This window comes from uncultured Salinisphaera sp. (genome assembly GCF_964012375.1).
GTDB lineage: Bacteria > Pseudomonadota > Gammaproteobacteria > Nevskiales > Salinisphaeraceae > Salinisphaera.
In genome coordinates, this window is record NZ_CAXGSH010000004.1 from 1 (window position 1) to 55281 (window position 55281).

The following is a 55281-nucleotide window of genomic DNA, read 5'->3' on the forward strand; positions in this document are numbered from 1 at the left end:
CGAAGGTGATGCCCTGGTTCGCACAGATATTGCGCGCGACCTGGCGATAGAACGGATGCACGCTCGCCGGCATGAGGATACGCGCCGATTTGGAGCGGCGATTGGCGCGTACCGCCATGAGCACCGCCTCGGCCAGCGCCGAGGCGCCGTCATAGAGCGACGCGTTGGCCACGTCCATGCCGGTCAGGCCCGTCATCATGGTCTGGTATTCGTAGACTACCTGCAGCGTGCCCTGGCTGGCCTCCGGCTGATACGGCGTATAAGCGCTATAGAACTCGCCCCGGGTGGTCAGCTCCCAGACCGCCGCGGGAATATGGTGCTCGTAAGCGCCCGCGCCGATGAAGCACAAACCGCCGGCATCGCGGGCCGCGCGTTCGCCCATGAGCCTGGTCACGGCCTGTTCGCTGGCCCGTTCCGGTATCGAATCCAGGCGCACGTCGCGCAGGCTGGGGTCGATCTCATCAAACAGATCGTCGATGTGATCGACGCCGATCGTTGCCAGCATCGACTGGATATCGTCTTCGGTATGCGGAATGAAAGGCATGGGTCCTCGCAGAACTTGAATACGGCCGGCTGCTTGCAAGCGCCAGGCAAACCCCCGGCGCTTGCCGTGACCGCTAGTCTTCCTCTTCTTCGACGATGCCTTCGTAGGCATCGGCATCGAGCAGTTTCTCGACCTGTTCCGGATCGGAAACCGTCATCTTGAACAGCCACCCTTCGCCAAACGGATCTTCGTTGACCAGCTCCGGCGAATCCTCGAGTTGTTCGTTGATCTCGGCGATTTCGCCGTCGAGCGGCGCATAGATATCCGAGGCCGCCTTGACCGATTCCACCACGGCCACCGCATCGCCGGCGCCCACCTTGGTACCGGCGTCGGGCAGTTCGACGAATACCAGGTCGCCGAGCGAGGACTGCGCATAGTCGGTGATGCCGACCGTGCAGGTGCCGTCGCCGTCGTAGTCGATCCATTCGTGGGTCTTGGTATAGGACAGATCCTTGGGTACTTCGCTCATGGGGCTCCCCTTGCAGCAGGTTGGCGCGGTGCGCGCGATGGTTCGGTGGATTAAAGGCTACTGAGAAAAACGCTCAGTCGTCGAGGCGGCTCTCGCCATTACGCACGAACGGATAGCGAACGATGCGCGCAGGCTGCCACTTGCCGCGCAAACACACTTCGACGCTGTGTTCCCAATCGGCGGGCACTCGGGCGAGCGCGACCGAGCACGACAACGTCGGCGCATAGCTGCCGCTGGTGATTTTGCCCTCGGCATGTTCTTCCTCGACATCGCTGTCGACGGCACGCACCGCGGTCTTGCTGCGCATCACGCCACGCCCTTCCAGCACCAGCCCAACCAGCTTTTGGTCGACGCCCTGTGCGCGCATGTGCTCCAGCGCCGAGCGGCCAACAAAATCGCGCTCTTCGGGCTTGAAGGCCACGGTCCAGGCCAGGCCCGATTCCAGCGGGGTGCGGTCTTCGTCCATATCCTGGCCATAAAGATTCAGGCCCGCTTCCAGGCGCAGCGTGTCGCGCGCGCCCAGGCCGATGGGCGCTACGCCCTTGTCGCGCAGCGTCTTCCATGCGTTCACGGCCTCGTCGGCCGGTAGTACGAGCTCGAAACCGTCTTCGCCGGTATAGCCGGTGCGCCCGATCGAGCGATCATCCTGCGCGACCACGCGAAACGGCTTTAGCTTGAGCGCAGCGGCCTTCAAATCGTCGTCGAACAGCTCGGCGGCGATGTCGCGCCCGCGCGGGCCCTGCACGGCGATAATGGCCAGATCCTGGCGGTGCTCGATCGACACGTCGTAATCGCGGGCCTGACTGCCGATCCAGGCCAGATCCTTTTCCGTGGTCGCTGCATTGACCACGACGCGATACAGATCGTCACTCAGGTGATAGACGATGAGATCGTCGATCACGCCGCCGCGGGTGTTGAGCATGCAGGTATAGAGCGCGCGCCCGGCCTCGTCGATCTTGGCCACGTCATTGGCCAGCAGCCAGCGCAGGAATTCGCGCGACTCTCGACCGCGGATATCGACGACGGCCATATGCGACACGTCGAACATGCCCACGCTCTCGCGTACGGCGTTGTGTTCGGAGATCTGGGAGCCGTAGTCGATCGGCATGTCCCAGCCGGCGAAATCCACAAGCTTGGCGCCGTCGGCGACATGTGCGTCATAGAGCGGGGTGCGTTTGGCCATGACAATCTCTTTGCAGATGAATCAACAGAATACGGGCCGGCCCGGGCTTTCGCCTGCCGCCCCTCTGTCCTGGCACCTGAGAGATTCGCCCCTTCGGTGAGCCGTGGTTCACACGACTGCTCTCCAGAGTCGATCAAGCCGGCGCGTCATGACGCCGGCGCGCGCGTGGTTCGGGTACCTGAGCGTTTCCGGGCGGAAATTTGCGCCTTCGGTGACGGGCGATGGCCCGTTCTCTCCCACGCGGTTATTGACCGTGGCCTCGACTATACCGGCGCGATCCATACAGGCCAAGCGTCGGCCCCGGAACCGCTTTTCACTGCAAAATACAGGCGTTTTGCGTTATTGCAGCAGCCGCGGGCCGTTGTCGGACAGACCCACCGCATGGTGAATCATGATCTGGCGAACCGGGGCAAGGTTCGCTGCCGCCGCGATCGCGCTCTGGCGCAGGTTGCGCAGCAAGGGGTTGGCGCTGCCATAGACGCGTTTGAAGGCGTCGGTGATGCCCAACATCATCAGGTTCTCGGCCATGCGCGCACGCTGATAGCGGCGCAGGTAGGTCATGTCGCCGGCATCGCGACCGGCCGCGCGCCCGGCTTCGAGCGCTTCGACCATGCCCGCCACGTCGAGAAGGCCAAGGTTGACCCCCTGACCCGCCATCGGGTGCACCACATGCGCGGCATCGCCGGCCAGCGCCACCCGCGGACGACAATATTCGCGGGCATGCTGGAGCTTGAGCGGGAAGGACGCCCGCCGATCCATATGCTCGATTTCACCCAGCACATGCCCGCTGGCTTCGCTCAGGCGTGCACGAAACGTCTCGTCGTCGAGTTCGGCAAGCTCCGCGGCGAGCGCATCGTCGGCGTGCCAGGCGAGCGAGCAACGACCGTCCGAAAGCGGCAGAAACGCCACCGGCCCGGTTTCGGTAAAGCGCTGCCAGGCGATATGGCGATGATGCCGCGCCGGGGTGACCGTACCGACGGTACAACGCTGGCCGTACGACCAGCCCGTGGTTTCTATGCCGGCCGCTGCCCGCACCGGGGAATTCGCGCCTTCCGCGCCAACCACGAGCGCCGCGCTCACGGTCGTTCCGTCGTCGAGACGCAGTCGGGCGGCATCCGGGTCGAAGGCCAGGCTTTCCATCTTCGCCGGGCAGTAGATATCGACATCGGTGAGCGCCTGCCACGCGCTGTCGACGATCAGGTTGTTTTCGACGATATGCCCGAGCTCGGGCAGCCCCACCGCGGTATGTTCGAGAAACAGCTCGCTGGCGCCGCCGGCCTCCCAGACCTTCATGCCGGTGAACGCGCAGCAGCGCCGGCGCTCGACCGAGGCCCACAGGTCGAGATTCTCGAGTACGCGCCGCGTGCCTGGCGCAATCGCCGACACGCGCAGCCCGTAGTCCTGGCTGGTATCGAAACGCGGCGGGCGTTTGGCTTCGACCAGTGCCACCGAGAAATCGGCACGCGACAGCGCCACCGCGAGCACGGCACCGACCATGCCGCCGCCGACGATGGCCACGTCATAACGCGGATTGTGACTACTCATGAGCTTGCCTTGCGAATACGCGCCGGGGCCAGGGCCAGCCCCATGCTGCGCCGGGCCATGTCGTCGCGAATCGACGGCATCAGCGACAGACCGAACAAACCCGCGCCGCGGGCATGGTCGAGCATGGGAATACGGTTGGAAAACAGGCGCACGATGGCGTCGGTGAAATTGGCCACGCGATGCTGGTCCGGGCGCCGAGCCTCGGCCCAGGCGGCCAACAGATCGCCGTCGCCGGGATCGAAATCGGGATTGGCGGCGAGGCGCTCGCGCAGCATCGCGGCCAGCAGCAGCGCATCGCGAATCGCCAGATTGAACCCCTGGGCGGCCGCCGGATGCAGGGCATGGCCGGCATTGCCGATAAGCACGGCGCGATCGACCGCGGCCCGGTCGCACAGCACCCGCGCCAGCGGATAGCTGCCGCGCGGCCCGGCCAGCTTGAGCTGGCCCAGACGCTGGCCGAAGGCCGCCTGCAGGCCGTCGATGAATTCGTCATCGCTGACCGCGCACATCTGCTCGGCGCGTTCGCTGGGCAGCGTCCATACCGCGGCACAGCTGGCCCGTGTACAGGGCAGCAGGGCCACCGGCCCGTCCGGGGTGAAGCGCTCGTAGGCACAGCCGCCGTGGGCGCGTTCGGGCTCTACGAAGGTAACGATGGCACGCTGCTGATAATCGTCGGTGCGCGCGCCGATACCCAGCGCGCCGCGTACCGAGGATTGCGCGCCGTCGGCGCCGACCAGCAGGCGGGTACTCAATGTCCGGCTTTCGCCGTCGCCGACCGCACAGGTCAGTTCGATGCGTTCGCCCGCGGCGTCGCGGGTGAGCGATTTGAAGCGTGCCGGGGCAATCACATCCACCTGGCTCATCTGCGCCAGCCGGGCGCGCAGCGCCTCGATCATGGTGAGGTTGGGCAACACATAGCCCAGTGCCGGCAGATCGTAGTCGGCGGCATTCACCCGCACGCTGCCGAAACGGCCCTTTTGGGATACGTGCAATCGTTTGATGGGCGCGGCGTCGTGGGCGATATCGGCCCACAGATCCAGCGCCTCGAACATCCCCCGGGTACCGGCCGCGATCGCGGTGGTGCGCGCTTTCATGTTCTCGTCGGCCGGCGCATCGAAGGCCACGGCCTCGACCAGCGCGATTTTCAGCCCGGTATCGGCCAGCGCGCAGGCAAACGTCGCGCCGGCCAGGCCACCGCCCACTACGGCAATGTCGTACTCGCCGCTCACGGGGTTTCGCTCCGATAGGGTTTGGCCATCAATGCCTCGATCTCGTCGGCGTCCTTGGGCACGTCGGCCGTGAGCACTTCACAGCCGGTTTCGGTGATGACGATATCGTCCTCGACCCGGATACCGATATCCGCAAAGCGCGACGACGGGTTGTCCTGGCCCCGGACATACAGTCCGGGCTCCACGGTCAGCGCCATGCCGGGTTCGAGCAGGCGCCATTCTCCATCCACTTTATAGTCGCCCACGTCGTGGACGTCCATGCCCAGCCAGTGGCTGGTGCCGTGCATGAAATAGGCGCGGTAGCTTTCGGCGGCGATGACCTCGTCGACCGTACCTTCGAGCAGGCCGACATCAATCAGCCCCGCCACCAGCACTCTTAGCGCCGCCTGGTGGACGGCGTTCATCGGCTGGCCGGGTCGGGCGGCCTCGATCGCGGCCCGGTTGGCCGCGAGCACGATGTCGTAAAGCTCGCGCTGGGCATCGGAAAAACGCCCGTTCACCGGAAAGGTGCGGGTGATATCGCCGGCATAGCCGCGATATTCGGCGCCGGCATCGATCAACACCAGGTCGCCGTCGGCCATGGGCGCGCTGTTTTCGATGTAGTGCAGCACGCAGGCGTTCTCGCCCGCCCCGACAATGCTCGGATAGGCCCAGTGCATGCCGTCGCTTTCGAAGGTGTAATGCAGCACGGCGGCGAGCTGATACTCGTACATGCCGGGACGTACCGCCTGCATGGCCGCGCTGTGCGCACGCGCCGAGGTGGCAGCCGCCTGGCGCATGAGTGCGACTTCGTGTTCGGACTTGCGCAGGCGCATGTCGTGGAGCAGGCCGTCGAGGGCCACGATTTCGCGCGGCGGCACGCCGCCCCGCCCCTGGCTGCGCATACCGCCGAGCTGATCGAGCACGCTCTGCTCGAATTCGGGATGCGTGCCGAAAGACAGATAGAGCCTGCGACGGCCGTCCAGCAGACGCGCGAGCCAATCCTCGAATTCGTGGATGGCAAAGGCCTGATCGGCGCCGTAGTCGGCCATGGCGCCGTCCGGACCGGCCCGCCGGCCGATCCAGACCTCCTGATCGGCGTTGCGGGCACGACAGAACAGGATGTAATCCCCGGCCTCGAAGCCGGGCGCGATCACCGCGATCGCCTCGGGCTCGCAGAAGCCGGTCAGATAGCGAAAATCGCTGTTCGGCCGATAGGGATAATCGACATCGTTATTGCGGTTGCGCTCGGGGGTGGCCGCGATCATCGCCACGCCATCCGGGCCCACGATATCCGCGATGCGCGCACGACGGGCTGCATGAATCGCCGGCTCGTCGCTGTGCTGCAGATGCGATTGGTCTCTCATCCGATCCCTCGTCCAAGCCTTTCAAGAAAACAAACCGAACCCGTCATCGCGATTGCTAGTGCAGCGACTCGCGCCGCGTGGGCCCTTCGCGCCCGGGCTGAAGCTCGAGGAAGACCATCTGTACGCCGACCCGCACGTATTCCACCAGCTCGGCATAGTCGGCTTCGGCCGATTCGTTGTCCGCGTCTTCGGCGGTCAGGCCCGCGCGCGACAGCTCGGTGAGGTCGTTGACCACCTCGCGGACTTCGCCGGAGAGGTTGTTGATATCGAAGCTGCCGTCGGCGCTCAGGCCATAGAGAAAACCGGCACACCAGCGTGCGAGCGCCTGCACGCGCCGTTCCAGATCGACATCGTCGGCCGGCAGCAGTGGCTGAAAACTCAGGTCCGGATCGAACAGGCCTTCCAGGGTCATCTCGCGCAGCGCGTCCAGCGCGCCTTCGATCTTGTCGTTCTTGACGTCTTCGACCGCGCGCGCGCCGCTGATTTCGTTATCGACACAGAGCATGCCGGTGAGCGTGCCGTGCACCTCGCCCGGCGTCTGTACCGACTCGGCCTGGGTCAGGCCTATCTGGAGGGCATCGAAGATGTTGTTCTGGCTGTTGCCTTGGCTCATGTCGCGCTGCTTTTTTGCAATACGCCATGGTAGCAAAGCCGACTATTGACCCGGCGCATCGAAGTTCGTGGGCGACTGTGCTTGGCCGGACCTTGGCCGGGCTGGGGCGCCGCCCTCGTATCAGCCCCCGGCCTCTAAACAACGCCCAGGCAGCAGAAATAGATGAGGTTATAGAAGGCATGCACGCTCGCCGGCGACCAGAGCCTGGCATGCCGTTCCCAGAGCACGCCGAATACGAGCGCGGGGAAAAAAGTCGCCAGCGCCCAGGCCGGCGGATGGGCCAACAGATGCGCGCCGGCAAACAGCACGGCAGTCAGGAGATTGGCCGCGCTCAGCGGCCCCCAGCGCCTGCGCATACGGCCACGCAGCCAGTCGTGCACGCCGAGCCGAAACACTATTTCTTCGAGCAGGGGCAGTACGACGACCGCCAAGACGAAGACCTGTGTGCCCGGCCAGCGCAGTAGAAACTGCGCTGGCGTGGCGAGCGTGATCAGCCAGAGAGCGGGCACGGCGGCGACAAGCGCCGCCGCATAAACCGGGTCGCCCCAGGGGGATCGCGGTGTCGGCTCAGACGAGCCGACGACGGCGACCCACCCCAACCGCGGCCGCTGCGAGCAGCAGGACCCAGAGCGGGTCGAAACGACCTTCGCCGGTCAGCGTACAGCCGCCGCCGCTGCTGCCGCTGCTGCTGTCCGAACTTGAAGAACCACCCGTGCTCACCACCGGTTCGGTGACGGGTTCGGCAGGTTCTTCCTCGGTGTCGTCGTCAGGCTCGGCGATGGCCTGATCGGCCTCGTCCGGGCAACGCGCGCCGTTAGCCAGCGTCCAACCGATGTCTTCAAGCACGCAGGTGGTCAGACCGATGCCGCTGGCGACATTGTCGTTGCCGGTGGCAAAAGGCTCCATGATCTGGTCCGGAGAAAGCGACTCGTCCCAGTGCGAGATCGAGCTGCCGGGACTGACAGGCGACGGCGCATACAGCATCACCCGGCCCTCCTTAAGACCGTCGGTGAGAATACTGGCCGCGCGGCTGCCGGTATTGATATCGCTCCAGACCACGTTTTCGCTGTTGGTCAAGGACTGGGCACGCTGCTCGTCGGTGAGCTCGGTCCAGAGCGGGTCGCCGGGGAAGGACAGATCCTGGATGAAGGTGCTGTAAATATCGGGCAAGCGTGCGCCGCCGTCGCTGGTCTGCGGAAACTGCCCGGCTCGCGAGTTGGCGTTGTCGATGAGCGCGACCAGCGATATGAAGCCCACGCCGTGCGTGAGTTCGTGTTCTACCGTGCTTACGAAGCTCGGGCGGTCGCTGGGCGTTACGCCGTTGATGCCGTAGTACCAGCTGGCACCCTTCAGGCAACCGGTGCCCTCGTCGAGAGTCGGATTGAACGTGGCACGGATATCGTTTGCCGTATCCGGCACCCGCGAACCACGCAGGGCGTTCGCCAGCGCCAGCGGATAGAAGACGTTGCTTCGCGCGCGGCTGGTCGTGGTGAAATTGGCGACGTAGCTTATCGGCCCGGCCGCGCCCAAGGTCGCGCTCTCTGGGTCGCAGCTCAACGTCTCGTCGAAGTCGGCGACGATGCGAATCGGAACCCTGCTGTCAATTCGGCTGCCCAGGATATCGGCGGCGTACTGGAAAGCGATGCGGCGCTGCTGTCCCAGCGTGGCGCCGTTATTGCCACCTTCCGGTGCGACCGGCGTGGGGTCGTTGAAGCCGCTGTCGGGGCCGTCGTTGACGACCAGCACCATGTCGGCGGCGCTGGCGGTCGAGGCCGTGCCGAACAGCAGGGCCATGCCGAGCGTTGTGGCTCCGGCTAACGATCGTGCGTAGCGCATAACGCCTCCGTGCCATCGCTGGCTTCGTCGTGGCCAACGTGGCCCATATGCAGACTGCCGTCCGCACAACGCACCGCGCGCGTGCGCGGCGCGGATTCAAAACGGGGGGTCAACATCTGTGCGCCTTCGCTGTTGGTCCAGGCCTTCGGCGCCGGGGCGCGCGTCTTCTGGGCGGCCTCACCCGGTTTCGGGGCTTCCCGCTTTTCCGCCGGCGGCGCGACGATTTCGCCGCTTTCCGGGTCGATGAAGATCTTCTGCTCGGCCGCGAACACGGCCGTCGAACCGGCCACGCCGAGGCTGGCGGCAAGCAGCCATGCCACTACCGGTGTTTTCAACAATCGCATTGGTTTCGTCATGGTTGCATGACCCTCATACGTGGATAGTCGACCTGGCTTACGCCACTCGACTTCATCAAGTTTCGAACCGCGGGTATACCATGCGGTGTTCCGACGATATACAGGCCGGCGCAGGCCGACCATACAAACCGAATATGACAGTACTCGACTGGCAACAAACCCTGGCCACGCTGATCGGGCATCGCACCATCAGCAGCGACAACCCGAGCCTAGACTGCGGCAATCGCGCCGCCGTCGAAGACCTGGCCGACGCACTCGAACAGGCCGGTTTTGCCTGCACGATCACGCCCATGCCTGAGCGCGACGACAAGGTGAACCTGGTCGCGCGCCTGGGCACGGCCGAGCAAGCCAGCGAGCACGGACTGGTGTTCGCCGGCCATATCGATACCGTGCCCTATGACGATAACGGCTGGCACAGCGACCCCTTTAGCCTCACCGAGCGCGACGGCAAGCTCTACGGCCTGGGCAGCTGCGACATGAAAGGCTTTATCGCGATCGCCGCCGCCGTGGCCAGCGAATACGCGGCCGAAAAATTGTCCGCACCCGTGAGCCTGCTGGTATCGGCCGACGAGGAATGCGGCATGGACGGCGCCCGGGCCCTGCTCGACGCGCACCGCGAAAACGGCCAGCGGCCGGGCCGCTACTGCGTGATCGGCGAGCCCACCAATCTGGTGCCGATTCGCCAGCACAAGGGTATTTTCATGGAAACGCTGGAGGTGCACGGTGCCTCCGGGCATTCCAGCAATCCTGCCCTCGGCGCCAACGCCATTGAGGGCATGTATCGCGCGCTCACCGCGATTCGCGCCCTGCGCGACGAACTGGTCGAGCGCCAGCGCATCGCCGGTTTCCCCGTCCCCCATGCCACTCTCAACCTGGGCGCGATCTCGGGCGGCGACAACGCCAATCGCATTCCGGCCCGCTGCCGACTCGATATGGACCTGCGTTTTCTGCCCGGCATGACCAGCGACGGACTGCGCGCCGAACTGCATGAACGCGTGGCCGACGCGCTCGCCGACAGCGACTGCACGATTCATTTCCGTGAGCTGTTCACCGGCACGCCGGCGTTCGAGACCGCCGGCGACTCGCCGATCGTCACCGCCTGCGAGGAGTTGTCCGGACAGGCCGCAGCCGCCGTGGATTTCGGTACCGAAGGTTCGTTCTACAACGCCATGGGCATGGACAGCGTAGTGCTCGGCCCGGGCGATATCGCCCAGGCGCATCAGCCCAACGAATATCTGGCCGTCGAACGCGTCGCGCCGATGCAGCGCATCCTGCACGGGCTCATCGAGCGCTTCTGCCTCGCCCGCTAGCCGCGACACCCGCATAATATTCGGATGAACCAGACGCACACTGCCTCGCAGCCGCTCGCCCCCGCGGGCAACGCCGAACCGCGCCATCCCGACATGGTCGCCTCGCTGCGTGCGAGCGCGCCCTATGTGCATGCCCATCGCGGGCGTACGTTCGTTATCCATGTGCCGGGCGAGGCCGCAGCATCCCCGGCCTTTGCCGATCTGGTATACGACATCGCGCTGCTCGCCAGCCTGGGCGTACGGCTGGTCATCGTGTTCGGCGCGCGCCCGCAGATCGATGCCGCGCTGGCCGATGCCGGTCTTTCGACCCGCTTCGTCGACGGCGTACGCGTGACCGACAGCGCCGCACTTGCCTGCGTGAAACGCGCGGTCGGCAGCCTGCAAATGGATATGGAAGCGCTGTTGTCGACCAGTCTGGCGAGCACGCCCATGGGCGGCGCCCGCATCGTGACTGCCAGCGGCAATCTGGTCACGGCCCGTCCGGTAGGCATCGCCGGCGGTATCGATCATGGCCATACCGGCGAAGTCCGGCGTATCGACGTGGCCAGCATCAACGCGCATCTGGAGCGCGGCACCATCGTGTTGATGTCCTGTGTGGGCTATTCGCCGTCCGGCGAAATCTTCAACCTGTATGCCGAAGAGGTCGCCACCGCGACCGCCACGGCGCTGGCCGCCGACAAGTTCGTCGTGCTGCACCCGGGCGCGTCCCTGCACGAACGCTTTGCCGATACGCCGGCAGAGCTGGATATCCAGACCGCACGCCGGCTGCTGGCGACCGAATCCGCGCCGTTACAGGCCGCCGATCGGGCTCGCCTGCAGGCCGCGATCAACGCGTGTCAGGCCGGCGTGGCGCGCGCCCATCTGGTGAGCTTCGATACCGACGGCGCCCTGCTCAGCGAGCTGTATTCGCGCGACGGCGCCGGCACCATGATCGCCGCCGACACCTACGACATCACCCGCACCGCGACCGCCGATGATCTCGGCGGCGTGCTCGCGCTCATCGAGCCTCTGGCCGAGGCGGGTATTCTCGTGGCGCGTTCGCGCGAACAGATCGAGCTGGATATCGGCCATTACGTGGTGCTCGAACGCGACGGCCTGATCACCGCCTGCTGTTCGCTCATGCCCTATGCCGAGGAAAGTGTGGGCGAGCTGGCCTGCGTGGCCGTACATCCGGACTATCGCGGCCAGGACCGGGCCGAACGTCTATTGGTGGAGGTCGAACGCCGGGCGCGCGCCGCCGGTTTGGCACGTATCTTCGTGCTCACCACCAAAACACCGCACTGGTTCGTCGAACACGGCTTTGCCCCGGCCGACCTGGGTGCACTGCCGTTGGCCAAGCGCGCGCTCTACAACTACCAGCGCAACTCGGCGGTGCTGATCAAGGAGCTGGCATGAGTCGCCGGGCCCACGTTCCGCGGGTATTCGTCGAGAGCCCTTTGGCGGTCGGCGAGGCGATCGAACTGGCCGACGCCAAGCGTCATCACCTGGCCACCGTTCTGCGCCTGGGCGCGGACGCCCCGGTCACGCTGTTCAACGGCGACGGTCATGAATACGGCGCGCGTATCGTCCAGGCCGAGCGCAAGCGCATGACGCTCGCCGTGGAAACCCAGCATTCGCCAGAGCGCGAATCGTCGCTGTCGATCACCCTCTATCAGGCCATCGCCCGCGGCGATCGCATGGACTTTGCCCTGGCCAAGGCCGTGGAGCTGGGCGTGACCGCCATCCGCCCTGTGTTTACCGAACGCGGCAAGGTCAAGCTTGAAGGCGACCGGCTGGCCAAGAAACAGGCGCACTGGCAGGCGGTGGTCGAATCCGCAGCCGAACAGAGCGGCCGGCTCGTATGCCCGCCGCTTCATCCCGCCACCCACCTGGCACAGACACTCGATGAAGACGCGCATACCGACGGCCTGCGACTGATGCTCGCCCCTACCGCCACCACCGGCCTGACCGCGCTGGCGAAAAACACGCGCACGACGCTGCTCATCGGCCCCGAATCGGGCCTGTCCGAGGCCGAAATCTCCAGCGCCGAAGCCGCCGGCTGGCAGCCCATCACCCTCGGTCCGCGCGTGCTGCGTACCGAAACCGCGGGCATGGCGGCACTCGCCGCGCTGCAGTCGCTCTGGGGCGATCTGGCCGGCTAGGCACGCCGCCCGGCCCGGCGGCGGCCAGCACGCCGCGCCCATATTCCTGCCGCTTTCCAGACATTCATTCGCGGCCGCTACGACTTGCGCCCGCGGTTGCCGAACCGACCTGCGTTGCATGCCGGCCGATCGGCCATCCGCGGTCTGCGCGCGAAAGCGGATCATGCAGCGACCGCCGCGCCACGCCCACGCGGCTGACGCAGGTAAAACGATCGTTTTACCTTGGGCTCATGGATATTGACCAACAGCTGCTGGCGGCTGCAGAACGCCTGTTCGATCGCAACGGTTTCAATGCCACGGGCATGGGCAAACTGGTTCGCGAAGCACGGCTTTCGAGCCGAACCGTCTACAAGCATGCGGGCAACAAGAATGCGTTGATGGCGCGGGTACTGTCCGAACGCCACCGCCGTTTCTTCGAGCACACCGATTTCAGCACGACGACCGCGCTGTTCGACTCGCTGGCCGAATGGTTTGCCGCAGAGGGCATACGCGGCTGCCTGTTTTTCCGGGCCGAAGCCGAAACCGGCGGCGACATACCCGAGATCGCCGCCGAGGTCGCCGCCTACCATCAGCAGTTGATCGAACACATCGCCGAACTGGTCGTGCGCGAAACCGGCCAGGCGGATACACAACTGGCCGATCAGATTCTGGCGCTGTTCGAAGGCGCAACCACGGCTGCCACCTACCGCGGCGCGGCGGTAATCGATGCCGCACGCAGCTGTGCCTGCCAGCTGGTGAACGCACGGACCCGGCCATGACGCCCGCGCTTCGTATCGGCGCGACCGGCTTCGGGCTGATCGCGGTCTGCTACGGCTTTGCCCGCTTCGCCTTCGGCCTGTTCCTGCCCGAGATCCGTAGCGACCTTGGGCTGTCCACCAGCCTGGCCGGCGTCATATCCGGCGGCGCCTTTGCCGCCTACTGTGTCGCCATCATCGTTTCGGCCCGCTGCTCGGAGCGTTTCGGCGCGCGCGTCGTCGCGGTCGCCGCCGCGACCGTGGCCGCGGCCGGGCTGCTCGGCATCGCGCTTTGTACATCGCCGGTATGGCTGGCGGTATTCGTAATTCTTGCCGGCGCCAGCACCGGCCTGGCCTCGCCGCCATTGGCCGACGCGGTGTCGTATGCGGTGGCCCCGGCGCGTCGCGATCTCACCAACACGATCATCAACGCCGGCACCAGCGCCGGCGTGGCGCTGTCGGGGCCGTTCGCGCTGGGACTCGGTGAGCAGTGGCGCCTCGTTTTCATGATTTTCGCCGCCACGGCCGCCGCGCTGGGGGTCGCCTCGTACCTGGCCTTGCCGGCCGACGGCTCGAAAAACGGTCGTATCGACGGGCTGGGTATGCCGCCGTTGCACGCCAACCTGCTACGGCTGGTCGCGGCGTCGTTTCTCATGGGCGCCTCCAGCACCGCGCTCTGGTCGTTTGGCGGCGAGATCGCACAGGCACGGCTCGACTGGTCGACTCGGCTGACCGGCATGCTGTGGATCGCGATCGGCGCGGCCGGCATTCTGGGCGCGGCCGCCGGTTGGATGGTCGCGCGCCTGGGCATCAATACCGTACATCGATTGTTCCTGGTGGCGCTCGTGGCCGGTATAGCCATGACCGGACTGGCGTTCACCACGCCCACCTTCACGCTCTTCGGCGGCGCGCTGTTCGGCGCAGCCTACGTCATGCTTGCCGGCGTCTATCTCATCTGGGGTACCACGACACTGCCCGACCGGCCCGGTACCGGCCTGATGGTCGGGTTTCTCACGATCGCCGTCGGCCAGACCGCGGGCGCGCCGGTGTTCGGGGTGCTTATGAGCCAGGCATCGTTACAGACGGCGGTATGCGTTTTCGCGGGCCTGGGGCTGACGCCCGCGCTGTTCCGGTTTCGTGCGATCGCCGACTGCCTGACAGGCTCGCCCAAGCCCCTTGGAGCGCGCCTTTGAGTTCATTTAATCCGGCTATCGGACTGCCACGAAAATTTAATTTACCAAGTACTTCAGAAGCGCTTGCAAGCGCCGTAATATACCGTCTCAAAGCCCACTCGGCGCCCGCCGCGTGTCGTTCATCAGCCTTAAGTAGTCGCCGTGAAAGCGCTGATTTCTCTCGGATTTTTGATTCGTCGCGATTATGCGTCGATGGTTGTGCGTTTGTCGCGTCTGCGCGCCACGCTCGCGTGGTGGTGGATGCTGCGTTCACGCCGCTATATCGTGCTGCGTAATCTGGCGGTCCAGACCCCGAGCGCGCTGATACATCTGGGGCTGGTGGTGGTGAGCACCCGCGGCTTGTTCATCATCGAACCGCTCGATGCGAGCATCGCCCACGACCTGGGTTCCACCGACTGGCCCGAGCGACCCATGCCGAACGCCGCCAACGACGATAATCCCGTCGATCGTTGCGAGCAGCAGGCCCGCGAAGTGGCCGAATTGCTCGAGGAAAACCGCAGCTTCGTCAGCCCGGTACTCGTTACCGTCGGCAGTCTGCCGATCGAGCGGCCGCCCAATCTCGTGTATGGCCCGGCGCTCGCCGAGTACATCCGCAGTTACCGGGTGGAAGTGTTTTCCACACGCCGCCTGCAGCAGATCGTCGCGCAGCTGTCCGGACAGACACCGGCCAAACTCCAGGCCGCCGCCTGAGCGCATAGCCGGGCAAAAGCCCGGCGGCGGCCGCATTGGCCCCGTTTGACTAAGGCCTAACGATCCGCCAACAGGAAACGCAGATTCCCTTGCGGCCAGTCTCGTCTTTCCAGACAAGACAGGATCCCAAGATTTCGCAGATCTACACAGATTCCGTGACAGGCCGTTTCGTACAACGTCGACGTGCACGATGTTGGAAGCGAGCATAGGGGCCGAACACGCCCCATTCTTCAATCCCTCAAATCTGCGTGATCTGCGGTTGCCTTCAAGAACGAAGCCGTACTGACCAATCGCAGTCATGCGTTCGCAGAAAACGCGGCGACTTCAGCTTGCCTGAACGAAAGCCAGGCACGGCACGCCTGCGCTACCATGCGCGCTTATTCGACAATCGCTGGGGCGCGGCAATCCGCGTCCCGTATCAGGAGCTGCGGCATGGCCACCCGTCTCGGCGTCGTGATGGATCCCATCGCGGATATCACCCCTTACAAGGACACAACCCTCGCCCTGTTGCTCGAGGCAATGCGACGCGATTACGAGATCGTGTATTTCGAGATGTCCGACCTGTTCGTACGCGACGGCGTGGGCTACGGCACGGGACGCCGTCTGGAAGTGTTCGACGACAACGACGACTGGTATCGCTTCACCGGCGAGTCCGAGATTCTGCCCCTGGCCGATCTCGATACCATCCTCATGCGCAAGGATCCGCCGTTCGATACCGAATACATCTATGCCACCTATATTCTTGAGCTGGCCGAGAACGAAGGCACGCTGGTGGTCAATCGCTGCGATGCGCTGCGCGACGTCAACGAAAAGATGTCGATCAACCGGTTTGCCCACCTGACCGCGCCCACGCTTGTTGCCCGCCGCAGCGCCGACTTCAAGCGCTTCATCGCCGAGCATGGCGACGCGGTGATCAAACCGCTTGATGGCATGGGCGGCTCGCGCATCTTCCGGGTCAAGACCGGGGACGACAATATTTCCGTGGTGCTGGAAGTGCTTACCGAGCACGGCAGCCGCTATGCCATGGCCCAGGCCTATCTGCCGGCCATCAAGGAAGGCGACAAGCGCATTCTGGTGGTCGACGGCGTGCCGGTGGACTACGCGCTGGCACGCGTGCCGGCGGAAGGCGAACTGCGCGGCAACCTGGCCGCCGGCGGGCGCGGCGTGGGGCGGCCGCTCACCGATGCCGACCGGGCGATCGCCGAGGAGATCGGCCCCTATGTGCGCGAAAAAGGCCTGTTGTTCGTGGGCCTGGACGTGATCGGCGACAAGCTCACCGAAATCAACGTGACAAGTCCTACCTGCGTACGCGAGCTGGACAAGCAGTTCGGCATCAATATCGCCGCAAAACTGTTCGACGCGATCGAGCGACGGCTGGCCTGATACCGGCATGTCCAGCGTTCGCGCGCGGTTTTGTTTTTCCCTGGCGATCGCGCTGATCGTGCATGCGCTGCTGCTGGGCTGGTCGAGCCGTTCCTCGCAGGCCGACCCGGACGACGCCCGCCTGCTTTCGGCCACGCGTAGCGTGGCCGATGCGGCTGCAAACGCGCCGGATACGTCGATCCGCGCGAGCCAGAACCAGCAGGGCGACGACCGCGCTTCGCAACAGGCACAGCTGGCCAATACGCCCTCGCAAACCCCGCCGCATACGCGTTTTCAGCCTCCCGGCGACCGCACCCTGACCCGCTTCGTGGCGGTCGCGGAACCCGAACCAAGGCCGCAAGAGCCAATCCCGGAGACGCCCGCCACACCCAACGCCGCGATCGAGATCATCCGCAAGCCCCGCCCTGCCCAGATCTCGGCGGCCGCACAGGATGCACGGGCAGCTTATCTCGAGCTCTGGCAGGAACGAATCGAGGCGCGTGGCAGCCGTCGCTATCCGGCCGATCTGCTGGACGCCGCGCGGCCGCGACGCTTGACCATGGCCGTGCGCGTACGAGCCGACGGCACGTTGCTTGCCGTGCGCGTACTGCGTTCTTCCGGCAACAACGCGCTCGACAACGCTGCGCTTGCGATCGTGCGCGGGGCGGCGCCCTATCCGCCTTTTGCCGAGCCGCTCAAGGCGCTCACCAACGAACTGAGCTTCGCCTACGACTGGCTTTTCGAGGCAGGCAACTCGAACGAGATCAGCAGCAACGATTAGGGTCTATCGGCACTGGCTATAGGCGTGTCAGGCAAGACGCGGGCCGCCGAGCGTGGCGGGCCCACGGTCAAGGCCCGCAACGACGTATGGCGCGTCCGCAACGGGCAATTCCCAACGAATAACGATCGGTCGGCGCCCAAGCCACGGCAATCCGGCGTTATGGTTCATGGGTTGGCTCGCTAACGTGGAATAACCACGGGCCACTCGCGATGCCTTGTCTGGTCGCGGCCTGGTCGCCGATGCGGCGGTGGCCTATCTCTCGACGACACGCCCTAGCCCGCCATCAAAGCAGCTGACCGGGTCGAACGCCGGCACCTGTCCGTCGTTTCTTCCAGGGCCTTCACGGCCGTTCGCCGTGGCGCGCGTGCTTTCGCGAACACGCGTTATCAACCCGAAACCTGTCCATGAAATAAGCTATTTTCGGGCCGGATGAATAATCACGCGGGCAATCATTTGCCCGTATGCGAACGCTCGGCGGATAATGACGCCATGACACATGGAATATTCCGTAACCAGTTCCTGCTCGCCATGCCGGGCCGTGTCGGCGGCGATTTCGCCGATAGCGTGACCTTCATCGCCGAGCACAACGACGATGGCGCCATGGGGCTGGTGATCAACAAACCCAGCGATCTGTCCGTGCACGACATGCTCGCGCATATGGACATCGAAGCCCAAGTGCCGGCCAAGCAGCCGGTCTACTGGGGCGGCCCGGTACAGACCGAGCGCGGCTTCGTACTGCATCGCGACGAGGGCCACTGGGAATCCACCCTCAAGGTGGGCGGCGGCCTGGCCCTGACCACCTCGCGCGACGTGCTGGAAGCCATCGGCAACGGCTTCGGGCCCAGCGAGTATCTGATCACCCTCGGCTATGCCGGTTGGGGCGCGGGCCAGCTCGAAGACGAAATGCTGGCCAACAGCTGGCTGAATACACCGGCCAGCGACCCGATAATATTTTCCACGCCGGTGGAGACGCGCTGGGCCGCAGCGGCGCGCCTGCTTGGCCTGGAAGCCCATCAGCTATCGGGCCTGGTCGGCCATGCCTAGCATCACGGAGCACGCCCATGGCCGGTGACGCAAACGTATTGCTGGGCTTCGATTTCGGCACCAAGCGCATCGGTGTGGCCGTGGGCAATGCCATTACCGGTAATGCCCAGGCGTTGACCACGCTGCACTACAGCAACGCCGGCGGCGGCCCGGACTGGCAGGGGCTCACCCGTATCGTGGCCGAATGGCGCCCGGGCGGGCTGGTGGTCGGCCTGCCCCTGGCGAACGACGGCTCCAGCCAGCCCATGACCGAAAACGCACAAGAGTTCATGCGCCAGCTCGGCGAGCATTTCGATATTCCCGTGCACGCCATGGACGAGCGTTTTTCCACCATAGAGGCCATGGAACGCCTGCGTACCGCGCGTGCCAGCGGTAGCCGCGGTAAGCGCCTGGCCAAGGGCGATTCCGACTCCATGGCCGCCCAGGTCATCCTCGAAGGCTGGCTCGCCAACGGCGGGGCATCATGATTCGCGTGTTTCCGATTGACCGCTACCCGAACCAAGAGCCACGCCATGACGCCAACTGATACTTCTCCGTCCAAGACCTTCGATGTCGATGCCGCGCTTGCCGCACTCGAATCGGCGCTGGCGCCGGTGGTTGCGGCCGATCCCGACGCGGTGATGATTGGTGTAGAAACCGGCGGTGCCTGGCTCGCCGAACGACTGCATGCCCATTTCGCGCTCGCCGCACCGCTGGGCACGCTCAACATCAGTTTCTATCGAGACGATTTCTCTACCATCGGCCTGCACCCCAGCGTGGGGCCCTCGCGTATCGATGCCGATATCGACGGCAAGACGGTGATCCTGGTCGACGACGTGCTTTATACCGGGCGGACCGTGCGGGCCGCGCTCAACGAACTGTTCGACTACGGTCGCCCTGCCGCGGTGAAACTCGCCGTGCTGGTCGATCGCGGTGCGCGTGAGCTGCCCTTCGCGCCGGACGCGGTCGGCCTGCAGCTGGATATCGCCAAGGGCGAACGCATCAAACTCACCGGCCCCGAGCCGCTGCGTCTGATCATGCAGTGAGCCCGGCGCAGCGCGGCCGCGACGACGGCGAACGCGATCTCGCCCGGCTTTTGAGCGGGCTACGCCCCGAGCGCCAGGCCGGCGTCTATCGATTCGCAAGCGCCGCCCGTATCGACGATATCGACTTCGAGCGAGTGCTGTGTTTCATGCACGAACCCGAGGGCATCTCGATCGTGGCACAGGAATCGGCCGTACCGCCCACGGCCTGCCTCAGCGAGCTGCGCTGCTGCTGGATCACCCTCAAGGTGTACTCGTCGCTGGCCGCGGTCGGCCTGACCGCTGCCGTGGCCGACGTGCTTGCCGAGGCGGATATCGCCTGCAACGTCGTGGCCGGCACGCGCCACGATCATCTGTTCGTGCCGCTGGATCAGGCCGATCAGGCGATGGCCCTGCTTGAGGCACTGCAGCGCCGATCCGCCGCTGGTTTAAACGACGGAGCCCGTTCATGAGCCCGGATATTCAGCTCGATTCCAACGGCGGTCTGCGCCATCTGATCACCACCGAAGGCCTGCCGCGCCCCCTGATCGAACAGATTCTGGACACCGCCGAGACGTTCGTACCGGCGCCCGGCACATCGCCGAAGAAGGTGCCGCTGCTGCGCGGCAAGACGGTGTTCAACCTGTTCTTCGAGAACTCCACGCGTACGCGTACCACGTTCGAGCTGGCGGCCAAGCGCCTGTCCGCCGACGTGATCAATATGGACGTGGCCCATTCCTCGCGCTCCAAGGGCGAGGACGATCTCGACACGCTCTATACCCTGCAGGCCATGGGCGCGGACATCTTTGCCATTCGTCATCCGGAAAACGGCGCGGCCGCGCGTTTTGCCGCCCATGCCGCCAACCACGTCGCCATCATCAACGCCGGCGACGGCAGCCATGCCCACCCTACCCAGGCGCTGCTCGACGTCTTCACCATTCGTCGCCACCGCCCCGATTTCGCCAACCTGCGTGTGGCGATCGTGGGCGACGTACGCCACTCGCGGGTGGCCCACTCCACCATTCATGCGCTGCGCACGCTCGGCACCACCGATATTCGCGTGGTCGGCCCGACGCACTTCCTGCCGGCGGACGCCGATGCGCTCGGCGTAGCGGCCAGCGGCGATATCGCGCACGGCCTGGCCAATGCCGATGTGGTCATGGGGCTGCGCATCCAGCGCGAGCGTATCGAGGGCGATGCCCTGGCCGGAGTCGAGGATTACCACCAGCAGTTCGGCCTGACCGCGGCCAATCTCGCCCATGCGAAAAACGACGCACTGATCATGCACCCCGGCCCCATCAACCGCGGCGTGGAAATCAACGCCGATATTGCCTACGGCCAGCAGTCGGTGATTCTGGAACAGGTGACCAACGGCATTGCGATCCGCATGGCGGTGATGGCGATCATCGCCGGCAACCGCAACGCGCGCTGACCCCTTCGAGGGCGGTTGGCGACGGTCTGACCAGGCGACTTAGAGCGTGCGCCACACGGCCGGGCCCGGCGAGTCCAGCCGCTCGCGAATCGTGGCCAGGGCCCGTTCCAGTGCCTCGCGATCGCTTGCTGCGCTAATACAGATACGAATCGCTTGTGGCGCCGGCTCGCTGCCCACGCAGAACGGCTCCGCGGGCGTCACGCGTACCCCGCTTTCGGCCAGCTCATCGACAAACCCGTTCGCGCGCCGACCGGCCGGCAAACGAAGCCAGATATAAAAACCGTCCGCCCGGCCGCTGTATTTATAGCCGGACAGATACCTTTCGACCAGCGCATGGCGCGCGGCCATTTCCTCGCACTGCCAGTCCAATAGGCGATCGGCATCGCCGCTCTCGATCCAGCGACAGACCAGGCTGGCGATCAGCGGCGGCGGCATCCAGCTTTGGTTACGCAGTGCTGCGGCCATGCGCGAGCGTAACGTCGCCGGTACGCGAATGACGCCCGATCGCATGCCGCCACCGAGCATCTTGGCTACCGAAAACAGATAGACCGTACGCTCGGGCGCGATTTGATAAAGCGGCGTCGCCCGCTCGCGGATGTATTGAACGCCGTCCTCTATCAGCCAGAAATCGCGTTCGCGGGCGAGCGCTACGAGCGCCTGACGGCGCGACTCCGACAGGGCCACGGTGGTCGGATTCTGATGCTCGGGCATGACATACAACGCCGCGAAGGGCTGGCGTTCGTGGCGCATGGCCAGCGCGTCGATATCGATGCCCTGTTCGTCGTGCTCGACCGCGACCGTGCGTATGCCCAGCTGCTGGGCAACGCTGATGAGGCCGGGATAGGTGAGCATCTCGGCGGCCAGGCGTTCGCCCGGCGCGAGCAGGGTCGACAGGCTCAGAAAGATCCCGTTCATGCCACCCTGGTCGATGAGCAGCTCATCGGCGGCCATGGGCAGGCCCAGCTGCGTGAGCCATCGTGCATAGACGCGACGGTGCATATCCAATCCGCCTTCGGGCTGATAGTCCATGGCATGCGTGAGCGCCGATACGTCGATCTGCAGCGCGGCCATGGCACGACCCAGCCCCTGCGCGCGCAAGTCACAGGGTGGCGGCAGGGACAGCGACAGATCGACTTGCCCGGCATCACCCTCGGGTCGAACGTGCGTGAATGTGTCCGGCACCGAGGCGCACACATACGTACCGCTGCCTACACGGGCCTGCACGAAGCCACGCCGCTCCACTTCGGCGTACGCACGCGTAATGGTGCCGGTGGTGACCCCCAGCGCATGGGCCAATCGGCGCTGGGGCGGCAGCTTCTCGGCCTCCGCCAATTCACCGGCGCCGATGGCGGCCACGATGGCATCGGCGACCTGGCGGTAGCGTGGCCCCTCGCCGGTTAGCACGGGCACCCAAATTGTCATGGTGACAATAAAAACATTGACGCTAATCCCATGCGTTATAAAGTTCGAATAAGCGACACAAATCGGACCGAACCGCTACTTTGTACCCATACAATTAAGCAGAAATCATGTTCACGCGCAATACGTTTCGCCGGCATGTCGCCGGACGTCACCTCCGACCCAAGTCATGACCACGTTCAACGGACTGCTATCGATCGCCCTGTTCAGCGTGGCCATGTCCGGCACGCCGGGGCCGAACAACCTGATGCTGACCGCCTCGGGCGCGCGCTATGGCTATCTCCGTACACTGCCCCATATCGCCGGCATCCTCGGCGGCTGCGTAGTGCTGTTCATGGCTATCGCGCTGGGGCTGGGCGCCGTATTCGAACGCTACGAAAGCGTGCAATGGGTATTGCGGCTCGCCGGCAGCGCCTATCTGCTCTATCTGGCCTGGCGTATCGCCACGGCGCCCCCGCCGAATCTAGATACGACGCATTCCGCGCGGCCGCTCAACGCGTGGGAGGCCGCCGCCTTTCAGTTCGCCAACCCCAAGGCCTGGATCATGGGACTGACGCTGACGGCTTCATTCCTACCCGCCGAGGGCTCGCTGATGGTTAACGCCCTGTTGCTGGCGCTGCTCATGGAAGCCGTTGCCTTTCCCTGCGTGTCCTTCTGGGCGTTGTTCGGTCGTACGCTGGGCGCGCGGCTGCGCTCGCCCCGGTCGTGGCGGGTGTTCAACGCGCTTATGGGGGCGCTGACCGCGGCCTGCGTGGTGCTGATCTTCAGCGACTAGGTACGGTGTGCTGGCGGGCTGCTATACGATCGGCGGCTCGCCCGATTCGCCGCGGTCGTCGAAACCGTCCGGTTCATTGTCGGACTGGTAGGCCTCGACCCGGCTGGCCAGCTTCTGGGCGCCCTTGACGCGGGCGACGTGGTACAGAGCGTCGCCGGCATGGGCCAGCGGCAGGTAGGAGCGCCCGATCACGATGCCGGGGTGCTCCGAGGTCACGGCCACTTCGGTTTCGCCGAACGGGTCGGCAATATAGGCCAGAACCTGGTCCTTGCTGACGTACTCGCCGAGCTCGACCAGCGAACGCAGAATGCCGGACTCCGGGGCACGCTCCCAGTTGGAATCGAGGGCAACCACCGATTTGTGCGGCGCGCGTTTGCCGCGCATGGGCAGCATACCCAGTTCGCGCATCACGCCGGAAATGCCGCGTACGCCGGCACGAATGGAAAACTCGTCGAAGCGCAACGCCTCGCCCGCCTCGTAGAGCAGCAGAGGCACGCCCTTTTCGTTGGCGTGCTCACGCAGCGAGCCTTCACGCAGGCTGGCATCGATGAGCAACGGGCAGCCAAAGGCCTCGGCCAGCCGGCGGGTTTCGTCGTTGGACAGATCGGCCCGAATCTGCGGCAGATTGGCGCGATGGATGGCCCCGGTGTGTAGATCGATGCCGTAGTCGGCCTTGGCCAGAATCTCGTCGACGAAGACCTTGGCCAGGCGCGAGGCCACCGACCCCTTGGCCGAGCCCGGGAACGAACGGTTGAGATCACGCCGATCCGGCAGGTAGCGCGAGTGGCGCAAAAAGCCGTGTACGTTGACGATCGGCACGGCGATCAGCGTGCCGCGAATCTGTTTGAGTCCGCGCAGCTTGAGCAGTCGTCGGATGATTTCCACACCGTTGAGTTCGTCGCCGTGTACCGCGGCCGAAACGAACAGCGTTGGCCCCGGGCGCCGACCCCGGATGACGTTGACGGGCATGGTGAGCTTGGCGTGGGTATAGAGATCGGTCACCGGCAGATCGATCGTCGTTCGCGTACCGGCTTCGATGGTCTGACCGCCAATTTCAAGTGCGTCGAAGGCGCGATACTCGTCGGCAGCGGTTTGTTTTTTGTTGTCGTCGCTCATACGCAGGCTCGATATTCCTATTGATTCGGCACCCGGCAGCCGAAATTTTCAGCAGTTGTCGACGCCCATCGAAAAACGGCAGCGCCGAGAACGCTGCCGTTTTCTATATCGCGGCTCGCAGCAGGGCGATAATCAGCCGCCGCCGCGAGTACGGGTCTTGCCGCGTTTGGAGTAGGTTTCGATAAAGCCGATGATCTGGCCGGCCACATCCTTGCCCGTGGCCGTCTCGATGCCTTCCAGCCCGGGGGAGGAATTGACCTCCATGACCACCGGACCGTGGTTCGAACGCAGCAGGTCCACACCGGCCACGTTGAGGCCCATGATCTTGGCGGCGCGCACCGCGGTCGAACGCTCTTCCGGGGTGATCTTGATCACCGACGCGGAACCGCCGCGATGCAGGTTGGAGCGAAACTCGCCTTCCTTGCCCTGGCGTTTCATCGACGCCACGACCTTGTCGCCGATCACGAAACAGCGCACATCCGCGCCCTTGGCTTCCTTGACGAACTCCTGCACCAGAAAGTGCGCATCCAGGCCACGAAAGGCGTCGATGACCGACTCCGCCGCACCGCGGGTTTCGGTGAGCACCACGCCCTTGCCCTGGGTGCCTTCGGTGAGCTTGATCACGTACTGATTGCCGCCCACAAGCTCAAGCAGATCGTCGGTGTCGTCCGGGGAATGCGCAAAACCGGTCACCGGCAGGCCAATACCCTTGCGACACAGCAGCTGCATGGAGCGCAGCTTGTCGCGCGAGCGTGAAATCGCCACGGATTCGTTGAGCGGATAGACGCCGATCATCTCGAACTGGCGTAGCACCGCTGTCGCATAGAACGTAATCGAGGCACCGATACGCGGGATGACCGCGTCGAAGCCTTCCAGGCGCTTGCCCTTGTAATGAATTTCCGGCGCATGCGGAACGATGTTCATATAGCAGCGCAGCGGGTCGATCACCGTGACCTCGTGACCGCGCGACTTGCAGGCCTCGATCAGACGACGCGTGGAATAGAGGTTGCGGTTACGCGACATTATTGCAATTTGCATAGCGATCAGCCTTCCGGCGGCCGGCCGGTGATAAAGGAAGCGAGGGGGTCGACCCGAAGATAGCGCATGGCCGTTCGACCGAGCAGCATGCGGAACAACATTGTATCGCGCGCGGTCAATGTAATCTCGATTGGCCACTCGCGCTGTGCCATGCGCACCGGCGTTTCAATGACGAACCGCCATTCCTGGTGGCCGCCGGAGTCGCGCACGCTGCGCTCGTCCACCACCGACGCGCTGCACCAGGTAATCGTGTCGCTATCGCGCTGAAACGGATGCACGCCAAAACGCGCGAGCTTGGCACCATGCTCGTGGCCCACATCGAGCTGGAAGGTATGCAGTGCCGAGGTGCGGGCGCCGGTATCGATCTTGGCCTTGATCCAGTCAATGCCCAGCTCGGGCAGGCTGACCCATTCGCGCCAGCCGATCACGGCCTTGTCTTCGCTTTCGGACGCGGCGCCCGTGTTGGGCGGTTGCGAACTCATCCACCATCCCGTTTAACAAGGAGCGCCAATCCTCGCCGCAATAGGGCCACTCTGGCAAGGCGCCGTCGCGGCAAGCATTGCTAGAGAGGCTCTGCATAACCTCTCGCGGTTCGCGTTCGAGTGCTCAAATGCGTTGCGACAAGGCGTGCGAGCGCAGCGCCTGCCTCATTGGCAGGTCAAGCGCGGCAACACAGTCGCGGCGTCTGTAAGGCCGAACCCCTTCGTGGCCCGGGCTTTGCGCGCGTTTGATCGGCGCCAGCGTTCGCTACCGTGCACTTGTTATTCGCTTGGGCACGCTACGCTCTCACTTGTCTGCCAAGCGCGCGCAAAGCACCCCGCGCGACCGTGACAGGTTGTGCAGAGCTTGCCTACAGATGCTCGAACGCCATGCGACTTTGCAGATTCTCGCGCGAATCCGCATAGGCCAGCGCCTGTTCCTGACTGATCTGGCCCTCGCGCACCAGCGCCAGCAAGGAATCGTCGAACGTGGCCATGCCTTCGCCGCCGTCGCCTTCCGACATGGCTTCGCGCACCGAGTCGATACGGCCCTGGCGGATGAGATCGGCGATATAGGGCGTATTCAGCAGAATTTCGAAGGCGGCCACCCGCTTGCCGCCCACGCCGCGTACCAGACGCTGCGAGATGATCGCGCGCAGGTTCAGCGACAGATCCATGAACAACGCTTCACGCGCAAATTCCGGAAACAGGGCGATCAGGCGTTGTAACGCCTGATAGGCGTTATTGCCGTGCAGGGTGGTCAGCGCCAGATGCCCGGTACCCGCCAGCTGGATGGCCGCCTCGGCAGTGGCCAGGTCGCGGGTTTCGCCAATCTGGACGACGTCGGGAGCTTCACGCATGGCGCTGCGCACGGCACGCGCGAAATCCAGCGTATCGGTACCCAGCTCGCGCTGATTGACGATCGAGCGCTTGTGCCGATACATGAATTCGATCGGGTCCTCGATAGTGAGGATATGCCCGTTCGCGTTCTCGCTGCGATGGTTGATCATCGCCGCCAGCGTGGTCGACTTACCCGAGCCGGTCGCGCCTACCACCATGATCAGACCGCGCTTTTGCATGGACAGGCGCTTGAGAACGGGCGGCAGGTCGAAGGTGTCGAAATCCGGCACGTTGCCGATATTGCGCAGCACCATCGCCGCCGATCCGCGCTGGCGGAATACGTTGACACGAAAGCGGCCCTGCAGCCCGAAGCGGTAGGCGAAGTCCACTTCGTGATGCTGTTCGTAGTGGGCCTTCTGATCGTCGGTCATGATGCTGAGCACCAGGGCCTCCACGCGATCCGGGGTCAACGGCTCACGGGTCTTGCTCTTGACCGGATAGATTTCGCCTTCCACGCGCAGCATGACCGGCGCATGGGTGGTGAAATACAGATCCGAGGCGTTCTTGTCGATCGCCAGCTGCAGATACGGCTCTACCGCCTCAAGGGCGTGATCGGTGTCGTGCGCGCTATCGCTCATCGCGGTACATCCCCTCGTCGGCGGCTTCGTGTTCTTCATCGTCATGCACCGACAGCGCGTTTACGTCGGCGTCGTCGCGCAGATCCTTGCGTACACGCTTGCTGTTGAGCTTGATGTTCAGGCGCAGCTCGTTTTGCGAGTCGGCATGTCGAAGCGCTTCGCCATAGTCGATTTCGCCGGCTTCGAACAGCTTGAACAGGCTCTGGTCGAAAGTAATCATGCCCTGCTCGTTGCCGCGCGCCATGACTTCCTTGAGTTCGCCGACCTTGCCCTTGAAGATCATGTCGGCCACATGCGGCGTGTTGAGCAGAATCTCCATCGCCGCGCAGCGCCCGCCGCCTTCCTTGCGCACCAGTCGCTGCGACAGAAGCGCGCGCATATTCAGCGACAAGTCCATGAGCAGCTGCTCGCGCCGGGCTTCGTCGAAGAAGTTGATGATGCGATCGAGCGCCTGGTTCGCCGAGTTCGCGTGCAGCGTGCACAGCACCAGATGGCCGGTTTCGGCGAAGTTGATCGCGTATTCCATGGTTTCGCGGGTACGCACTTCGCCTACGAGAATCACGTTTGGCGCCTGGCGCAACGTGTTCTTGAGCGCGTTGTCCCAGGACTGGGTATCCACGCCGACTTCGCGCTGGGTCACGATCGATTTCTTGTGCGGATGCACGAACTCGATCGGATCCTCGATGGTGATGATATGGCCGGCCGCGTTGCTGTTGCGATGGCCGAGCATCGCCGCCAGCGAGGTCGATTTACCCGAGCCGGTCGCGCCGGCCATGATCACCAGGCCGCGCTCGCCCATGACCACGTCCTTGAGCACCGGCGGCAGGCCCAGCGCATCGAAGTCCGGGATTTCGGTATTGATCACGCGGATGACCGCGCCGACCCGGCCCTGCTGCACGAACGCCGAAATACGAAAACGCCCGGACGGTGGCGAAATCGCGAACTGACATTCCTTGTACTCGTCGAATTCGCGGGCCTGGCGATCGTTCATGATCGAGCGCACGATCAGCGACGACTGCTCGTGGGTAAGCGGCCGCTCCATGAGCGGAGATATCTGGCCGTCGTGCTTGATCGCCGGCGGAAAGCCGGCGGTGATGAACAGATCCGATCCGCCCTCGGCTACGAGCCGCTCGAGCAGGACGGTGAGAAGTTTTGTTGCCTGTGCACGATCCATGATCGACGCCCCTAGCTATTGCTGCTCAGCGACTCGCGATTGACCGCCTTGCGGCCGGCCTCGTCGCGGGTCACCACGCCACGGCGCACCAAATCCTGCAGGCACTGGTCGAGGGTCTGCATGCCCGCCGACTGGCCGGTCTGGATCGACGAATACATCTGCGCGATCTTGCCTTCGCGAATCAGGTTACGAATCGCCGGCGTGCCCATCATGATTTCGTGGGCCGCGACACGGCCGCCGGCCTTCTTCTTGAGCAGGGTCTGGGAGATGACCGCGCGCAGCGATTCCGACAGCATCGCCCGCACCATGTCTTTCTCCGCGCCGGGAAACACGTCGATGATACGGTCGATGGTCTTGGCCGCCGACGAGGTATGCAGGGTGCCGAACACCAGGTGGCCGGTTTCGGCCGCGGTCAGTGCCAGCCGGATGGTTTCCAGATCGCGCAGCTCGCCCACCAGGATGGTGTCCGGATCCTCGCGCAGGGCGCTGCGCAGTGCCGCCGCGAAGGAATGGGTGTCGCGCTCGACTTCACGCTGGTTGACCAGGCATTTCTGAGAGCTGTGCACGAATTCGATCGGGTCCTCGATGGTGAGGATATGCCCGAGTTCGGTTTCGTTCTTGTGGTTGACCATGGCAGCGAGCGTGGTCGACTTACCTGAACCGGTCGGCCCGGTCACCAGCACCAGCCCGCGCGGCAGCGCTGCGATATCGCGAAAGACCTTGGGCGCATCCAGCTCTTCGAGCGTGAGCACCTGGGAGGGAATGGTACGAAACACCGCTGCCGCGCCGCGGTTCTGGTTGAACACGTTGACACGAAAACGCGCGAGATTCGGGATCTCGAACGAAAAGTCTGTTTCCAGGTGCTCGTCGTAGGCCTTGCGCTGGCGATCGTTCATGATGTCGTAGACGAGATCGAACACTTCCTTGTGTTCCAGCGGCGGCAGATTGATGCGCCGCATATCGCCGTCCACCCGGATCATCGGCGGCAAACCGCCCGACAAATGCAGATCCGAGGCATTCTGTTTGACCGAAAAGGCCAGTAACTGGGAAATATCCATAGGTCCCCGACGTGCTCCCTGCTAGGCCGGCCGCGTTATCCTAATCCTAACCCAACGCAGCCGAACGAAAACTGTTTCCATGCCGACCGATTCAACCCCATCCATCGCCGACGCCCTCGATCGCGTGCGCGATCGCATTGCCCGGGCGGCCCAGGCCGCGAACCGCGACCCGGCCGATATCACCCTGGTCGCCGTATCCAAGACCAAACCGGTCGACCGCGTACGCGATGCGCTCGACCACGGCCAGCGCGATTTCGGCGAAAACTATCTCCAGGATGCGCTCGCCAAGATCGGCGCACTGACCGAGCGCGAACCTCTCTGGCACTTTATCGGCGACATTCAGTCGAACAAGACCCGTGATATCGCATCAAATTTTGCCTGGGCCCATGCCATCGACCGTTTCAAGATCGCGCGCCGGCTCTCCGATCAGCGCCCGGAAGGCCTGGCGCCGCTGAATCTGTGTATCCAGGTCAATATCGATGCCGAGGCCAGCAAGTCCGGCCTGGCCCCCGACGCCGTCGTCGAACTGGCCGACCAGATCGTCGAACTCGAGCACGTGCGGCTACGCGGGTTGATGACCATTCCCGCGCCCCGCGACGATGAAGCCGGCCAGCGCAAACCCTTTGCCGCGCTGCGCGATCTCATGCAACGACTCAATGACCGCGGCCACGCCCTCGACACGCTGTCGATGGGCATGAGCACCGATCTCGAAGCCGCGATCGCCGAGGGTGCGACGCATGTACGTGTCGGCACCGATATATTCGGCGCGCGCGACCACTGATTTTCAGCGCTTATTCTTTTTCGACATCGCAGCAGGAAAGCTTTAATGGGCAAACAGGACGATCTCAAACGCGCCGCGGCGGAAGCCGCCTACGAATACGTCAACGACGGCGAATATCTCGGCGTGGGCACGGGTTCGACGGTCAACCACTTCATCGACGTGCTCGCCGAGCGCGAGCCGGATATCCCCGGCTGTGTGTCCAGCTCGAAAGCCACCACCGAACGACTGCGCGCAGCCGGCTTCGATGTGGTGGACCTCAACACCGCAGGCGCGCTGGGCGTGTATATCGACGGCGCGGATGAAGCCAACGAGCATCTGGAGCTGATCAAGGGCGGCGGCGGCGCGCTTACCCGCGAAAAGATCATCGCCGGCGCGGCGCGCACTTTCATCTGCATGGTCGACGCCTCCAAGCAGGTCGATCTTCTGGGGCGCTTTCCGTTGCCGGTGGAGGTGATCGAAATGGGGCGCTCGAGCGTGGCGCGGGCCCTGGTCAAACTCGGCGGCGAGCCGGAGCTGCGCATGGGCTTCCTGTCCGACAACGGACACCCGATCCTCGATGTGCATAACCTCGAGATCATGAACCCGATCGAACTGGAGGACGCCATCAACGCCATTCCCGGCGTGGTGACGGTCGGCCTGTTCGCGCGCCGCCCGGCCGATGTGCTGGTCGTGGCCGCCGACGGCGGCGTGCAGACGCACCGGCGCTAGCGCTTGTCGCCCTGCGGCCTGTTAATGAGTAAACAGGCCCTAAGATCCGTCCGGCGCCCGCGGTAGCGTCAGCCGTGCCGACAGCCCGCCGAGCTCGGCGTCTTCAAGCCGCAGGGTACCGGTATAGGCGTCGGCCAGATCGCTGACGATGGCCAGGCCAAGCCCGGAGCCGGGCACGGCCTCATCGAAACGCTGGCCGGGCCGTATCGCCTGGCTGCGCTGCTCGGGGGTCAGGCCCGGCCCGTCGTCGTCAACCTGAACGACCAGCGACGCGGCGCGGGCTGCAACGCGCACCTCGACCACGCCGCGGGCCCACTTGCAGGCGTTTTCCATCAGGTTGCCCAGCATCTGCTCCAGATCGCGCTGCTCGCCGGCGAAACGGATCATGTCGGGCGAATCGATATCGATGACCAGACCGTTGGCGCCGTAGAGGCGTTGCAGCGTGCGTTGCAGCCGGGCCAGCGCCTCGGCCACCGATGTAGCCTGCCGGCTACCGCCCTGCCCGGCGATACGGGTGCGCGCCAGATGCCAGTCGATATGGCGCTGCATGGCCGCGACTTCGTGCTGCAGACGCTCGGCGCGCCGGCTCTGACCGTCGGCGCCCAGGCGGGCCGCCTCGTTACCGATGACCGACAGCGGCGTTTTCAATGCATGGGCGAGATTGCCGGCCTGGCGGCGCGCGCGCTCGATCAGGGTTTCGTTATGGGCCAGCACGCTGTTGAGATCGGCCACCAGCGGCTCGACCTCGAGCGGGTAATCGCCCGACAGTCGGGTCGCACGCGAATCGCGGATCGTCGCCAGCTCGCCGCGCAGCTTGCCGAGCGGGCGCAGCCCCAGGCGCACCTGCAGGGCCGCTGCCAGAATCAGGCCCGCGGCCAGCACGCCGAGTGCGATGAGCGTGGTGCGCCGAAACTCGGCCACCGCCGCGTCCACCGGCGCGAGACTGGCGGCCACGGTCAGACGCAAGGGCTCGGCCACGTTCGGCACGGTGATATTGCGCACCACGGCCAGCAGTGGCGCGTCGCGCGGGCCGGCCAGGCGCACCCGCGCGCCGGTCGTGTCTTTGCCCGGGTCCAGAGTGGCATCCCAGAGCGAGCGCGAATGCAGGCTCACCACGCCATCGCGCTCGATCTGCCAATAGCGCCCGGAGAGGACACGCTGATAGAGCGGGTCGCTCATGGCCACCGAATGCAGCAGTCGGCCCTGGCCATCCACATCGAACTGGGACACCAGCTGAAGGAAATCGGCGTCCAGGCGCCGGACCAGATCGTTTTCCAGATGGTTGCGAAACAGCACCGACAGCAACAGTGCGGTGGTCGCGAGCGCGAGTAGGATCCAGATAGCCGCCCCCAGAAACAGGCGCCGCTGTAGCGACATGCGTGCCATGGATGCTCAGCTACCCGCGCTCGCATCGAAGCGATAACCGAAGCCGCGCACGGTCACGATCGCGTCGTTATCGAGCTTCTGGCGCAGCCGCCGGATAAACACTTCGATCGTATTCGAGTCGCGATCGAAATCCTGTGCATAGATATGCTCGATGAGTTCGCTGCGCGAGACCACTTCGTCGGCATGGTGCATCAGATAAGCCAGCACACGGTATTCGTGACCGGTGAGTTTGACCGGCCGCCCTGCGACCGCGACCCGCGCGCTGCGCGTGTCGAGGCTGACTTCGCCCACCTCGAGCACCGGCGAGGCCATGCCGCTGGCACGACGAATCAACGCCCGCAGTCGGGCCAGCAGTTCCTCCATTCGAAACGGCTTGGCCAGATAGTCGTCGGCGCCGGCGTCCATGCCGTCGACCTTTTCGTGCCATTCGCCGCGGGCGGTGAGGATGAGTACCGGCACATTCACGCCCTCGACGCGCCAGCCGCGCAGCACGCTCAAGCCGTCGAGGCGCGGCAGGCCCAGATCGAGCACGATCGCATCGTATGGCTCGGTGGCACCGCGATAGGCTCCGTCTTCGCCATCGACGGCGATATCCACGGCATAACCCGCCTCGCCGAGCGCCTCTTCGAGCTGTTCGCACAGGGTGGGCTCGTCTTCTACAACCAGCAGTCTCATAGGCACAATTCTTGGAATCAGTCCGGCGTGCCGGGCGGCACGCATTCGAGTGCGTCGAGTCCCTTGCCTTCGGCTTCGAGCAGGCGCAGGTCGGCCGCATCGTATTCAAGTTCGGCGACATCCCCGCCCGGGCCGATGAGCTTGATCTCGTAGGTCCAGCGGCCGTCGTCCTCCTCCAGCTCCATTTCAACGAAGCGGCCGCGACACTCCCGCTCAACCTTGTCGAACAGGCTGCGCAGTGGCGCGATCTTGCCGGCATCACGCGCACGCCGGGCACCTTCGGCATCGACGTCGTCGGCGTGCAGCGCCGCGCTGCCCCCGATCAACAGGCAACCCAGGCACAACCACGGCAAACAGGAAATTAAGGAGCGCGACATGCAGCTATTGTCCGTGCCGCGACGATGAATTGACGATGAACACGCTATTCACAACGTATTCGGAGGCTGGCGACCACACTCGGCGCCGAACTCAACCCAAGGAGGACGCATGTCCCACTTCAACAGCCGTATCGCCACCCTCGCCCTGGCCGCCGCACTGACCGCGGGTCCGGCCATTGCATTCGCCCAGAACGATGCCGGCGCGAGCGCCGATTCGAACATGAAATCGCTCGTCGATGTCGTGCAGATGCTGGAGAGCCAGGACTATACCCAGATCGATGAAATCGACCGCGATATGGATCGCTACGATGTCGAGGCCACCGACCCGGCCGGCCAGCGCGTCGAGCTCACCATCGACGGCAAAACCGGCGAAATCCTGCGCAGCGAACGCGACGACGACTGATTGATCGTCCGGTCGGCGTTCGCGCCGACCTGCCGTGCGTCGGCAGCCCAACCCGCCTGTGCTCAGGCGGGTTTTTTTGTCTCCATTCACAGAGCAAGGACAACGGCTACGGCCCCGAACATGGCACGGCCGGGTAAATCAGGCGTCGACGCGCACCACGCGGAACCCCTGCACCCTCGGTGCAGCTATCGAACAGTCCGCGCGCGGAAATACGGGTTCAGTCAGCGCAAAAACACACCTGTGCACAATACAGCGTTAGAATCCGCTGCCTTTTCTCGAACCCACTGCCGCTGTGACGAACGAACATACCGAGCTCACACCGTCGGCCCCGCTGGCCTGGCTGATGGCCGTGGCCTGCGGCCTGTCGGTCGCCAACATTTATTACGCTCAGCCCCTGCTCGATCTGCTCACCCGCAGCTTCGATATCTCGTCGGCGGGCGCCACCACCATCATCACCGTTACCCAGCTCGGCTATGCCGCCGGCCTGGTGTTCATCGTGCCCGTGGGCGATTTCTTCAATCGTCGTCGGCTGATCGGTGTCGTCTGTCTGGTGACCGCGCTGGCCCTGGCCGCGGCCGCGCTGGCCCCGGCCTTCGGCTATTTCGTGCTGGCCAGCTTCGTGATCGGCCTGTCGGCCACCTCGGCCCAGATCATGGTGCCCATGGCCGCCACCCTGGCCGCGCCGGCCCAGCGCGGTGCGGTGGTCGGACGGGTGATGAGCGGGTTGCTGATCGGCATTCTGCTGGCTCGTGCGTTTTCCGGCATCGTCGCCGATATAGCCGGCTGGCGGGCCGTATTCGGCTGTGCCGCGATCGCCATGCTGGCCCAGACAATCCTGCTCTGGCGGGTACTGCCGAACAACGCGCCGCCGGTGAATACGCTGCGCTACGGCCAGGTGCTGCGCTCGGTGGGCGCGCTGCTGGTCGAGGAACCGGTGCTGCGACGGCGTATCGTCTACGGCGCCTTTGGCTTTGCCGGCTTCACCATCACCTGGACGGTACTGCCCTTCCTGCTCGCTGGCGCGCCCTACAACTACAGTGAAACCACCATCGGCCTGTTCAGCCTGTTCGGCGCGGCTGGCGCGCTGGGTGCATCGCTGGCCGGGCGTTTTCACGACAGTGGCTACGAACGCTGGGCGACCGGCGCTTTCCTGTTGCTCGCCTGCGGCTCGTTCGTGTTCATGGGCTTCAACCCGCATAGCCTGACCGCGATCATCGTCGGACTGCTGCTGATGGATCTGGGCGTTCAGGGCGTGCAGATTCTCAACCAGAGCACGATCTATACCCTGCGTCCGGATGCCCGCAGCCGGATCACGACCGCCTATATGGGCTGTTTCTTTCTGTTCGGCGCGCTCGGTTCGCTCGTCTCGGGCATCGCCTACGAACTCGGCGGCTGGCCGGGCGCGCTCGCGGTGGCGGCCGTACTGGAGGCCAGCGCACTGGCGTTCTGGTGCACGGGCGCAGGCCGCACGACGGCCCGCGCTAACGACGACTGACCGCGCTGCGATCGCGCCGCCGAGCCGTCGGCGATTGCCCCGGTCGCAACCACCCTCTAGCCTTGCGTATTGCATTTCTGCCGTGACCCGATCATGAGCGATTCGATTACCGTCCATGCCGAATGTTTCGGCGAGCTTGCCGCGCTGATGGGCGCCGACACGGTGGCCCTCCGCCTCGGCACGCCGTTCACGCCCGCCCAGCTTATCGACTGCGCACAGCAGCAGTATCCAAGCGCGCGTGATCTGCTCTCACGCACCGCCTGCGCACGCGGCGATACTCTGCTGGCTACCGATACCCCGTTGGCCGATGGCGACAGGGTCGCGCTGATCCCGCCGGTGTCCGGCGGGCAGGCGGATTCACTCCGCCATCTGACCGACGCCCCCCTGGACCTCGACGCGCTGATGGTGGAAACCGCAGACGATCGTTGCGGGGCGCTGGTGGTCTTCGGCGGCACCGTGCGCCTGAACAACGCCGGCCGCGAGGTGGAGTCCATGGATTATTCGGCCTATGGCCCGCTCGCTGCCCGCACGCTGGCCGATATCGAGGCCGAGGCCATGGACAAATTCGAGGCCCATGCCTGCCGGATACAGCACCGTACCGGCCGCCTGGGCCTGGGCGAGGTGAGCGTCTACGTGGTGGTACGCGCCGTGCACCGCGACGCCGCCTTCGAAGCCGCACGCTATGCGCTGGAAGAACTCAAGGCACGCGTGGCGGTATGGAAGAACGAATTCTATGCCGACGGCAGCAGCGCCTATCTCGAGGGCAAGGAAGTGCCCCAGCCGGAACGCCCGCGCGATGCGGATACCGCCCGTGAATCAGGACCACAGTCATGAAAGATGTCGGCATGAAGCCCGAGACCCTGCGCTCGGCGACCGCTACAACGAGTTTCCATGCGCCCGGCCATTGCCTGCAGCGTATCGCCGATCGCGACACCGAAAAAGGCGACCCCCAGGCCAGTGCCCGTATTGCCGGCATTCTCGCCGCCAAGCGCACGGATGAGCTGCTGCCGCTGTGTCACCCGCTGCCCATCCATGCCGCCGAGGTGCATTTCCATATCGAGGCCGAGCGCGTGGTGATCGAGGCCGAAGTCCATACAATCGGCCCCACCGGCGTGGAAATGGAAGCCCTCACTGCCGCCAGCATGGCCGCGCTTACGCTTTACGACATGCTCAAGCCCTATGCCGAGGCCGAAGAGCTGGCCATTGGCGAAACGCGGCTGCTCGACAAGACCGGTGGCAAGAGCCACTTCACGCGAACGCTCAAAAAACCGTTGTCGGCGACCGTACTGATGGTCTCGGACCCGGTGGCCGACGGCCACAAGCCGGATACCGCCGGTCGCCATGTGCTCGAAGGCCTGGAGAAAGCCGGCTTCGCGCCGGTCGACTATCAGCTGCTGCACGACGATGAAACACAGGTCCGCAAAGCGCTCGACGCCGCGATCGCAGCCGACGCCCAGCTGATCGTCACAGTCGGTGGCACCGGCATCGGCCCGAAGGACCGGGTGGTGGAAGCGGTCGAACCGTTGTTGACAACGCCCATGCCGGGGCTGATGGAAGCGGCCCGTGCCTTCGGCCAGCGGCGTACCCCCTATGCGGTGCTCTCGCGCGGCGTATCCGGCTTTGCCGGCAATTCGCTCGTGCTGACCTTCCCGGGCAGCCGCTCAGGCGCACAGGAAACGCTGGCCGCGCTGCTACCCAGTATCGTCCATGTGCTGGAAATCCATCAGCGCTTCGCCGCTCACGCCGGCTGAGATCGACTGACACGGCGCGGCCAGGAACCCGCCACCCCGGCGCCTGCGGTTGCTGCGCATTAGAGTCCGCCCAGCCGCTCCCACGCCTGTTCGGCCAGGGCCAGACTCTTGACCACGGCATGGATGGTCTGGCCCGGGGCAAGGACCAGCGCCTCGGCCGATCGCCGGGTGATACGGGCTTCCAGCGGTTGCTCGCCCACCCGCATATGGACATTCACTGCATAGTCGCCGTCGGCGACGAGCTGTTCGATACGGGCTTCGAGCACGTTCAAGGCGCTGATATCCTGCGGGCGCTGGCGCGCCAGCATGACGTCGCGTGCCCGTACGTGCAGGGTAATCGCAGACCCGGCCGGATGCGCCACATGCGGCACGAACAAAGATTGCCGACCGCAGACGAGCTCGGTCAGCCCGTCGCCGGGCCAATGCGCGATGATTTCAGCGCGCAACAACACCCCGGCATCCCCGGCCTGCTCGGCGCCCAGCAGCGACGGCTGTGCCAGAAACTCGGCGGTCGGACCGCTGAACGTCACCCGGCCGTCGCGAACGGCCACAACCCGCCGATTGGCCAGGCGCAGCAATTCGTCCAGCTGATGGCTCACGAACACGATCGGCAGCTCGGACTCCGCGCTCAGACGTTCGATATACGGCAGCACTTCCTGGCGACGTGCAACGTCCAGCGAAGCCAGGGGTTCGTCCAGCAGCAGCATGGCGGGGTTCGATAATAATGCCCGGCCGATGGCCACCCGCTGCTGTTCGCCCCCGGACAAGCCGGTAACGCGGCGATTGAGCAGCGGCCCGATATCGAGCATGTCGACCACCTGGCGGAAACGCGCACGACCCGGTTTTTCGCGTGCGAACCAGGCCCCGTAGCCCAGGTTGTGGCGCACGTTCAGATGCGCGAACAGGCGTGCGCGCTGGAACACGTAGCCAATACGACGCCTGTGCGCCGGCACGTGCACCCCGGCCCGGCTATCGAATACGCAGCGCCCGGCCAGTTCCACTCGGCCCAGGTCGGGCCGCACCAGCCCGGCGATGATACGCAACAGACTGCTTTTGCCCGCGCCCGAGGGCCCGAACAGACCGGTCACTCGGGCGTCGCTTTCGAAGGCGCATTCGAGGGTGAAATCGCCCTGGCGATGCGTTATATCGACCGAAAGCGTCACGGCGCCGCCTGCAGCCGCTTGACCCGGCGCGCGATCAATTCGGATGCGACAAGCGCCGTCAACGACACGGCGATGGAAACAATAATGAGTTGCGCGGCCCGGCTTTCGCCACCGGGCACCTGAATAAAGGTATAGATCGCGATCGGCAACGTACGTGTCTCGCCGGGAATATTCGATGCAAAGGTAATGGTCGCGCCGAACTCGCCCAGGGCGCGGGCAAACGCGAGTACCAGCCCCGCGATCACGCCCGGCAACGCCAGCGGCAAGGTGACGGTCAGCGCTACCCAGATGGGCGAAGCGCCGAGCGTGGCCGCGGCCGCTTCGACGCGGTTATCGATGGCTTCCAGCGACAAGCGAATGGGCCGTACCAGCAAGGGGAAACCCATGATGGCGCCCGCCAGAGCCGCACCGGTCCACTTGAACGCAAAAACGAGCCCGAAGGTATCCGCGAACCAGCCCCCGACGAGACTGTTGCGGCCAAGGCCCACAAGCAGCAGATAGCCAGTGACTACCGGCGGCATGACCAACGGCAGATGTACGAGCGCGTCGACAACCATCTTGCCGCGCCACTGCGAGCGCGCCAGAAACCAGGCCACGGCCAGTGCCAGCGGTAGGCTCACCACGACCGCGGTCGTGGCAACCCATAAACTCAGCGTTAGAACCTCGAGTGTGGCGGCATCGAACATTTAATCGCTGACATCGCTTGCCACGACGTCGAAACCCCAACGTTGGAAAATCGCCGCGGCCTCGTCCGTACGCATGAACGAAAGCAGATCTTCGGCCGCCGGATTGTCGACATCGCGAACAAGCGCTGCCGGGTAGACGATCGGATCGTGACTATCGTTCGCGAACTCAGCCACCACACGTACGTTTGCCTCGGCGACCGCGTCGCTGGCGTAGACCACACCCAGCGGCGCTTCGCCACGGGCGACCAGCGCAAGCGCCGCGCGTACGTCATCCGCCTGGGCGATATGGCCCTGGAGCGACGGCCACAGACCCAGCTTCTGCAGTGCCTGGCGGCCATAAATCCCGGCAGGCACCGCGTCGGTATTGGCCATGGCGAGATAGCCTGCCTTGCCGAGCGCTGCGCGAAGATCCGTATTGCGCGTAAGCTCCAGCGCGGTGTCGCTATCGCGTGGCGCCACCAATACGAGCGTATTGCGCAGCACATCGAAGCGTGACGCCGGCTGTATCGCGCCTGTGTCTTCGAGACGATCCATCCAGCGTTGATTGGCCGAGACATAAATATCGGCCGGTGCGCCCTGTTCGATCTGGCGCGCGAGCGTGGAGCTGCCAGCATAGCTCACCCGGACCTCGGTACTGTGGCTCCGCTCGTAGGCATCGACGACGCCGTCCATCGCATTCTTCAGACTCGCCGCCGCAAAAACCAGAACGCGATCGTTCTGGGCAAACGCCGTTGCCGGCAACACGACGAGAGCGAGCGAAAGCATTAAAGCGCGCACGCTCAGATGAAGGCTGAAAGTCGAGTTCACTGTTTCTCTCGTCTGGGCTGAACGGGTTGACAACGCCTATCTCGGCGATCTTTATTACCAAGCATCGAACATCTCATTTCATTGCATTACAAATGCTTGCGGCCAGTAGTCACTTACAGGCCTGATCGGGCGTGGCTGCGTGTAATTTCGGATATCGTGTCGGCAGCGACGCACCTAGTATCCGTCCTAGCGGCGTCGACGACGTTCAGCCGTCGTTCGAAAAACCGCCTATACGCTGGCTTTCCAGACATTTATTTTCAGTCTGGTAAAGAACACCCCCGAGGAGTTGCAGTATGCGTTCCATCAAGAATTTTACCCCGTCCGTATTGACCGCGCTTGTGTTCGCCGGTGCCGTCACCCTGACGCCCGCGGCCTTCGCTGCCGAAACCGGTAGCAGCACCGACAGTGGCATGTCCACTGAAGCCGGCATGAGCAGCGACGATGGCATGGCCGTGGAAAGCGGCGCATCCAGCAGCACCAGCATGAGCGGCGAGAACAGCGCTCGCGACGACAGCTACGGCAGTGACGAGGACCAGCAGAGCGGCGAAGATTACAACGCCGACCAGTCCAACGAGGGCACGATGTCCAACGACAACGGCATGCAGGGTCAGGGCTCGATGTCGGATGACGGCGCAATGGGCAGCCAGGACACCATGTCCGGTGGTAACACCATGGGCGACGGCAACAGTGTCGACGGCGACAACGCCCAAGGCGAAAGCGACCCGACCAGCTCCGGCGAGCTCAATCAGCAAAGCGATTCGAACATGTAATCGAAGCGCGTAATGATCCACAGCGATCATGCTTGCGAAAGGCAGCCTCCATGGCTGCCTTTTTTATGGACACGATCGAAACACGCACGCCAATCGCGCCGCAGTCATGCAACCGATGAGCCGGCGATTACGTTCAATAGAAGATAGCGCTCAGACATGCGCCCTATTCAGAGCGCTACACATAACAACCACTACAGCGCCGCACGACCCCTTAGCCCGGAGCGGCGTTTTCGTTACCGAGGAGATGAAAGTGACCCCATTGCAAAACCGCTATATCCGCCTGACCGGAGCCCTTGTTTTCGCCTGTTCACTCGGCTGGGGCGCTAGCGTGCTCGCCATGGACGACGACACCATGGCCCACGACAACGCCGCCATGTCGCACGACAGCGAATTGAGCCACGACCAACCCATGAGCGATGACAACATGGCCGCCGACCCCGGCGCGGACGGGCCCCAGGGCGACTCCACTTATCAGAATCAGCTCAACCCGACCGACAACCCGTCGCACGACAGCGAAATGGGCCACGACCAATCCATGAGCGATGACAACATGGCCGCCGATCCCGGCGCGGACGGCCCGCAGGGCGACTCCACCTATCAGAATCAGCTCGACCCGGCCCACAACCCGTCGCACGACAGCATGAATCGCGATACTGATATGGGCGGCGACAGCATGCACAATCAGCACGATGACAACGATATGTAAGCGTACTCGCGCCGTGCCTGCCGATGCCCCCTGGCAGGCGCGTCTCGCGCTGCGGTGCTCGATATGAACACACGCGCCGACGCGTCAACGCAGGTGCTGCGGCGCCATAGCCTGTTCACTCGCGCCTGGCACTGGATAACGGTGCTATGTCTGCTCGTGCTCCTGATGAGCGGCCTGCAGATTTTCAACGCGCATCCCGCGCTGTACTGGGGCCAGGATTCGAATTTCGCCGAGCCGGCGTTGCAGATCACCGCGCGCCGCGGCGCTGACGGCGCCCCGCAAGGCGTTGTGCGTATTGGCGATCATGTCTTTGAGAGCACCGGCCTGCTGGGGCTTTCGCGCCGCGACGGCAAACTCGAACAGCGCGCCTTTCCGGCATGGGCCACCTTGCCCGGCCCGCAATGGCTGGCCATGGGCCGCTACTGGCACTTTGCCGCGGCCTGGTTATTTACGCCGTTGCTGCTGCTCTACCTGTTCTACACCCTCGCCCGCCGCGAGCGCCGCCAGAAGATATGGCCCACTCGCACGCAGTGGCGTGCACTGCCGAAAACCATTGCCGACCACGCACGTTTCAAGTTCGACCACGGCCGCGACTACAACGGCCTGCAGAAGCTCACGTATCTGGTCGTACTGTTCGGCATGCTGCCGCTGATGGTGCTGACCGGGCTCACGATGTCGCCGACCATGAACGCGGCCTGGCCGTGGCTGCTGGATATCTTCGGCGGTCGCCAGAGCGCGCGTACGCTGCATTTCATCGTGGCGTTTTCACTGGTCGGCTTTGTGTTGCTGCATGTCGTGCTCGTACTGGTTTCCGGTGTGTTCAACAATCTGCGGTCGATGATTACCGGCGGTTATCGGGTCGATACGCGCACCGCCGACAGCGAGACCGATGGCCATGTCTGATTCGACGTTGATTCTTCCGGACCGCCGCCGCCGGCGACTTATTACCGGCCTCGGGGCGCTCGGCGCGAGCGTCGTGCTCACCGGCTGCGATAGCCTGTCCCGCAGCGAGACCGTACAGAACGCGCTCGGCGCGACAGACCGGCTCACCCGCGCTGCGCAACGGCTCGTCGCGTCGCGTGAATCACTGGCGCGCGAGTTCAGCACAGCGGACATCGCCGATACCTTTCGCCCCAACGGCACTACGAACCCAGGCAGCGACGCCTATCAACGCCTGGCATCCAACCAATTCGAGGATTGGCGGCTGCGCGTCGATGGCCTGGTACGCCGGCCTGGCGATTTCTCGCTCGAAGCACTACGCGCGCTGCCCGCGCGCACGCAGATTACCCGCCACGACTGTGTCGAAGGGTGGAGCTGCATCGGTCAATGGACGGGCACACCGCTCGGCGACCTGCTCGATCGCGTGCGCCCGACCGACACGGCGCAATTCGTGGTGTTTCACTGTGCCGACAACGTCTACGGCGGGCCGGTCAAGTATTACGAAAGTCTGGATATGGTCGAGGCTTATCATCCACAAACCCTGCTTGCCTACGCCCTGAATGGCGCGCCGCTACCCATTGCCAACGGCGCGCCGCTGCGTCTACGCGCCGAGCGCCAGCTGGGCTACAAGATGGCGAAATACGTGATGCGTATCGAACTGGTCGACAGTTTCGCGTCCATTCAGGGCGGCAACGGCGGCTACTGGGAAGACCGCGGCTATGAATGGTGGGCCGGCATCTGATCTCACGGCACGATCCCGGTGCGTCATCGCCGTGCTTGCAGCCTGTTCTCCGGCGCGACATGCTCGGGTGACTGTTCGCGAAACACAGGATCCACCGTGCCGCAGATCGACCGCCACGCAATGGCGGCCCGCCTATGAGTGACCATACCCCGCACGCCCCGCCGCCCTGGCGACTTACCGGCAGCGGGTATGTGCTTTTGCTGTTCTGTTCGCAGGCATGCGGAAACCGTTGTGCCGAGGCCATCCCGGGGCTCGCGGGCCAAGCGCGCGGCGGCATCGGCGCGTTGATGCTGGTCGACTATGCCCATTCCAATGTCGGCCCCTACCGTGAACTGTTGCTCGCCCCAGGTCGCTTCGATGTCGGTCAGCGACGGGCCGCCGTGGTTACGCATATCTGGGTATCTACCCAGGCCAGCGTCGACAACGGTCGACGTAACTGGGGTCTGCCCAAACAGCTGGCTTCTTTCGAAACGATCGAGCATGGCAGCGACGGCGAGCGTGTTCGAGTCCAACTGCCAGACCATGCGCCGGTCACGTTGTCGTTCAGTCAGCGCGGGCCCCGCCTGCCACTGAGTACCCGCATTCTGCCCGAGGCCTGGCGCGCGCTGGAACAGCCCTGGAACGGACATTACTATCGCACCGTTATCGGCGCGAAAACGCGCGCGCGGCTTGCGCGCCTCCACACGATCAATACCCCCGCGGGCTGCGGCTTTCCCGACATCGGCGGCCAGAAAGCCCGCGTCGGCGTGTATGCAGACCGCTTCGATCTGCGTTTCCCGCCTGCAACGACCCGGCCTATCGCCTCCACGCAACGGCCCGAATAGCGTCTTACCAGGGCGCCCGGCGTGTCCGGACATGGCACGGCGCTTGCTCGGGTTCGGCTCGCCGTTTAACTCGGCGATAATACCGCTCGCTTTGCGCCATTGTGGTGCAGGCCTGCTTGTCGTGCACGCTCGCGGCGCGACGTCTATCTCGCCCACTGACTACGCTACCGATGTCTCATACCGAACACGATTTTCAGGACTTCGAATTCTCTGCCGTGCCGGCTGGTGCACGCCGCGGCTTCTGGACCATGCTTGCCGTGATGCTCGGCTTCACGTTCTTTTCGGCGAGCATGTGGGCCGGCGGCACGCTCGGCACAGGCCTGACGCTGTTCGAGTTCGCCTGGGTCGTGCTCGCCGGCAATCTGGTTCTCGGGCTGTACGCCGTGCTGCTGGCTTTCATCGCCAGCCGCACCGGGCTGTCGACGCATCTGCTCAGCCGTTATGCCTTTGGTGTACGCGGCTCATGGCTGCCCTCGTTTCTGCTCGGCGGCACCCAGGTCGGCTGGTTCGGGGTCGGTGTTGTGATGTTTGCGCTACCTATCGAAGCGGCCACCGGGATCAATATCTATCTGTTGATCGCCATCGGCGGCGTACTCATGACCGCTACTGCCTGGGTTGGCTTCAAGGCGCTCACAATCCTGAGCTTCATCGCGGTACCCGCGATCTTCGTGCTCGGTAACATGTCGGTGGTGATGGCGGTCGGTGAAGCCGGCGGCATCAACGCGCTGGCTGCGATCACGCCGGACGACCCGATTACGCTGACCGTGGCGCTGACCGCCTGTATCGGCTCGTTTATCAGCGGCGCCACGCTGACCCCGGACTTCGTGCGCTTTGCCCGTAGCCCGCAAGTCGGTGTGAGCACGACGCTCATCGCATTCTTTCTCGGTAATTCGCTGATGTTCACGTTTGGCGCTGTGGGTGCACTGGTCTATAGCGAAGCCGATATCTCCCAGGTCATGTTCGCCCAGGGGCTGATTCTGCCCGCCATTCTCGTGCTCGGCCTCAATATCTGGACGACCAACGACAACGCGCTGTATGCCGCCTCGCTCGGCTTTGCCAATATCACCCGCCTGCCCAAGCACTGGATCGTGATCTTCAACGGCGCCGTCGGTACGCTCGCGTCCATGTGGCTCTATAACAACTTCGTCGGCTGGCTGTCGTTTCTCAGCTCGGCGCTGCCGCCGATCGGCGCGATCCTGATCGCCGATTTCTTCATCGTGGCACGCCGCCACTATCCAACGCTCGATCAGGCCGCGCTCAGACAGGTGAACTGGATAGCCGTCGGCGCCTGGGCGGTCGGCTTTGCCGCCGCCAACCTGTTGCCGGGTATTCCCCCCGTCAATGCGGTCATCAGCGCGTTGGTAGCCTATGTCGCGGCCAGCTACGGCTTCGCCCAGGTCGGGTCGCGACGCGCCGTGACAGCGAAATAGGCCGTGGCTGCCTTGGCCGTCGCGGTGCTCGTCGCGTCCGCCCGGACACGAACGAACACCGTATGCCAACGTCCAGGCCGATGACCCGTTGGCCTGGGCCTTAGCGCGCCAGGAAATCGCCTATTTCTCGATAGGTCTGGGCGCAGGCCTCGGGTACCAATGCTTCGAGGTTCAGATAGGCATGAATCATGTCGGCGAAGTGTCGATGCCGGCAGGTCACGCCGCTCGCAGCCAGACGCTCCATATACGCGAATGCCTCGTCGCGCAGCGGACAGTAGCCGGCGCTGATCAACAGCGTCGGCGCCAGCGTTGGCGTGACCGGCATGTACAACGGCGACAGGGCACGACGGTCTTCCTGACCCTGAAAATAGCAATCGAAATACCAGCCGATACGCGCCTGTTCCAGTAGATAACCGCGACCGTTGTCGTACACGGACCGGTGGTTCAGCGTGTAATCGAGGCTGGGATAGATCAATACCTGCGCATCGACCATCAGCGAGGCATCAGTCTGGGCGCGGGCGCTGATTGTCGCGGCCAGCGCTGCGCCGCCCGAATCGCCCACCAATACGAGACGTGGTTCAAACAGCCGCTGCTCCGATTCCAGCAGCGCCCGGACATGCCGGACCACGTGCAGGCAATCCTCGAGCCCTTGCGGATAGGGATGTTCGGGCGCGAGCCGATAATCGACCGAGACAATCAGCCCGCCACTGGCTTCGGCAAGACGTCGACAGATCGGGTCGTAAACGGCAACGCTTCCGGCCATATGGCCGCCGCCATGGAAAAACAACACGACCGGCTTCGCGCGCTGCGGCGCTGGATCGTACACGCGAACGTTAACCGACTTGCCCTCGGCTTCGACGACACGGTCGGCCACCCACGACACGGCCGGACCGGCGCTTACGAACTGCGCCGTCATGGCGGCCAGGTTGCTGCGCACTGCCGCTGGGTCGGCCGCGATTTCCGGGTCGTCCGATTCCGCCGTCCGCTGATTGACTTGCTCAAGCCAGGCGCCAAGGCGTGCATCTAGCATGGGATCAACACGCAAACAGAACCAGCGCGCGACCGGAACAAATCGTACGGCCCTCGCTACCCGTACAGGTGGTATCAAGATCGACCAGGGCCTTGTCGCGGCGCAGGCGGCTTACGCAGACCTCGACGGTGAGTGTTTCGCCAACACTCGCGGCGTGCTCGAATTGCATCTCCTGTTTGAGATAGTTCGTGCCGTGCCCCGGCAGCTGCTCGCCCAGCAGATACGAAAACAGCGCCGCGATCAGTGGTTCGGGCACCTGTTCGGGCGCCGTCGCGACCGACATCATGTCGCACCAGCGGGCCATGTCGGCGTCGCTGAAAGATCGGGTCGTGGTCGCACGGTCGCCAACGGCCAGTGCATCGAAGCGTGGAATCTGTTCGCTCATGAGCCGTTCCCATTCGCTGTCAGAACGCGACACATACCGTCCAGGCATAGCTGGCCGTCCAGCTTCACCACCCGTGTCGCCAGTGCCAGAACACCGTCGCCCGCATCGCCCTGGCCGACGAGTTCGATACGCAGCGGCTCTTCGGCGTAGGCCGGCGTCGGAAATTTGAGCGTCTGTGCCTGCAACCCACTGTCCGCGAATACACAGGCCACGAATTCGCGTACCGCGGCGAAGAGCAACATCCCGTGCGATACCGTCGCACCGAACCGGGTGCGTGCAGCATAGGCCGGGTCGACATGAATCGGGTTGTGGTCGCCGCACAACGCGGCAAACCGGTCGAAATCCGCCTGCGTGAGAATGAGCTCGCGCTCGATAGGCCGGCCGGCATGGAAGTTTTCGAGCGCGTGATCGCGCCCGGCGTCATGAATTTTCACGCAGCACCTGCTTGGTGACCTTGCCGAGCGCGTTTCGCGGCAGCGCATCGACCTCGACGAATGTGGCGGGCACCTTGTAACCGGCCAGTCGCTCACGGCAGAACGCGCGCAGCGTATCGACATCCGGCGGCGGTGCGTCCGGCCGCAATCCGTAGAACGCGGTACCGACTTCACCCCAGCGCTCGTCCGGGGCGGCGACCACGGCCACTTCCGCAATCGCCGCATGCTGGCCGAGCACGTACTCCACTTCGGCGGGATAGACGTTTTCACCACCCGAGATATACATATCCTTCAGGCGATCGACGATGTAGTAATCGCCCTGGGCATCGCAGCGGGCGATGTCGCCACTGTGCAGCCAGCCCTGTTCGTCTATGGCCTGGGCGGTGGCATCGGGCTGACCCCAGTAACCGGGCGTGATATTCGGCCCGCGGATCCATAACTCGCCGGCCTCGCCGCAGTCGACGTCATCCCCCACCAGATCGACGATGCGCACCTCGGTGAGCAGCTGCGGGCGGCCGACAGAGCCGATCTTTTCGAGCACCCTGTCTTCGTCGAGCAGGAAAACCGTCGGGCCGGTCTCGGTCATGCCCATGCCGGTACGCACATGAATGCCGGCATCGACATACTGCTGTGCAACCGTCAGCGACAGCGGCGCACCGCCGCAGCCCCAGGAGCGAACCCGCTGCAACCGCTCACCGCTGAAGCCGGGCTGGGCAAGCAGGGCCTGATAGACCGCAGGCACACCGAAGAAAACCGTGGCTCTGTGCTCGAGCACCTGCAACGCCTGATCCGCATCGAAACCGCGCGGCACCAGCACGCAGCCGCCGGCCAGAAATACCGCCGATGAGTAGAGATTGATACCGGCGGTATGAAACAGGGGCAGCACGTTGAGCAATACGTCGCTGCTGGTGAGCTCTACCGCCAGGCCGATATTGAAATAGTTCGCCATCATCATGCGAAAGGTCTGGATCACGCCCTTGGGCTTGCCGGTGGTGCCCGAGGTATAGAGCAGATACCACGGCGTATCGGGATCCTTGTCAGGATGCGCGCTCAGATCCGGGTCGGTATCGGCCAGGTCGTGCCCATAGTCGCGCTGACCCTGTGCGGGCGTGTCCAGCGCGATCAAGGTCAAACCGGGCTGGCGTTGCGCGAGCGTAGCCGCGGCGTCGGCGAACTCGGCGCCGAAGATCAATGCACGCGGCGTGCAATCGGCCATCAACACGGTGAGTTCCGGTACCGCCAGGCGCCAGTTCAATGGCACGAGGATCAGACCGGCCTTGGCACAGCCGAACAACATGGCGAAGAACTCTGCGCGGCTGTGACCCAGCCAGGCGATCCGATCGCCCTCTTCAAGCTCCCAGTGCTCTCGGGCTGCGGCCGCCAGACGTGCCGCCCGCTCGTTCAAGCCGGCGTAGTCATAGCATTCACCGCTGTCCAGATCCTCCAATGCAGGTCGGTCCGGCGTTACCCGCGCCCGATGACCCAGCAGGTCGAACATCTGCATTTCTGCCTCCGTCGTCGTTGTTCTTGTTTATCGCGGCTTGCGGCCAGTGGGACGACCGCAGCACAGGATCTGGAGCGGCAATCGCAGCCATAGCCGTCATCGCTTTAGAAAGGCCGCCATGCCCCGGTCCGCCTCGTCGCTGACGATTTGTTCGAGGAAATGCCGGTATTCGGCTTCCAGCCCGGCGGCCACGGTGGTTCTATCGGGCCGGGTCAGCGCCAGGGTGTGGGCGACGCTGCCCGCACGCGCGGCGCGAATGGCGCGTGCTACATCGAGCGCGAGTGTGCCGGTGTCGTGCGCGCCAGCTCGATACTGGGCCAGCCCCAGACGGTAGGCCTCATCGGCGTCCAGGCGCCGATTGGTCAGCTGTATATCCAGCGCTCGGGCGCGGCCAATGCGTTCAGGCATGAGCGTTGTCCAGCCACCGTCCGGGCTGAAACCCACCACCGTGTACCAGGGCGCAAAGCTCGCGCCATCGCCCACCACGGCGATATCGCAGGCCAGCACCAGGCCCACCGAGCCACCCGTGACCATGCCGTGCACGGCGGCCACGGTCGGCATGGGCATCGCGAGCAAGTCCAGCAGCGTCGCGTTGAGTTCGCCGACCACCTGCTGGGCATAGGCTTTTCGATCCGAGCGCGCGGTATCGTAGAAAGCGGCCACGTCCCCGCCGGTGGAAAAAGACGGCCCGCTGGCGTCCAGAATCAACACGCGCGCATCGGATGCACGGATCTCGGCGAGCGCGGCACGCAGGTCGCAGAGCAATTCCGGCACAAGTGCGTTATGGCGTTCGGGACGATCGAGCGTCACGCGCGCGATACCGTCTTCGATAAAGCGGCGCACGGCACTCACGGCTTTCGATCCAGGCCGTCGATCGCAAGCCCATGGCGAAACAGATCGGAGATCGTGGCCACGATTTCGTCGAACGAAACGTCCCCCTCCCAGAGCGCATAGCGCAAGCCAAGAAAGTTCGACATCCCCATCAGCGCCCATACCCGGACTTCGTTATTACCCGAGCGAATCTCGCCCTTGCGGGTTGCGTCGGCGAGCATGCGCAGATAACCGCGCCCGAACGCTTCGTAGTATTCGCGGTAAATCGACTCATCGACGAACTGCGCTTCCTGCAGCACGCGATACAGGTACGGGTTGTCGTGCAGATATTCGAGAAAGGCACGCAGGCCTTTTTCTTCTGCCTCGAGACGATCCCGCGCATTGACGACTTCGGCGGCCAGGCGTGCACGCACCTGATGGCCCATATCCCGCACCAGCTCGCGAAGAATCTCTTCCTTGCCCGCGAAGTAGTTATAGAAGGTGCCCTGGGCAACGCCGGCATCGCGGGTGATATCGCTGATGCCGGCACGGTGATAACCCAGCGTGCCGAACGTCGATTCTGCCGCCTTGAGTATGCGAGCACGCGTACGCGCGCCACGCGCCGTCTTCGGCGCACCCGGCCCCGGGTCGACTATGGCATTGGCATTGGCATTGGGGGCAGACATGGCACCAACCTTACTGCATGAATACTGAATCACTAGTCACTTATAAACTAATTCAGCGACTTCAACCACGTCAATAAAACAATCAACCAATACCGAGAATCCGGCCGATTATCTAAATATTCTATTTTACTCAAATACTTAAAACGCTCGTGGCAAGCAGTGCCCATACAGTAACAAGATGACCGAAAATGCTTGCCCAAAGGTGAATGAGGTGTCATATTCAGCCTCAGCGCTTTTCGATATAACACAGCGCCCCGAGCGGGGCCGATAATCCAGGAGATCCGATGAAGCGTCCTATCACAGCGATTGCATTCGCCCTCGCCACGATCGTCGCCGCGCCTGCCTCGCTGGCGGCCGACTCCATTCGTATTGCCCATGTCACCGGATTTACGGGGCCGTTATCGGCCTATGCCGAGCAGCTGCGCGTGGGCATGAAGATGGGCTTTGAATATGCCACCGACGGCTCAATGGAAATCGAGGGTCGGCCCATCGAGATCATCGACAAGGACACGCAGCTCGACCCGGCCCGGGCACGTGCGCTGGTAGAAGAAGCCTATGCAGAAGACGATGCCCATATCGTCGTGGGGCCGGTTTCTTCCGGCGTCGCGCTGGCCACGCTGCCGATCGCACAGATGTACGAACGCGTGATCATGCCGGAAGGCGTAGCCGACGCGATCACCGGCAAGGACTGGAACCGCTATGTCTTCCGCGTGGGCCGCAACTCGTCGCAGGACGCGGTTTCCAATGCGGTCGCACTGGGCGCGCCCGGCGTGTGTGTGGCAACGATTGCCCAGGACTATGCATTCGGGCGCGACGGCGTGGCGGCCTACAAGGAAGCCATGCAAGCCGAAGGCGGCGCGGTGGTGCACGAAGAATATCTGCCCACCGACGCAACCGATTTCACCGCGGCCGCACAACGGCTTTTCGGTGCACTCAAGGATCGCGACGACTGCGACAAGGGCAAATACATCTTTGCCATCTGGGCAGGCAGCGCCAACCCGCTCAGCCGTATTCAGGATCTCAAGCCCAGCCGCTTCGGTATCAAGCTCGCCACCGGCGGCAACATCCTGCCGGCGCTGGTCAGTTATGCCGAATTCCCCGGCATGGAAGGCGCCGGTTTCTACTATTTCGAATCGCCGGATAACGAAATCAATGACTGGTTCGTCGCACAGCACATGAAGCGTTTCGACGCCGCGCCGGATTTCTTCACCGCCCAGGGTTTTGCCCAGGCCATGGCGATTACCGCAGCCGTCCGCAAAACCCATGGCTCGACCGACACGGAAGACCTGATCGAAGCGTTGGAAGGCCTGGATTTCGATACCCCCAAAGGCCCGATGAATATCCGTGCAGCCGATCATCAGGCCATGCAGCAGATGTATCACTTTCGTATCAAGGTCGAAGACCGGGACGACTGGTTTGCCGATCGCGAAGTCACGGCTGGCGTACCGACACTGGTACGCGTGATCGACACCGATGAGATGGATATCCCGGTTCGTAACGGTCGCTGAAACGGCATAGCCGCAACATCCCAGGGGCGAAGGCGTCGGCATGACGCCTTCGCCTGGCGATACGACTATCGACAGGCCAGGCATGCAACAAAACGGTTCTGACGGCGCGCACGATGCAGCGACTGCCGACGCGCCCTCGGCGGCGGATCAGGCCGGGTTGGAAATCCGCGATCTGAGCATCACGTTTGGCGGGCATACCGCAGTCAACAAAGTGTCCTGCGCATTTCATCCCGGCACGCTGACCTCGATCGTGGGCCCGAACGGCGCCGGCAAGACGACGCTGTTCAACCTCATTTCCGGGCAGCTGTCCGCCACCGCCGGCAGCGTGCGCCTGTTCGGCGAAGACCTGACGTCACTCGGCGCCCCGGCGCGAGCCGACAAGGGCCTGGGGCGCGCGTTCCAGCTCACCAATCTGTTTCCCGGGCTGAGCGCGCTGGAAAACGTGCGCCTTGCCGTGGCCTCACGCTATCGAATTGGCCATATTTTCTGGCAAAGGGCCGCGGCGCGACGCGATATCACCGATCGCGCAGCGGCCTATCTTGAGCAGGTCAACCTGGGCAAACGCGCTGATACACCGGTGGCCAATCTGCCCCACGGCGACCAGCGCAAGCTGGAAGTGGCATTGCTGCTCGCGCTCGAACCCAAGGTCTTCATGTTCGACGAACCCACCGCCGGCATGAGCGTGGACGAAGTACCGGTCATCCTCGACCTGATCGCGGATATCAAGAAACAGCAGAACCGGATCATCCTGCTGGTCGAACACAAGATGGATATCGTGCGTTCGTTATCGGATCGCATCGTCGTTCTGCATAACGGCGAACGGGTGGCTGACGGCGAACCCGCGCAGGTGATCGCATCGCCTGTCGTACAACAGGTCTATCTGGGCGCGAGCCCCGAACAGCCCGCCGCAGCCGGGAGCGCACAGTCATGAGCGAGACGCTGCTTTCACTCGATCAGGTCTGCGCGGATATCGACCAGTACCACATCCTGCACGGCGTCGACCTGGTCGTGCCGAAGGGCGAACTGACGATGCTGCTCGGGCGCAACGGGGCCGGCAAGAGTACGACGCTGCGCACGATCATGGGGCTGACCACGGTCACCGGCGGGGATATTCGTTTTCACGACCAGTCCATCACCGGCCAGAGCACGCCGCGTATCGTGCGCCGCGGCATCGCGTTCGTACCCGAGAACATGGGCATATTCAGCCTGCTGACGGTACGCGAGAACATGATTCTTGCGGCGGTCAGCGGTGCGATGGATCCGGCCCGGCTCGACTGGATCGTCGACCTGTTCCCGCCGCTCAAGCGGTTCTGGGACAAACCGGCCGGCAACCTGTCCGGCGGTCAGAAACAGATGCTGGCTATCGCCCGCGCCATCATCGAGCCGCGCGAACTGCTGTTGATCGACGAACCCACCAAAGGGCTCGCACCGGCGATTATCGACGATCTGGCCGACGCCTTCGAACAGCTCAAAAGCCAGCAGGTGACCATCCTGCTGGTCGAACAGAACTTCAATTTCTCTCGTCGGCTCGGTCAATCGGCGGCGGTCATGAATGACGGCCGCGTGGTCTGGTCCGGGTCCATGGCCACCCTCGCCCACGACGACGATCTCCAGCACCAGCTCTTGGGGCTGGGCATGGGTGAACATCAATGAACACAGGAGCCTGAGCATGGCCGCGGATGACGTGCGCATCGACGAACCGACCGGGCCCACGGGTGCAATCGCGCGCTTCAATGCCTTTCGGCATGACAAGCCGCATATCTTCATCCTGCTGACCATGATGCTGGCCGCCCTCGCCCTGATGGAGCCACGGGTATGGGTCGTGCTGACCATCAGCGGCCTGGCGATGGGCGCGATGGTGTTTCTCATGGCATCCGGCATGACGCTGACCTTCGGCTTGATGAACGTGCTCAATCTGGCCCACGGCGCCTTCATTTCGCTGGGGGCGTTTGCCGGCGCCAGCGTGCTGATCTGGCTGAGCGCACAGGCCGATCAGCCGTCGTTGTGGGTGAATCTGGTCGCGATCGCCCCGGCATTCGGCTTCGCGCTACTGGTCGCGGGCCTGCTCGGCCTGGTCTTCGAGCGCCTGATCATCCGGCCGGTCTACGGCGATCATCTCAAGCAGATCCTGGTCACCGTCGGCGGCTCGATCATCATCATGGAACTCATCCAGGTGGTGTGGGGCTCGAACGAACTGCCGGTACCGCGCCCCGACGCCCTCAAGGGCGCAGTGTTCCTGCCGGAGTGGCTGCCGATTGCCGGCGGCATTGCGCTGGAGAAGTACCGCCTCATCGCCGTGGTGCTGGGGCTGGCGATCTACGCGCTGTTGAGCTGGATCATCGAGCGTACGCGTGTGGGCATTCTCATCCGTGCGGGCGTCGAAAGCCGCGAAATGGTGGAGATTCAGGGCTATCGCATTCGTCTGCTGTTTCTGGGTGTGTTCATCGCGGGCTCGGCACTGGCAGGACTCGGCGGCGCCATGTGGGCCATGTACCGGGAAATCATCACCGCGCATATGGGCGACGAACTGATGATCTCGGTGATCGTGGTCATCATTCTCGGCGGGCTGGGCTCGATCAAGGGCTGTTTCTACGGCTCCGTGCTGGTCGGGCTGGTCAATCTGTATGTCGGCTATCTGGAGCCCCGGCTGGCAGCCGTGGCCACGGTCGCGCTCATGGTGGCCGTGCTCATGTGGCGCCCGCAGGGCCTGATTCCGGTCATCAAACTTTAGAGGAGCCGCCGTTTTGAACCGCTTGTTTTCCGGCGACTACCCGCGCAGCCCTGTGCTGAGCGCGGCGCTGCTGCTCATATTCCTGGGGCTGGCTCTGGGGCCGTTCCTGTTCGACGGCATTCGCACGTTTTCGATGCTGGGCATGATGTGCGTGTTCATCATCGTGGTTGCATCCTACGATCTGATGCTCGGCTATACCCATGTCGTATCGTTCGCCCATACGATGTTCTTCGGCATCGGAGCCTACGGTATCGCCATCGCCAGCGATCACTACGGCAACGGTTACGGCGCCCTGCTGATCGGCATTGTCGGTGCGCTGGTGGCGAGTTTACTGCTCTCACTCTTGCTCGGCCTGCTGTCGCTGCGCGTCAAGGCCATCTTCTTCGCACTGGTCACGCTGGCCGTGGCATTCGCCTTCCTGAGCCTGGTGACCCAGCTCTACAACGTAACCGGCGGTGAAGACGGTCTGGCCGTACGCAGCCCGCGCGAACTGGGCCCGGCTTTCCGCCCCTTCGACTTCAAGCTGCCCGGCTTCAACCTGTTCGGCTTTATTGCGGCCGTCCTGTCGAGCCCCGGCGAAATCGGAAAAGCCTTCGACGAGGCGCTGTTCAGCGTACGCCTGAGCGGTCGACACCTGACCTACTACATCGCATTCGCGACCATGATCGCGGTATTCATCTTCCTGCTGCGCATGGTCAATTCGCCGTTCGGGCGGGTACTGCAGGCCATTCGGGAAAACGAATTCCGGGCCCAGGCACTGGGCTATCGCACCGTGCTGTATCGCACCGCCGTGGTCGTTGTGTCTGCGCTGCTGGCCACCGTCGCCGGGGTGCTGTTCGCCTTGCTGAATCGCTATGTGAACCCGGAAAACACGCTCAACTTCGAGCTGATGATCTTCATCCTGCTGATGTGCGTCATCGGCGGTATGGGAACGCTTTATGGCGCGGTCATCGGCACGGTGCTTTTTCTGCTGGCACAGAACTATCTCCAGGACCTGCTCAAGCAACTCGACGCGCTCGTACCAGCCGATACGCTCATCGCCGAACTCATCAACCCGGATCGCTGGCTGCTGTGGTTCGGGCTGCTGTTCATCCTCAGCGTCTATTTCTTCCCGTCGGGTATCGTCGGCCAACTGCGGATCTGGTCCGCCAAGCGCTCGTCAGCCCAGGGCTGAATATCGGCGATGCCCAGTCGCCACCGCCGG

59 protein-coding genes, 1 pseudogene and 2 riboswitches are annotated in these 55281 nt (G+C 64.1%); of the genes and pseudogenes, 31 read left to right on the forward strand and 29 right to left on the reverse strand.

What is annotated here, in order from left to right; all coding sequences use genetic code 11:
- From ABNU97_RS01400 to ABNU97_RS01445, 10 genes and pseudogenes are all read right to left on the reverse strand, one after another.
- A pseudogene (locus ABNU97_RS01400) lies at positions 1–544 on the reverse strand (glycine dehydrogenase); the annotation flags it as partial.
- 73 nt (positions 545–617) lie between these two features.
- Positions 618–1013, reverse strand: a complete 396-nt coding sequence (gene gcvH / locus ABNU97_RS01405) for a glycine cleavage system protein GcvH (protein WP_348764959.1) — start codon at positions 1011–1013, stop codon at positions 618–620.
- A gap of 73 nt (positions 1014–1086) precedes the next feature.
- The gene (gene gcvT, locus ABNU97_RS01410) at positions 1087–2196 is read right to left on the reverse strand and encodes a glycine cleavage system aminomethyltransferase GcvT (RefSeq protein WP_348764960.1); all 1110 of its coding nucleotides are present in this window, start codon (positions 2194–2196) and stop codon (positions 1087–1089) included.
- Between the two features lie 54 nt (positions 2197–2250).
- A riboswitch (glycine riboswitch) is annotated at positions 2251–2333 on the reverse strand.
- 19 nt (positions 2334–2352) lie between these two features.
- Positions 2353–2445, reverse strand: a riboswitch (glycine riboswitch).
- Positions 2446–2535: 90 nt separating this feature from the next.
- Positions 2536–3741 (reverse strand): UbiH/UbiF/VisC/COQ6 family ubiquinone biosynthesis hydroxylase, encoded by a 1206-nt coding sequence (locus ABNU97_RS01415; RefSeq protein WP_348764961.1) that lies wholly within the window; start codon positions 3739–3741, stop codon positions 2536–2538.
- Positions 3738–4970, reverse strand: a complete 1233-nt coding sequence (ubiH, locus tag ABNU97_RS01420; protein ID WP_348764962.1) for a 2-octaprenyl-6-methoxyphenyl hydroxylase — start codon at positions 4968–4970, stop codon at positions 3738–3740. Before ubiH ends, ABNU97_RS01415 begins: the two co-directional genes overlap by 4 nt.
- Positions 4967–6316 carry a Xaa-Pro aminopeptidase gene (pepP, locus tag ABNU97_RS01425; RefSeq protein WP_348764963.1) on the reverse strand — a complete coding sequence of 450 codons (1350 nt, stop codon included), beginning with the start codon at positions 6314–6316 and terminating at the stop codon, positions 4967–4969. Before pepP ends, ubiH begins: the two co-directional genes overlap by 4 nt.
- Positions 6317–6371: 55 nt before the next feature.
- On the reverse strand, positions 6372–6929 hold the full coding sequence (locus ABNU97_RS01430; RefSeq protein ID WP_348764964.1) for a UPF0149 family protein: 558 nt from the start codon (positions 6927–6929) through the stop codon (positions 6372–6374).
- A 134-nt stretch (positions 6930–7063) separates the two neighbouring features.
- Complete coding sequence (gene mrtJ / locus ABNU97_RS01435; RefSeq protein ID WP_348764965.1) at positions 7064–7438, reverse strand: JDVT-CTERM system glutamic-type intramembrane protease; 375 nt, start codon at positions 7436–7438, stop codon at positions 7064–7066.
- A gap of 58 nt (positions 7439–7496) precedes the next feature.
- The gene (locus ABNU97_RS01440) at positions 7497–8723 is read right to left on the reverse strand and encodes a JDVT-CTERM domain-containing protein (protein WP_348764966.1); all 1227 of its coding nucleotides are present in this window, start codon (positions 8721–8723) and stop codon (positions 7497–7499) included.
- 20 nt (positions 8724–8743) lie between these two features.
- Positions 8744–9100, reverse strand: coding sequence for a hypothetical protein (locus tag ABNU97_RS01445; RefSeq protein WP_348764967.1), 357 nt, complete (start codon positions 9098–9100; stop codon positions 8744–8746).
- Positions 9101–9255: 155 nt separating this feature from the next.
- On the opposite strand from ABNU97_RS01445, the gene argE reads away from it, so the two are divergent.
- The 13 genes from argE (at position 9256) to ABNU97_RS01510 (ending at position 20809) form a co-directional block, all read left to right on the forward strand.
- Entirely contained in the window at positions 9256–10431 is a 1176-nt protein-coding gene (gene argE / locus ABNU97_RS01450; protein WP_348764968.1) for an acetylornithine deacetylase, read from the forward strand.
- A 24-nt stretch (positions 10432–10455) separates the two neighbouring features.
- Positions 10456–11826 (forward strand): amino-acid N-acetyltransferase, encoded by a 1371-nt coding sequence (argA, locus tag ABNU97_RS01455; RefSeq protein WP_348764969.1) that lies wholly within the window; start codon positions 10456–10458, stop codon positions 11824–11826.
- Entirely contained in the window at positions 11823–12572 is a 750-nt protein-coding gene (locus ABNU97_RS01460) for a 16S rRNA (uracil(1498)-N(3))-methyltransferase (protein ID WP_348764970.1), read from the forward strand. Before argA ends, ABNU97_RS01460 begins: the two co-directional genes overlap by 4 nt.
- 230 nt (positions 12573–12802) lie before the next feature.
- On the forward strand, positions 12803–13330 hold the full coding sequence (locus ABNU97_RS01465) for a helix-turn-helix domain-containing protein (protein ID WP_348764971.1): 528 nt from the start codon (positions 12803–12805) through the stop codon (positions 13328–13330).
- Positions 13327–14499 carry an MFS transporter gene (locus tag ABNU97_RS01470; RefSeq protein ID WP_348764972.1) on the forward strand — a complete coding sequence of 391 codons (1173 nt, stop codon included), beginning with the start codon at positions 13327–13329 and terminating at the stop codon, positions 14497–14499. Before ABNU97_RS01465 ends, ABNU97_RS01470 begins: the two co-directional genes overlap by 4 nt.
- A gap of 192 nt (positions 14500–14691) precedes the next feature.
- On the forward strand, positions 14692–15189 hold the full coding sequence (locus tag ABNU97_RS01475) for a hypothetical protein (protein WP_348764973.1): 498 nt from the start codon (positions 14692–14694) through the stop codon (positions 15187–15189).
- A gap of 432 nt (positions 15190–15621) precedes the next feature.
- Positions 15622–16572 carry a glutathione synthase gene (gene gshB / locus ABNU97_RS01480; RefSeq protein ID WP_348764974.1) on the forward strand — a complete coding sequence of 317 codons (951 nt, stop codon included), beginning with the start codon at positions 15622–15624 and terminating at the stop codon, positions 16570–16572.
- Positions 16573–16579: 7 nt separating this feature from the next.
- The gene (locus ABNU97_RS01485; protein ID WP_348764975.1) at positions 16580–17332 is read left to right on the forward strand and encodes a TonB family protein; all 753 of its coding nucleotides are present in this window, start codon (positions 16580–16582) and stop codon (positions 17330–17332) included.
- A gap of 489 nt (positions 17333–17821) precedes the next feature.
- Positions 17822–18376, forward strand: coding sequence for a YqgE/AlgH family protein (locus ABNU97_RS01490; protein ID WP_348764976.1), 555 nt, complete (start codon positions 17822–17824; stop codon positions 18374–18376).
- 17 nt (positions 18377–18393) lie between these two features.
- Positions 18394–18843, forward strand: coding sequence for a Holliday junction resolvase RuvX (gene ruvX, locus ABNU97_RS01495; protein WP_348764977.1), 450 nt, complete (start codon positions 18394–18396; stop codon positions 18841–18843).
- Positions 18844–18888: 45 nt separating this feature from the next.
- On the forward strand, positions 18889–19401 hold the full coding sequence (pyrR, locus tag ABNU97_RS01500) for a bifunctional pyr operon transcriptional regulator/uracil phosphoribosyltransferase PyrR (RefSeq protein WP_348764978.1): 513 nt from the start codon (positions 18889–18891) through the stop codon (positions 19399–19401).
- Complete coding sequence (locus ABNU97_RS01505) at positions 19398–19850, forward strand: ACT domain-containing protein (protein ID WP_348764979.1); 453 nt, start codon at positions 19398–19400, stop codon at positions 19848–19850. Before pyrR ends, ABNU97_RS01505 begins: the two co-directional genes overlap by 4 nt.
- Positions 19847–20809 carry an aspartate carbamoyltransferase catalytic subunit gene (locus tag ABNU97_RS01510; protein WP_348764980.1) on the forward strand — a complete coding sequence of 321 codons (963 nt, stop codon included), beginning with the start codon at positions 19847–19849 and terminating at the stop codon, positions 20807–20809. The genes ABNU97_RS01505 and ABNU97_RS01510 overlap by 4 nt, the downstream gene beginning before the upstream one ends.
- Before the next feature lie 39 nt (positions 20810–20848).
- On the opposite strand, the gene ABNU97_RS01515 is transcribed toward ABNU97_RS01510, so the two are convergent.
- Positions 20849–22231 carry a PLP-dependent aminotransferase family protein gene (locus tag ABNU97_RS01515; protein ID WP_348764981.1) on the reverse strand — a complete coding sequence of 461 codons (1383 nt, stop codon included), beginning with the start codon at positions 22229–22231 and terminating at the stop codon, positions 20849–20851.
- 166 nt (positions 22232–22397) lie between these two features.
- On the opposite strand from ABNU97_RS01515, the gene ABNU97_RS01520 reads away from it, so the two are divergent.
- Positions 22398–23003, forward strand: coding sequence for a LysE family translocator (locus tag ABNU97_RS01520; protein ID WP_348764982.1), 606 nt, complete (start codon positions 22398–22400; stop codon positions 23001–23003).
- Between the two features lie 21 nt (positions 23004–23024).
- Here the strand turns inward: ABNU97_RS01520 and ABNU97_RS01525 are convergent, their stop codons facing one another.
- The 6 genes from ABNU97_RS01525 to ABNU97_RS01550 form a co-directional block, all read right to left on the reverse strand.
- Positions 23025–24119: a succinylglutamate desuccinylase/aspartoacylase family protein gene (locus tag ABNU97_RS01525; RefSeq protein ID WP_348764983.1), complete on the reverse strand. Its 1095-nt coding sequence runs from the start codon at positions 24117–24119 to the stop codon at positions 23025–23027.
- 132 nt (positions 24120–24251) lie between these two features.
- Positions 24252–25157, reverse strand: a complete 906-nt coding sequence (gene rimK, locus ABNU97_RS01530) for a 30S ribosomal protein S6--L-glutamate ligase (protein WP_348764984.1) — start codon at positions 25155–25157, stop codon at positions 24252–24254.
- A gap of 5 nt (positions 25158–25162) precedes the next feature.
- Positions 25163–25639, reverse strand: a complete 477-nt coding sequence (locus ABNU97_RS01535; RefSeq protein ID WP_348764985.1) for a RimK/LysX family protein — start codon at positions 25637–25639, stop codon at positions 25163–25165.
- 368 nt (positions 25640–26007) lie between these two features.
- A complete protein-coding gene (locus ABNU97_RS01540) occupies positions 26008–27114 on the reverse strand; it encodes a PilT/PilU family type 4a pilus ATPase (RefSeq protein WP_348764986.1) in 1107 nt (368 codons plus the stop codon).
- The gene (locus tag ABNU97_RS01545) at positions 27104–28288 is read right to left on the reverse strand and encodes a PilT/PilU family type 4a pilus ATPase (protein WP_348764987.1); all 1185 of its coding nucleotides are present in this window, start codon (positions 28286–28288) and stop codon (positions 27104–27106) included. The genes ABNU97_RS01540 and ABNU97_RS01545 overlap by 11 nt, the downstream gene beginning before the upstream one ends.
- Positions 28289–28299: 11 nt before the next feature.
- Positions 28300–29346 carry a type IV pilus twitching motility protein PilT gene (locus tag ABNU97_RS01550; RefSeq protein ID WP_348764988.1) on the reverse strand — a complete coding sequence of 349 codons (1047 nt, stop codon included), beginning with the start codon at positions 29344–29346 and terminating at the stop codon, positions 28300–28302.
- Positions 29347–29425: 79 nt separating this feature from the next.
- Between ABNU97_RS01550 and ABNU97_RS01555 the strand changes: the two genes are divergently transcribed.
- Both ABNU97_RS01555 and rpiA read left to right on the forward strand, forming a co-directional pair.
- Positions 29426–30127, forward strand: a complete 702-nt coding sequence (locus ABNU97_RS01555) for a YggS family pyridoxal phosphate-dependent enzyme (protein ID WP_348764989.1) — start codon at positions 29426–29428, stop codon at positions 30125–30127.
- Positions 30128–30172: 45 nt separating this feature from the next.
- Positions 30173–30835, forward strand: a complete 663-nt coding sequence (gene rpiA, locus ABNU97_RS01560; RefSeq protein ID WP_348764990.1) for a ribose-5-phosphate isomerase RpiA — start codon at positions 30173–30175, stop codon at positions 30833–30835.
- A 39-nt stretch (positions 30836–30874) separates the two neighbouring features.
- On the opposite strand, the gene ABNU97_RS01565 is transcribed toward rpiA, so the two are convergent.
- The 3 genes from ABNU97_RS01565 to ABNU97_RS01575 are packed head-to-tail and all read right to left on the reverse strand — an operon-like array spanning position 30875 to position 33273.
- Entirely contained in the window at positions 30875–32221 is a 1347-nt protein-coding gene (locus ABNU97_RS01565) for a sensor histidine kinase (RefSeq protein ID WP_348764991.1), read from the reverse strand.
- Between the two features lie 6 nt (positions 32222–32227).
- Positions 32228–32896 (reverse strand): response regulator transcription factor, encoded by a 669-nt coding sequence (locus ABNU97_RS01570; RefSeq protein ID WP_348764992.1) that lies wholly within the window; start codon positions 32894–32896, stop codon positions 32228–32230.
- Between the two features lie 17 nt (positions 32897–32913).
- Positions 32914–33273 carry a peptidase gene (locus tag ABNU97_RS01575; RefSeq protein ID WP_348764993.1) on the reverse strand — a complete coding sequence of 120 codons (360 nt, stop codon included), beginning with the start codon at positions 33271–33273 and terminating at the stop codon, positions 32914–32916.
- Positions 33274–33382: 109 nt separating this feature from the next.
- Here ABNU97_RS01575 and ABNU97_RS01580 point away from each other — a divergent pair, with 109 nt between their 5' ends.
- From ABNU97_RS01580 to moaCB, 4 genes are all read left to right on the forward strand, one after another.
- Entirely contained in the window at positions 33383–33676 is a 294-nt protein-coding gene (locus ABNU97_RS01580; RefSeq protein WP_348764994.1) for a PepSY domain-containing protein, read from the forward strand.
- Between the two features lie 292 nt (positions 33677–33968).
- Entirely contained in the window at positions 33969–35171 is a 1203-nt protein-coding gene (locus ABNU97_RS01585) for an MFS transporter (RefSeq protein ID WP_348764995.1), read from the forward strand.
- A gap of 93 nt (positions 35172–35264) precedes the next feature.
- The gene (locus ABNU97_RS01590) at positions 35265–36005 is read left to right on the forward strand and encodes a molybdenum cofactor biosynthesis protein MoaE (RefSeq protein WP_348764996.1); all 741 of its coding nucleotides are present in this window, start codon (positions 35265–35267) and stop codon (positions 36003–36005) included.
- Positions 36002–36922 carry a bifunctional molybdenum cofactor biosynthesis protein MoaC/MoaB gene (gene moaCB / locus ABNU97_RS01595; RefSeq protein WP_348764997.1) on the forward strand — a complete coding sequence of 307 codons (921 nt, stop codon included), beginning with the start codon at positions 36002–36004 and terminating at the stop codon, positions 36920–36922. Before ABNU97_RS01590 ends, moaCB begins: the two co-directional genes overlap by 4 nt.
- 59 nt (positions 36923–36981) lie before the next feature.
- On the opposite strand, the gene modC is transcribed toward moaCB, so the two are convergent.
- The 3 genes from modC to modA are packed head-to-tail and all read right to left on the reverse strand — an operon-like array spanning position 36982 to position 39536.
- The gene (gene modC, locus ABNU97_RS01600) at positions 36982–38085 is read right to left on the reverse strand and encodes a molybdenum ABC transporter ATP-binding protein (protein WP_348764998.1); all 1104 of its coding nucleotides are present in this window, start codon (positions 38083–38085) and stop codon (positions 36982–36984) included.
- Complete coding sequence (gene modB, locus ABNU97_RS01605; protein WP_348764999.1) at positions 38082–38771, reverse strand: molybdate ABC transporter permease subunit; 690 nt, start codon at positions 38769–38771, stop codon at positions 38082–38084. Before modB ends, modC begins: the two co-directional genes overlap by 4 nt.
- Positions 38772–39536, reverse strand: a complete 765-nt coding sequence (gene modA / locus ABNU97_RS01610) for a molybdate ABC transporter substrate-binding protein (protein ID WP_348765025.1) — start codon at positions 39534–39536, stop codon at positions 38772–38774.
- 335 nt (positions 39537–39871) lie between these two features.
- Between modA and ABNU97_RS01615 the strand changes: the two genes are divergently transcribed.
- The 6 genes from ABNU97_RS01615 (at position 39872) to codB (ending at position 44989) form a co-directional block, all read left to right on the forward strand.
- Positions 39872–40348, forward strand: a complete 477-nt coding sequence (locus ABNU97_RS01615; protein WP_348765000.1) for a hypothetical protein — start codon at positions 39872–39874, stop codon at positions 40346–40348.
- Positions 40349–40598: 250 nt separating this feature from the next.
- Positions 40599–41054, forward strand: coding sequence for a hypothetical protein (locus ABNU97_RS01620; RefSeq protein ID WP_348765001.1), 456 nt, complete (start codon positions 40599–40601; stop codon positions 41052–41054).
- Between the two features lie 63 nt (positions 41055–41117).
- Positions 41118–41957 (forward strand): cytochrome b/b6 domain-containing protein, encoded by an 840-nt coding sequence (locus ABNU97_RS01625; RefSeq protein ID WP_348765002.1) that lies wholly within the window; start codon positions 41118–41120, stop codon positions 41955–41957.
- On the forward strand, positions 41950–42735 hold the full coding sequence (locus tag ABNU97_RS01630; RefSeq protein ID WP_348765003.1) for a molybdopterin-binding protein: 786 nt from the start codon (positions 41950–41952) through the stop codon (positions 42733–42735). Before ABNU97_RS01625 ends, ABNU97_RS01630 begins: the two co-directional genes overlap by 8 nt.
- A 134-nt stretch (positions 42736–42869) precedes the next feature.
- Positions 42870–43559, forward strand: a complete 690-nt coding sequence (locus ABNU97_RS01635; protein ID WP_348765004.1) for an acetoacetate decarboxylase family protein — start codon at positions 42870–42872, stop codon at positions 43557–43559.
- 170 nt (positions 43560–43729) lie between these two features.
- Positions 43730–44989 (forward strand): cytosine permease, encoded by a 1260-nt coding sequence (gene codB / locus ABNU97_RS01640; RefSeq protein ID WP_348765005.1) that lies wholly within the window; start codon positions 43730–43732, stop codon positions 44987–44989.
- A 100-nt stretch (positions 44990–45089) separates the two neighbouring features.
- Here codB and ABNU97_RS01645 read toward each other — a convergent pair whose 3' ends face one another.
- From ABNU97_RS01645 to ABNU97_RS01670, 6 genes are all read right to left on the reverse strand, one after another.
- A complete protein-coding gene (locus tag ABNU97_RS01645; protein ID WP_348765006.1) occupies positions 45090–46019 on the reverse strand; it encodes an alpha/beta hydrolase in 930 nt (309 codons plus the stop codon).
- A gap of 4 nt (positions 46020–46023) precedes the next feature.
- Entirely contained in the window at positions 46024–46404 is a 381-nt protein-coding gene (locus ABNU97_RS01650) for a hypothetical protein (protein ID WP_348765007.1), read from the reverse strand.
- Positions 46401–46838, reverse strand: a complete 438-nt coding sequence (locus ABNU97_RS01655) for a MaoC/PaaZ C-terminal domain-containing protein (RefSeq protein WP_348765008.1) — start codon at positions 46836–46838, stop codon at positions 46401–46403. Before ABNU97_RS01655 ends, ABNU97_RS01650 begins: the two co-directional genes overlap by 4 nt.
- Positions 46825–48342 carry an AMP-binding protein gene (locus ABNU97_RS01660; RefSeq protein WP_348765009.1) on the reverse strand — a complete coding sequence of 506 codons (1518 nt, stop codon included), beginning with the start codon at positions 48340–48342 and terminating at the stop codon, positions 46825–46827. Before ABNU97_RS01660 ends, ABNU97_RS01655 begins: the two co-directional genes overlap by 14 nt.
- A gap of 96 nt (positions 48343–48438) precedes the next feature.
- Positions 48439–49194, reverse strand: coding sequence for an enoyl-CoA hydratase/isomerase family protein (locus ABNU97_RS01665; RefSeq protein WP_348765010.1), 756 nt, complete (start codon positions 49192–49194; stop codon positions 48439–48441).
- Positions 49191–49838: a TetR/AcrR family transcriptional regulator gene (locus tag ABNU97_RS01670; RefSeq protein ID WP_348765011.1), complete on the reverse strand. Its 648-nt coding sequence runs from the start codon at positions 49836–49838 to the stop codon at positions 49191–49193. The genes ABNU97_RS01665 and ABNU97_RS01670 overlap by 4 nt, the downstream gene beginning before the upstream one ends.
- 284 nt (positions 49839–50122) lie before the next feature.
- Here ABNU97_RS01670 and ABNU97_RS01675 point away from each other — a divergent pair, with 284 nt between their 5' ends.
- The 5 genes from ABNU97_RS01675 (at position 50123) to ABNU97_RS01695 (ending at position 55251) form a co-directional block, all read left to right on the forward strand.
- The gene (locus ABNU97_RS01675; protein WP_348765012.1) at positions 50123–51346 is read left to right on the forward strand and encodes a substrate-binding domain-containing protein; all 1224 of its coding nucleotides are present in this window, start codon (positions 50123–50125) and stop codon (positions 51344–51346) included.
- Between the two features lie 82 nt (positions 51347–51428).
- Positions 51429–52277, forward strand: a complete 849-nt coding sequence (locus tag ABNU97_RS01680) for an ABC transporter ATP-binding protein (RefSeq protein ID WP_348765013.1) — start codon at positions 51429–51431, stop codon at positions 52275–52277.
- Positions 52274–52999, forward strand: coding sequence for an ABC transporter ATP-binding protein (locus ABNU97_RS01685; RefSeq protein ID WP_348765014.1), 726 nt, complete (start codon positions 52274–52276; stop codon positions 52997–52999). The genes ABNU97_RS01680 and ABNU97_RS01685 overlap by 4 nt, the downstream gene beginning before the upstream one ends.
- A 16-nt stretch (positions 53000–53015) precedes the next feature.
- A complete protein-coding gene (locus ABNU97_RS01690) occupies positions 53016–54077 on the forward strand; it encodes a branched-chain amino acid ABC transporter permease (RefSeq protein WP_348765015.1) in 1062 nt (353 codons plus the stop codon).
- A 13-nt stretch (positions 54078–54090) separates the two neighbouring features.
- Positions 54091–55251 carry a branched-chain amino acid ABC transporter permease gene (locus ABNU97_RS01695; RefSeq protein ID WP_348765016.1) on the forward strand — a complete coding sequence of 387 codons (1161 nt, stop codon included), beginning with the start codon at positions 54091–54093 and terminating at the stop codon, positions 55249–55251.
- The last annotated feature ends 30 nt before the right edge of the window (positions 55252–55281 follow it).

Bases quoted from the DNA above. Each gene is read 5' to 3' on its own strand.
- gcvH (WP_348764959.1), bottom strand. From the start codon at position 1,013: ATGAGCGAAGTACCCAAGGATCTGTCCTATACCAAGACCCACGAATGG.
- gcvT (WP_348764960.1), bottom strand. From the start codon at position 2,196: ATGGCCAAACGCACCCCGCTCTATGACGCACATGTCGCCGACGGCGCC.
- ABNU97_RS01415 (WP_348764961.1), bottom strand. From the start codon at position 3,741: ATGAGTAGTCACAATCCGCGTTATGACGTGGCCATCGTCGGCGGCGGC.
- pepP (WP_348764963.1), bottom strand. From the start codon at position 6,316: ATGAGAGACCAATCGCATCTGCAGCACAGCGACGAGCCGGCGATTCAT.
- ABNU97_RS01430 (WP_348764964.1), bottom strand. From the start codon at position 6,929: ATGAGCCAAGGCAACAGCCAGAACAACATCTTCGATGCCCTCCAGATA.
- ABNU97_RS01440 (WP_348764966.1), bottom strand. From the start codon at position 8,723: ATGGCCCTGCTGTTCGGCACGGCCTCGACCGCCAGCGCCGCCGACATG.
- argE (WP_348764968.1), top strand. From the start codon at position 9,256: ATGACAGTACTCGACTGGCAACAAACCCTGGCCACGCTGATCGGGCAT.
- argA (WP_348764969.1), top strand. From the start codon at position 10,456: ATGAACCAGACGCACACTGCCTCGCAGCCGCTCGCCCCCGCGGGCAAC.
- ABNU97_RS01460 (WP_348764970.1), top strand. From the start codon at position 11,823: ATGAGTCGCCGGGCCCACGTTCCGCGGGTATTCGTCGAGAGCCCTTTG.
- ABNU97_RS01465 (WP_348764971.1), top strand. From the start codon at position 12,803: ATGGATATTGACCAACAGCTGCTGGCGGCTGCAGAACGCCTGTTCGAT.
- ABNU97_RS01470 (WP_348764972.1), top strand. From the start codon at position 13,327: ATGACGCCCGCGCTTCGTATCGGCGCGACCGGCTTCGGGCTGATCGCG.
- ABNU97_RS01475 (WP_348764973.1), top strand. From the start codon at position 14,692: ATGGTTGTGCGTTTGTCGCGTCTGCGCGCCACGCTCGCGTGGTGGTGG.
- gshB (WP_348764974.1), top strand. From the start codon at position 15,622: ATGGCCACCCGTCTCGGCGTCGTGATGGATCCCATCGCGGATATCACC.
- ABNU97_RS01485 (WP_348764975.1), top strand. From the start codon at position 16,580: ATGTCCAGCGTTCGCGCGCGGTTTTGTTTTTCCCTGGCGATCGCGCTG.
- ABNU97_RS01490 (WP_348764976.1), top strand. From the start codon at position 17,822: ATGACACATGGAATATTCCGTAACCAGTTCCTGCTCGCCATGCCGGGC.
- ruvX (WP_348764977.1), top strand. From the start codon at position 18,394: ATGGCCGGTGACGCAAACGTATTGCTGGGCTTCGATTTCGGCACCAAG.
- pyrR (WP_348764978.1), top strand. From the start codon at position 18,889: ATGACGCCAACTGATACTTCTCCGTCCAAGACCTTCGATGTCGATGCC.
- ABNU97_RS01510 (WP_348764980.1), top strand. From the start codon at position 19,847: ATGAGCCCGGATATTCAGCTCGATTCCAACGGCGGTCTGCGCCATCTG.
- ABNU97_RS01515 (WP_348764981.1), bottom strand. From the start codon at position 22,231: ATGACAATTTGGGTGCCCGTGCTAACCGGCGAGGGGCCACGCTACCGC.
- ABNU97_RS01520 (WP_348764982.1), top strand. From the start codon at position 22,398: ATGACCACGTTCAACGGACTGCTATCGATCGCCCTGTTCAGCGTGGCC.
- ABNU97_RS01525 (WP_348764983.1), bottom strand. From the start codon at position 24,119: ATGAGCGACGACAACAAAAAACAAACCGCTGCCGACGAGTATCGCGCC.
- rimK (WP_348764984.1), bottom strand. From the start codon at position 25,157: ATGCAAATTGCAATAATGTCGCGTAACCGCAACCTCTATTCCACGCGT.
- ABNU97_RS01535 (WP_348764985.1), bottom strand. From the start codon at position 25,639: ATGAGTTCGCAACCGCCCAACACGGGCGCCGCGTCCGAAAGCGAAGAC.
- ABNU97_RS01540 (WP_348764986.1), bottom strand. From the start codon at position 27,114: ATGAGCGATAGCGCGCACGACACCGATCACGCCCTTGAGGCGGTAGAG.
- ABNU97_RS01545 (WP_348764987.1), bottom strand. From the start codon at position 28,288: ATGGATCGTGCACAGGCAACAAAACTTCTCACCGTCCTGCTCGAGCGG.
- ABNU97_RS01550 (WP_348764988.1), bottom strand. From the start codon at position 29,346: ATGGATATTTCCCAGTTACTGGCCTTTTCGGTCAAACAGAATGCCTCG.
- ABNU97_RS01555 (WP_348764989.1), top strand. From the start codon at position 29,426: ATGCCGACCGATTCAACCCCATCCATCGCCGACGCCCTCGATCGCGTG.
- rpiA (WP_348764990.1), top strand. From the start codon at position 30,173: ATGGGCAAACAGGACGATCTCAAACGCGCCGCGGCGGAAGCCGCCTAC.
- ABNU97_RS01565 (WP_348764991.1), bottom strand. From the start codon at position 32,221: ATGGCACGCATGTCGCTACAGCGGCGCCTGTTTCTGGGGGCGGCTATC.
- ABNU97_RS01570 (WP_348764992.1), bottom strand. From the start codon at position 32,896: ATGAGACTGCTGGTTGTAGAAGACGAGCCCACCCTGTGCGAACAGCTC.
- ABNU97_RS01575 (WP_348764993.1), bottom strand. From the start codon at position 33,273: ATGTCGCGCTCCTTAATTTCCTGTTTGCCGTGGTTGTGCCTGGGTTGC.
- ABNU97_RS01580 (WP_348764994.1), top strand. From the start codon at position 33,383: ATGTCCCACTTCAACAGCCGTATCGCCACCCTCGCCCTGGCCGCCGCA.
- ABNU97_RS01590 (WP_348764996.1), top strand. From the start codon at position 35,265: ATGAGCGATTCGATTACCGTCCATGCCGAATGTTTCGGCGAGCTTGCC.
- moaCB (WP_348764997.1), top strand. From the start codon at position 36,002: ATGAAAGATGTCGGCATGAAGCCCGAGACCCTGCGCTCGGCGACCGCT.
- modB (WP_348764999.1), bottom strand. From the start codon at position 38,771: ATGTTCGATGCCGCCACACTCGAGGTTCTAACGCTGAGTTTATGGGTT.
- modA (WP_348765025.1), bottom strand. From the start codon at position 39,536: ATGCTTTCGCTCGCTCTCGTCGTGTTGCCGGCAACGGCGTTTGCCCAG.
- ABNU97_RS01615 (WP_348765000.1), top strand. From the start codon at position 39,872: ATGCGTTCCATCAAGAATTTTACCCCGTCCGTATTGACCGCGCTTGTG.
- ABNU97_RS01625 (WP_348765002.1), top strand. From the start codon at position 41,118: ATGAACACACGCGCCGACGCGTCAACGCAGGTGCTGCGGCGCCATAGC.
- ABNU97_RS01630 (WP_348765003.1), top strand. From the start codon at position 41,950: ATGTCTGATTCGACGTTGATTCTTCCGGACCGCCGCCGCCGGCGACTT.
- ABNU97_RS01635 (WP_348765004.1), top strand. From the start codon at position 42,870: ATGAGTGACCATACCCCGCACGCCCCGCCGCCCTGGCGACTTACCGGC.
- codB (WP_348765005.1), top strand. From the start codon at position 43,730: ATGTCTCATACCGAACACGATTTTCAGGACTTCGAATTCTCTGCCGTG.
- ABNU97_RS01645 (WP_348765006.1), bottom strand. From the start codon at position 46,019: ATGCTAGATGCACGCCTTGGCGCCTGGCTTGAGCAAGTCAATCAGCGG.
- ABNU97_RS01650 (WP_348765007.1), bottom strand. From the start codon at position 46,404: ATGAGCGAACAGATTCCACGCTTCGATGCACTGGCCGTTGGCGACCGT.
- ABNU97_RS01660 (WP_348765009.1), bottom strand. From the start codon at position 48,342: ATGCAGATGTTCGACCTGCTGGGTCATCGGGCGCGGGTAACGCCGGAC.
- ABNU97_RS01670 (WP_348765011.1), bottom strand. From the start codon at position 49,838: ATGTCTGCCCCCAATGCCAATGCCAATGCCATAGTCGACCCGGGGCCG.
- ABNU97_RS01675 (WP_348765012.1), top strand. From the start codon at position 50,123: ATGAAGCGTCCTATCACAGCGATTGCATTCGCCCTCGCCACGATCGTC.
- ABNU97_RS01680 (WP_348765013.1), top strand. From the start codon at position 51,429: ATGCAACAAAACGGTTCTGACGGCGCGCACGATGCAGCGACTGCCGAC.
- ABNU97_RS01685 (WP_348765014.1), top strand. From the start codon at position 52,274: ATGAGCGAGACGCTGCTTTCACTCGATCAGGTCTGCGCGGATATCGAC.
- ABNU97_RS01690 (WP_348765015.1), top strand. From the start codon at position 53,016: ATGGCCGCGGATGACGTGCGCATCGACGAACCGACCGGGCCCACGGGT.